The sequence below is a fragment of the Paenibacillus macerans genome (genome assembly GCF_050565405.1).
Lineage (GTDB): Bacteria > Bacillota > Bacilli > Paenibacillales > Paenibacillaceae > Fontibacillus > Fontibacillus macerans_B.
In genome coordinates this window covers 1-57,671 of sequence record NZ_JBNYYG010000023.1, presented here as the reverse complement: position 1 = coordinate 57,671, position 57,671 = coordinate 1, and the positions used below count along the sequence as shown (strand labels likewise).

The following is a 57,671-nucleotide window of genomic DNA, read 5'->3' as shown; positions in this document are numbered from 1 at the left end:
AAGGCCGTAACCGTGGCCATCACGCTCTCTTTGTCCATCGAACGGCACATCAGGCCCCCCACGCCAAGTTCCCCGGCCAACCTTTTTAAAAACGGCTCGTCCTGCTTGTAGCCAACCATAAAAAACAACTGGCCGATCTTTTCGTCCGTCGTCAACCGCTCAAAGGTCGACTTCACCCATTCCAAATCGTCATCCTGCAAATCAAACGGTTTATTCCGCAGCAGATTGATGTCCATAGGTTTCTTCTCTCTCCTCTCCCAACTTCTTTCCTAGGCCTGCGCCCTGCTCCCCGTTTTCATCCGGTTAAGGTAGGACCGGATCCGCTCCTGATTCGTGGTATACGCCATGAATACGACAATAAACACCCCAACGATGACGGTTTGCAGGGAGCTGTTGATCCCCAGCACCACCATCCCGTAGGACAAGGCATTCATTCCGAGCGCTCCCGCAAAAATGCCCAACGGTAAATTCGTGAATTGCGCCAGGTACAGCCCCATCAATACAGGGGCCATAGAGGAGAACATCAAAGCGGTGGAACTGAGATTTCCGGCAGGCGATACCAACACGGTGGAAGCGTTCAGGACGGCAGCGACTCCCAGCAGTGCACCGACCACCAAATAGGTCAGTAACATGTTCTTCTTCTCATTCACGCCCATATTGACTGCGAGTCTTGGATTCGCCGACAAGGATCTCGTATCGTAGCCGAATTTGGTATGACTCAACAAGTAGTAAAATAACACCATAATCAGCGCGAGCACGATATAGATCAAAGGAGGTCTGGCGAATACGGTCAAGTTGGCATGCATGAAAAGTTGTGTTCCCGAACCGCCGAACACGACGCCGGATACGGCCTCGTACATCATAACCACACCAAGTGAAACGATAATCGTCGGCACTCGGATCCATAAATAAAGCAAACCTTCGAACAGACTGAGGAGAATCGCAACGGCAATGGTGATCGCCAGCAGCATAACCGGCCCGAGCCCCAGATCAATCGTCAAATTGCTGCCGATAATGCCGGCAAGCATGATGATTATGCCGGGGGCAAAATCCCACCTTCCCCCGGATAGAGGCAGCGCAATGGCATACGCCGTGATCGTTGTCAGCACGCTGCCTCTCACAATCCGGTCGAAAGCGCCAACCGAGATATACCCCGTTTTGCCCATGAGAAGCGTCACAATAAGAATGCCGAGATACACCGCGATCGGAAACATGAAGGTTTTCAGGAGGTTCACTGCCTGTTTCTTAATCAAGACTCGCATATTTTCACTCCATTATCCGCTTGCCCGTCAGACTTCTTCCCCAAGCAAGCATGGTTTAATTTCTGGCCGCCTTGATCTCGGCAAGCGTTCGGCTCGTCAGTTCCTGCAACGATGCCCAAGTGGCTGCATCGTTGTACGTCAACATCACGTTTTTCAACTCGTCAGCCGTCACTGGGCCATTCGATTTATCCTCAGGAATAATATAGTTTTTGAAGTCTTTGACCTCTTCAATTGAAGTCATGGTTACATAATTGACATAGCCGTTCGGCTTCCAATCCGCGTAGGTTTTCCCGTTTAGCCGATCGTAAATTTGCGCAAACGAATTGGCGATAACCTGACCGTAGTTGTTCGTTCCGGCCATAAGGACTTTGCCGCTTTCAAACCCTTCTTCCGTAGTATCGTTATAGCCAAGCGCCAACAGGGGGATATTGGGCTTCGTGCTGTTGAGGATCGCCGGATATACATAATCCATGCCGGAGCCCAAACCGAAAATCGCATCCACCTCCGGGTGATCGGAAATCACCTTGGTGACGGCATCCGCCGCATTTTCCGGAGCAAACGAATGGAATTCGGTCGGGTAGACCGTAATTTCTCCCTTGGTATCAAGCGCCTCCATTTTATCCGTGAAGCCCTTGATAATGGCGGGAGCGTCCACAAAGGCGAATTCCAGGAAAGACGTCATCCCGATCTGTTTCACGCCGGCGGCATACGCCTGTTCGGCATACTTGGCGCCAAGTTCCTCCGGGTTCTCGCCGAATTGCTTGATGCCGCCCACAAAATAATCGCTCGAGACATTTTCGTCGACCTCGCCAAGCGCGACCGCATAATATACGCCGGCTTCTTCGACGAGGCTGAGGCTTTGCTCCAGGGCAGTATCATAGCCGCTGATTACGGCATCGACCCCGGAGGCAAGCAGGTTTTCCAGGCCGCTGATATGTCCCTCTTCGCTGGGGCCTACCGTAGCGAAATTAAATTTGACATTGAAATGGTCCTCCAGATAGGAACAGTAGGCTTTAATTTGCTGGCCTTGAATATCCGTGTAATTGTAAAGCATGACCCCGATGGTATAGTCGCCTTTTGAGTTTCCGCCCGCATCTCCTTTAGCGCTGTTACCGCTCCCGCCGCAACCGGCCAGAACGACGCTGATCAGCAACATCAAGGCGGCTAAAGAGAATACCCACTGTTTACTTTTCATCGATTTTACCCCTTTTCTCTGTTTTGATTGGTTTATCTTGGCATGACCTCGCCGCCGGGCCTCCGTAGAAGCAGGAACACGACGATGAGGAAAATCATCCCTTTGACCAGTGAAACCACTTCGGGCGGAACGCCCACCATTACCAAGCCGTTGTTCAACAGTACTAGCGTAATGCTGCCGACAAACGCGGAGCTCATTCTGGAGCGGCTGCCCCCGTTTAGCGCCATTCCCCCAAGGATAAGCGCGACGATCACGTCCATCTCCAGGCCCATCCCCGTGTTTTCGCTAATAACCGCCGAACGGGACAAGGAAAGGATCGAGGCAAACCCGACCAGGATGCCCGCCGATAGATAAGCGATCACCTTTATCCTCTTCAACCGTACGCCGCTCTGCGAAGCAGCCAACGGGTTATCGCCGATCGCTTTGTTTTGTTTGCCGATTTTGGTCAAATGAAATAGCACGTAGCCAGCCACGCCCACCAGCACCATAATCGTGACGATCAGCGGCACGTTCCGCCCCAGGGCTCTTAATGGCCCGGCATCGGCCAAAGCGATTTTGGAAACCGAGGTCGATACCTGATAAGTCACGATCCCCCTGCCCGCAATCATCACCGCAAGCGAAGAAATCGCCGCCATAAGGCCAAATTGGTTGGCGATCAGCACATTGAGCAAATAACAGACTACAGATACCAAGATCGCCACGAGAGCCCCGACCGCCAAAGGCGCTCCCGCATTCAGCGCATATATGGCAGCCATCGAGCTTAACGCAAGAACCGCCCCTACCGAAACATCCATCCCGCCATGCGAAAAAATGAAGATCATGCCGACCGTTATCGTGAACAGGATAACGAGCTGCTTGAGAATCGTCCGGATGTTAAATTCGGACAACAGGGCTCCGTCCGTCATGAACGCGAACACCAGCAGCACGAGCACCAAGCCGGCATATTGGATCAGCGCGCTTTGATGCCTTATGATAAATTGTTTCATCGTTCTTTCTCACCGCCTTGCCTAAATCATGTAGTCGATTAGCATGGATTCGTTCAAGTTTTCGTCGCGCCGGAATTCCTTATTGATTTTTCCGTCCTTCATGACCAGAATCCGATCGCTCATTCCGATCAATTCCGGGAGTTCTTCCGAAATGATCAAAATGGCGTATCCCTGCTGTTTGAGCGAGTAGAGCAGTTGGTACATCGTCGTCTTGACGCCGACGTCGACGCCGCGGGTCGGACTGTCGAGAATCAAGATTCTGGAATCATTTCCGATCCACTTGCCGAAGGAAACCTTCTGCTTGTTCCCCCCCGACAACTCCCCTACCCGCTGATTCATCCCGCTTGTCTTGATATTCAGTCCCTCTATTTGCTTTCGGGCGAATTTCTTCTCCGCTCCGGGCAATACGAGGCCGAACTTGGTCAGCTTTCCGAGTGCGGAAAGCACAAGATTCTCCTTGATCGAAGCTTCCATGATCAAGGTTTCCCGGTCCCGATCCTTGGACACATAACCGACCCGATTGGCGATTGCGGTTTGGACGTTTTTCACCGCGTGCGGAAATAAAGTCCCGTCGCCATTCTCCCCGTAGACGATCACTTCTCCCCGCTCCGGCTTGATTTCGCCGAAAATCACCTTTCCTACCTCATGCATCCCGCTCCCCGATAAACCGCCGATGCCCAGGATCTCTCCTTGATACAGCTCAAAACGGATATCGCAAAGCAATGAGGTGTGAACGCCGTTTACGCGGATCATCGCCTGCTCCCCACGCGAGGCGCAGGCATCGCTTCGGTAGTAGTTCCCTTCAATAACTCTGCCAACCATCGATTGCTTAATATGATTTTCCTCGAAATCAGAGCGGTCGATCGTCGTGATCAAATCTCCGTCCCGCATCACGGTCAGCACGTCGCAAACCTCCATCAGTTCGGGAAGATCGTGGGAGATGAACAGCACCGCTTTATTTCGATCGCGCAGCTTGCGCATCAAGCGATGGATCAAAAGTCTTCCGTCGTGCGACAATGCGGTGGTTGTCTCGTCTACAATGAACAATTCCGGGTCGTGATACAAGGCTCTGGCAATTTCGACCAACTTCCGCTGCTCGAAGTTCAGCGTGAAGGCCGGCTGCGACACGTCCACCTCGCCGAATTCGACAAGGTCGAGCGCTTTCTCCGCTTCCTGATACATCCGCTTGCGATCAACGAAACCGTTCCGGGCAAAGCGTTTCTCATCCCCCAGGAAAATATTTTCCGCGATGGACAACTCGCCGATGGTTCCGGTCTCCTGCACGATCATGGAGATTTTCCTGGCCCGGGCATCCAGCGGATTTTTGGGAACATACGGCACACCTTCGACAGAGATGTCCCCAGCCGTCGTCGGAAGCAAGCCGCTGATCATAGCGGAGATCGTCGATTTCCCGGAACCGTTTTCACCGATCAGCCCCCGGATTTCGCCGCGATAAATCTTCATGCTAACCTTGTTCACGGCTAAAACCTCATTAAACCTCTTCACGATGTTTCTCGTTTCTAAAAAAACGGGTTTGTCCATGTCTACCTTCCTTCAATCCTTGATATCGCTTTCTTCCCGCAGCCCCAGTGTAACATGATTAAGAATCGGCTATAACTGATTCATTTATCTTCATTAGGGCAAAAATTTAACCAATCATTATTGCCAAACGCCCATGAAAGAAGCGCGAAATTAAATAATTCACCTTGGGGCGGGTCATAAAAGCAAAATAACGCTCTACGCCAAGTACTTTGATCATGCTGCATTCCATGTCTGTCCGCAGGTTCTTGAACAAGACATTTTATCATAGCCAAGAGCAAATAATAACTATATGTTTTGCTATAACTAGAGCAAATTTTTAACCTAAATCACCATTTTCCAACATTTCACTCTTTAGTATTGTGGATTACATTAATATTTAGTACACTCTGAAAAAAGCATCGAATTAAAAAACCAACCATCAAGGAGTGCATGACCTTGGAGTCTCGTCATGAAATCATCAACTTTCCCAAGAAGCTTCCCATCAAATTTTTCCTGCACCGGATCGGCAGCGTCAGCCGGCACTGGCATCAATCGTTGGAGCTTATCGTAACCATGAAGGGCCAGGTGGACATTAACGTGGGCAACGCTTCCTACCGCCTGGGCGCGGGAGACCTCATTCTCATCAATTCCAACGAGGTGCATGAGTTGCATTCCGATGACGCCACCATGGTCGCCTTGCAAATCAAGCTCGAGCTGTTGAAGGAAGTCGTCGTCGACATCAAAAAAATGTATTTTGACTGCAACACCGCCAAAACGGACGATCCCGGGATGTTCAGAAACATCAAACGGATCGTCGCCCAAATCCTGCAGCACAACATCAGTGCCTCCGAATTCGTCGATTTGAAGAACGCTTCTCTCGTGTACGAGCTGATTTACGAGCTCTGCACCCACTTTAGCAGCGACGAGCAGGAAATGCCCCGGCAGCCGAAGGAAGGGCTCGACCGGCTGCGGCGGATTCTCGATTATGTCAACAGCCATTACGGGGAACCGATCTCCTTGCAGGAAGTGGCGAAGCAGGAGTTTCTGTCCGTTCCTTACCTGTCCAAATATTTCAAGAAGAAATTGGGCCTGTCCTTCAGCGAATATTTGAAAGACCTGCGTCTGCATTATGCCGTTAACGATTTGTTAAACGAGTCTTTGACGATCGACAAGATCGCCGCCAAAAACGGTTTTCCCAACGTGCGATCCTTCGTAACGGCTTTCGGGGAGAAATACGGGGAGCTTCCCAGCATCTGGCGCAAGAAACACGCCGAAGAGGTGTCGGGAAGCATCGAGGCGACCAAGGAAAAGTCGGTGAACTACTATCAGGACGAGCCGCATTCCTATCATGAGGAAATTTCCCGTTTTATCGAGAACAATCTGGGGGAACCTTCTTCCTTCGCAACGCCGGGGAAGATCATGCAGCGTTTCTCCTCGACGATCCGGATCGACTTGTCGAAGCCAACCGGAAAGCTGCACCATCATTTCAAAAACTTCATCGGGGTCAGCCGCGTCAAAGAAGTTTTGTATGCCGACGTTCAGGAAGCCTTGCGCACCGCACAGCGGGAAATCGGTTTTAAATACATCAAAATGCACGGTTTGCTGGACGATGATCTTATGGTATACGGCGAAGACGCCGAAGGAAGGCCCCTGTACAATTTCCGAATGATCGACAGCGCATTTGATTTCCTGCTTTCGGTTGGCCTGAAGCCGCTCGTGCAATTTTCATTTATGCCGACAAAGCTGGCCAGTGACTTGTCCAAAACCGTTTTCTACGCCAATATGAACACCAGCCCTCCCAAGGACATGGATAAATGGAACCGGTTGGTCGAAGCGTTAACGCTGCACCTGATCGGCCGATACGGCGTGGAAGAAGTCCGCGGTTGGCTGTTCTGCGTATGGAACGAACCCAGCTCGTCCAACCTGCTGTTTGGCTTCAAGCAGGACGAAACGTTTTTCTCGCTGTACAAAAACACGTACGAGACGGTAAAAAAGATCGACCCCGCGCTACCGTTCGGCGGACCGGCGGCTTTCTCGACCTACAACAAAAGCGAGGACTGGCTGTTTTCGTTTCTTGCGTTCAGCCAAGGCAACGATTGCCTGCCCGACTTTATCACGATTCACTATTACGATATCGATCTCGTTCCGCAAGGCGATCAACTCAGCATGGACAAGCAGCTCAATCTGAGTCCGGTCACGGATTCGTTCAAGCAGTTTATCGACCGGCTCCAGTACCGGCTTCGGGTAGCGGAATTGGCGGATTTGCCGGTTTATTTGACCGAATGGAATTCGACGGTTTCGCACAAGGATTTAATGAGCGACACCTGCTTCAAATCTTCTTACGTCATCAAAAATATTACGGAAAATTACGACCGTTTGGACTCGTTCGGCTACTGGCTCCTGACCGATCTGCACGAAGAAAACCGGCTTCCGCGCCAAGTGTTTCATGGCGGCCTCGGTTTGTTTACGTTCAACAACATCATGAAACCCGCTTACCATGCCTTCTGCTTTTTGAACAAGCTGGGGGATTTCCTCGTGGAGCGGGGAGACGGCTACTTCATCACTAAACAAGAGGACCGTTACCAGATTTTGCTGTACAACTATCACCATTACGACGACATTTACGCGAACGGCATTTCGATCAGCATCTCGCACAAGGAACGTTACTCGCATTTCCCCAACAAAGCGAAGCGCGAATTCCGGCTGGAGCTCGCTCCCCTTGCCGGCAGCTTTGAAATCAAGCACTCCATCGTGAATCGCAGTTACGGCAGCGCCTACGATAACGCGTTGAATCTGGGACAAACGGAAGAGCTTTCCTGTGACGACATCAAGTATCTCCAGCGGATTTCGATTCCGAAAATCGAGAAGGAACTCGGCACCTCCTCCGAGGAGTTAACCGTTCACGCGGTTTTGGAGCCTTTCGAAATCCGGCTGATCGAAGTGTCGGAAATCTTTTAATCCCGCCGCAGCCGTTCGCTGCAGTTGGCCAATCCAAACAACGTGGAGGGAATGATGCGCAATCTCGCGAACTTGCTGAACGATAACGCTTCCGCCCTCGTACAGCTCGGCCGCTTTAACATTTCCGGTGTTGCGTTCTCCGTCAGTTTGTATACTATCGTGGCGATCATCTTGAGGTGTCAAGCGGCAACCGGTTTAAGCGGCAGATCAACACTTGCTGTCCGGACGTTCTTTGCACGATTATCCCATTTGATCAGGGAGCAGAGAAGCGGACTAGCTCGGGAGAAGAAAGTATTTGGTGGAGAAGCAGATAGGATTGAGAGTATACGAGGGGTTAGGACAAAGATGCAAGTTTAAGAGAAGGAAGCAGGCAGGCGAAGTGAAACAGACCGGACGAGAGGAATAGAGCAAGATACTTTGGTATTTATTTTCTTATTTATCCCTTACCCTAGCCCCTTGCCGCTGCTCCTTAATAAAAGGGATAATCGTGCAAAGCAGTTGACAGAACAACGAGATGCGATCCAAGAACCCAATCCTAAAGGTGCGTCGATATGCGCATCGTATTGAAAAAGGGATCCGTAGCCGTCGGCTAACAAATCCCTGCGATCATGCCATTATTCAAAAAAACTTCTTATGCTCCCGATCCTCCTTCAAAATCTCCACCGCTTCGCGGAACCGCAGCGAATGGACGACCTCGCGTTCGCGCAGGAACTTCAGGCCGTCCTGAATGTCGACGTCGTCGGTCATGTCGATCAGCCACTGGTATGTAGCTCGCGCTTTCTCCTCGGCCGCGATGTCCTCGTACAGGTCGGCGATCGGGTCGCCTTTCGCCTGAATGTACGTCGCCGTCCACGGCACGCCTGCTGCGTTCTCATAGAACAGCGCCTTGTCGTGGTTGACGTAATACGGATCCATGCCGGCGGCTTTCAACATCTCCGGCGTCGCGTCCTTCGTCAGCTTATAAACCATTGTGGCAATCATCTCGAGGTGGGCGAACTCTTCGGTACCGATGTCGTTGAGCAGCCCGATCACCTTATCCGGAATCGTATATCTTTGATTCAAATAACGCAGCGCCGCCGCCAACTCCCCATCGGCCCCGCCGTACTGCTCAATGAGCAGTTTGGCCATCCGGGGATCGCATTTGCTTACACGAACCGGGTATTGCAGCTTTTTCTCATAAACCCACATATCGCCTGATTAACCTCCTTTAGCTTCCATAACATCGAAGGCAGGTTAGGTTAAACCTGCCAAGGCCAAGGGCTTTTCGACCATTCCCAGGGAAACTTCGAAAAGCTGCGCCCGAAGTTTTGCAGCGGGCCGTAAAGCTGCTGAAAATGGTTTGCATGCTGCGTCCGTTCCTGAGTCAGTTGATTGAACTGCTGAATCGCCGCCAAATCGTCGGGATGCGTGTCGAGGTACAAATTCAGCTCCACCAGAGCAAAGTCGAGCGCTTGCAGCTTCTCGAGCATTTCGTAGTATTCCTGGTCGAAAGGTTGATTGTTGGGATTCTCCATCATGGGATCACCGTCCTTTTCCCCATTTGGATTCGTAAGGGCTGTACAACGCCGGCCATAACGTGCCGCGTTTCAAGGCTTCCATAAGACCGAACTGCGGAAGATTCGGGGGCTGAAAATGGATAAACAGCTGCGGAGGGGTACTGTAGGTTTTGTGCGTAATCGGCGGACAAGGATCAAACGGGCCAATAAAAGGGGTCCACACACGCTCTTGGGGATGGCTCAAAGAAACTTCCTCCTTTTCCAGGACAATTTCATGCAATCAGGGAGACCATATTTTCCCTGCATCCTACCACTAACATATGACGATCGCCCAAATAATGAACCGGAACTCCGCAAAATTCGCAAAAAAATACGCCGTATCTCCAGTTCAGGAGAAACGGCGTCTTGGTTGTAGCGGAGCTTGTCCACCTATTCGTCTTCGGTTTCCTCTTCCGGCTCCTCTACGGCCAAGCGGATCACTTTCACGCGGGTAATGCGCAGGCGGCCGGATTCCTCGACCTCGAACAGAAAGCGGTCGACCTGCTTCTTTTTTCCTTTGACCGGCGCGCCTTCGAGTTCCTTGAACAACCAGCCCCCGATGGAATCGACCTCATCATCTTCGATCTCGCTGCCCATCAGATCGTTGACTTCTTCGATCAATAGTCGTCCATCCACCGAATACACGCCTTCGGTCAATTTCTCCACTTCCGGACGTTCGTCTTCGAACTCGTCATGCAGATCGCCGACGATCTCTTCGAGGATTTCCTCCGCGGTCAGCAGACCCGCCGTTCCCCCGTATTCATCGACGACCAGCGTCAGCTGGGAATGCTTCTTCTGCATTAAGCGAAGCACATGGCTGACTTCCATCGATTCCGGTACATTGAGAATCGGACGTGCCATCTCGGCCAAATCCAGCTTCTTCTCCGGATCCGGCAGCAACAGGTCGGTGATGTGGACGAAGCCGATGATCTGGTCCTTATCCTCCACCGCGACCGGATACCGGGAATGCTTGGTCTCCCTGACGATTCTCATGTTTTCTTCCCAGCTCAGGTTCGTATACAGGCAGTCCATGTCGGTCCGCGGCAGCATGACCTCGCGGGCCAGCATGTCGGAGAAATCGAAGATGTTATCCATCAGCTTCATCTCATCTTTATCGATCACGCCGCTTTTGGCGCTTTGATTCATCAGGATGCGAATCTCCTCTTCGGAGTGCGCCACTTCGCCTTCGCCGGCCGGCTCGATGCCGATCAGGCGCAGCGCTCCGTTGGCCGCCGAATTCAGGAGCCAAATAATCGGCAGGAACAATCGGTAGAACATGAGCAGCGGCCACGACAACCATAACGAGGTATCCTCGGACTTCTGAATGGCCAACGATTTTGGCGCCAGCTCGCCCATGACGATATGTAAAAAAGTGATGATCGCAAATCCAACCGCCACCGAAATCGTGGAAATCAGCGTGGGGTCCGTCATCCCTATTTTGTGCATGATCGGCTCGATCAACAGCTCGGATACCGCCGGTTCGCCGACCCAGCCAAGTCCCAACGAAGCGAGCGTAATCCCGAGTTGGGTCGCCGACAGGTAGGTATCCAGCCGCTTGTTGACCTTCAGGGCATAGTTTGCCCGGCGATTCCCCTCCCTGGCCAACTGGGTCAGCCGGGATTGGCGGACCTTGACGAGCGAGAATTCGGCAGCAACGAAAAAGCCGTTCAGAAAAACGAGGATAAAGACGATAAGCAAATTCAAAATCAACTTTCCGATTTCAAATTCGGTATGACCATCCGGTGACACAGGCACTGAAAACGCCTCTTTCCTAAGTAAGATCGTGATCAAAATTCAACTGCTTGGCGGTTTTTGAAATCCGTATCCTTGTAATACATATCGGCGACCAGCAAATTCGGGCCGCAGCAGCCGGCCGCGTCGCAATGGCAATTTACCTTCTGATTCAGCGGGTGCTCCGTCAGCCATTTGCCGAAAATATCATCCAGGCGTCCCTCCCGCATGTTTCCGAAAGCCGGGATGGCGGCAAAATCCGTCACGTAAACGTCGCCGGTAAACATGTTCACGTTTACCCGGTTGCGGCCATCCGGATCGTTGCGGACCGTGACGTTCGGCTCCTTGCGCAAGCGGCGCAACAGCGAAAGATCCTCCCCGTTCGGATTGCAGGCAAAAAAAGGCAGTGTGCCGAACAGCATCCATAGCGACGGATCACGCTCATCCAGCAGCGAGTGAATCGCCGTGCGCATATCGCTTAACGCCAAGACGGGCAAGCCTTCGGCAAAATCGGCCGCATACATCGGATGCACCTCATGCCGCCTGCATCCCATTTCCGCGATTATCTTGTGGATTTCCGGGAGCTTGCGGTGCGTGCGGTAATTGATCATCGTTTCCGCGGAAACGAACATGCCGGCCTCGCTCAGCCTACGCGTGTTCTCCATCATTGTATCATACATTTTGTAGGCAACCTCCGGTTTGACCGGATGGCCGCTGCGCGCAAAGCCGACCTCATGGAAATCGCGCCCGCTCGTATAGTTGAACGAGATGTGCATCACGTCCAAAAAAGGGAGCAACTGCTCATAACGTTCATAATCCAACGTCAGGTTGGAGTTGATTTGCGAACGGATGCCCCGCGCCTTGGCGTACTTCAGCAGAGGAATGATTTTCTCCTCGACGGTTTGGCGGCGGAACGTGGGCTCTCCCCCCGTGATGCTGATCGTCCGCAAATGCTCCACTTCGTCCAGCGCCTTCAAGATCAGGGGAAGGGGCAACTGCTCCGGCTCTTTCATGACCAGGCTGTCCCCGACCGCGCAGTGCTCGCAACGCATATTGCACAGGTTCGTCACTGTCAGCTCGACGCTGGTCAGCACATGCCGCCCATGTTCGCGCAAAGAGAGAATCGGATCCCAAGGATCGTAACTCGGGCTAATCGACAGATCGGCAAAGCCGGGGCGTTTATTGGTTATTTCCATCATGCATCCATCACCATTCCCATTCCGTCCACTTCCGCCACCACGATGGACAGCTGAACGGACAAATCAACTTCGTAAGGCGATTTCAGATCCTCGCCCAGCGGATTGGTCAACACCCGGACTACAGGACGCTGCGGCATATGCCCGTGAATCTTGACGACCACGCCGGTTTCGCCCGTACTGAGCTTGACCGTCATCCCCAGCGGGTAGATCGCCACCCGGTCGCGGAAAACCTCCAGCTTCGCTTTTTCGTACCAATGACCGCTGCCCGTATACAGGACCTCAAGCGCCTGATGCGGCAGAAGAGCCCTACGGTATACGCGGTGCGTCGTCATGGCGTCATAGGCGTCCGTGATTGCGATCCAGCGGGCGAATTCATGGATTTCGTCGCCGCGGATGCCGCGGGGATAGCCGCTGCCGTCCATCTTCTCATGATGCTGAAAAGCGCAGTGCGCCGAAATCAAAGGGATGCCCGGCTCATCCTTCAGCATTTTGAAGCCGAGATCGGGATGCCGTTTAATTAGTTCGTATTCCTCGTCCGTTAATTTCGAAGGCTTCGTCAGCAGTTCCAACGGAAGTTTCGTTTTGCCGATGTCATGGAGCAATGCGCCAAGCCCCAGCACGGTCAGTTCATCCTTGCTATACCCGTGCATTTGTCCCAGCAACAGCGTATAGACGCACACATTCAAGGAATGGCGGTACAAATAATGATCCATGCTGTTGATATTCATCATCATGATCATGGCATCGTCCCTTGAGCTGAGATCGTCCATGATCGATTCGATCAGGCCGGAGAAGGTTTTGCCCAGAAAAGGATAAACCATCCCTTTGACGGCCGGAGCCGACCATTTCCGGAAATTCGTCCGGATTTCGCTAAGCGCCCGCCGCTGCGTTTCCTCTTCGATCATTTCCTGAACGGTCACGTCATCCGTGCGAGCATCGGCAATATAGACAAAATCCAGGCCGTGGTGCTGCAGGCGCCGGATGACCGCGTCGCTCAACACGGCATTTTCGGACAGCAGAACGATTCCGTCCTCATTATAAATCTTTTTACCTAATTTCATACCGGCTTGCAGGGAGCCGACAGGTATTAACCGCAATGGTTCCACTTCCGTCTCTGTATAAGTTCGATTGCCTCTGGAATCAGCGGTTTATCGGATAACCACTTCATTTAACGCGGATCAACGCATGATAAATATCCAGAATAGCGCAGCCAGAATAAAGCGATAGTAAGCAAAATGGCGAAGCTGGATCTTATGGATCAACTTCAGGAACGCCACTACCACCACATAGGCGACGATAAACGCCACGACAAAGCCGATCAGAAAATAACCGATCGTGTCGGAAGTCAAATAGCGATAGGAGTCCAGCATTTCGTAGCCGGATACCGCGCACATGATCGGAACGGCGATCAGGAACGAAAAGTCCGACGCCGCTCTATAGCTGGCGCCGCTGAGCATTCCACCCGCAATCGTCGAACCGGAGCGGGAGAAACCGGGCCACAGTACGGAAATACACTGGTATAAGCCAATCAGGAGGGCTTGTTTGTATGTAAGCTGATCGATCTCCGGGGCCGTAATCTTCGCTTTGTTTTTGGAGAACCATTCGGCGAAAATCATGAACAGGCCGCCGGCCACCAAGGCCCAGAGCACGGTTGATGAGCTGAACAGGCTTTTGATGAAATCGCGGAAGAAAAAACCGACGACCAAGGCCGGCAAAATCCCCAAGATCACATGGATCAAATCAAGGCGGCCCGCCGGCGCATGACGGTCGACCACCGTTACTTTTTTGCTCAGACCGAGCAGATTCAGAATCCGTTCCCGGTATACCCAAGCGATCGCCAAAATTGCGCCCAGTTGAATGACGATTTCAAAGGTTTTCATCTCCGGCGACTGATCGTCGTAGCCCATCAGCTTGGCGGTCAAAATCATATGTCCCGTCGACGAGACGGGAATAAACTCCGTTAAACCTTCCACTATAGCTAAAATAATCGCGACAATAAGACTCATCCCATCCTCCTAAATCGAGTGTGACTTCATCCAACCTTCTCGGTGCTAAAAAGCCGACTTTTTTTGGATTTGTACTATAAGTTATTCTACTTTTTTCCACCGGGATTGAAAACAGCTTTCAACCGCACCGGCGGTTTGCAGCTCCAGGCGCAGCAAGTCGCGCAAAAAGTCCGGCAGCATAAACCGCTTCTCCGTCCCCCGTTTCAAGCGCTCGTAGCCGACGCCAAACGAGAACATATCAAGGGTTCCGACGACATAGGCTTGCTCCTCCGCTACCTGCGCCCCACCGATGGTTGCCTGGACAACGCGATGGTACGGCGCAGCGTTGGGGTCATACACGATGTTCATGCCGTCGACGCAGATTCCGCCAAGCACCTTGCCCCGGAACCCGAAGCCCATAATCGCCTTGCCGGTCATTTCCTCCAGCAGCGACTGCTCCAGGCTAAATAAAATATCCTTGCCCTTCAGCCGCATCGTGCAGGGATTGATCGGCGATGGGCAACGCTCGTGCAGCATCCCTTCGCTGATTTCGCCGGCCGGCAGGCCGGCAAGCAGCTGGCCGCTGTTCACCAGTGAAAAGTCGCAGTCCGCATAATGGCGAACGGCCTGAGCCAACAGATTGCCGAACGGCGATTCCGAGGCATAATCGAGCGGTAGCGCCCGGTCCGTTACGGCGACCGTACGATTCAGCCGAAGAACCGCGGCCTCCCGCTGCAAAGCGATGGCCTGCTCTACCCGCTCCTGCTTAGGCCCGTCCCCTACGACGAGGCAAGTCCCGTCCAACGAGAAGCGGCGGCCAGCCTCAGACGCGGGGCGAACGACGATTCGGCCCAGATATTGCCCGAATTTCCCCGCAGCCGCAATCGTCGTGGAGCCAATCCGCAAAGGAACTTCCAGGAGATGATGAGTATGGCCGCCTAGGATCAAATCGATGCCCGGAATCGTCTCGGCCAACTCCCGATCCAGGTTCAGCCCCAAATGGGACATGACGATCACGAGATCGACCTCGCCGCGCAGTTCGCGCACATCCCTTGCAATCGTCACCAAGGGGTTAAGCGACTCCAGGCCCAACAACTCGTAAAATTCGGCAAAAGCCGCCGTCGCCGCGACCAACCCCACCGTAAAGCCGCCTTTGCGCACGATGAGTCGGCGATTCATCCAAGCCGGTGGCCGTCCCGTCCCTATCTCTAAAATATTGCCGCAAACCGCGGGGCTAAGCAGGCCCGCATAGGCTTGATCCAGCAGGTCCGGCGTAAAGGTCAGCCCTTCATTGTTGCCGATCGTGATGGCATCATACCCCGTCAGGTTGAGCACATCCACATTGGCCTGTCCCATGGTCCCTTCGGTTTCGATCGCCGCGCGATCCATATGGTCACCGATATCGAGAAGGAGCGTGGGGCCCGGTGCCTCGGCGCGCAATTCGTCGATCATCGCAGCGATGCGCCCCATCGTCTCAAAATGACTGTGAAGGTCGTTGGTAAAAAGAATCGTTAACGTTTCCTGGTTCGTATCCGGCATCATCAACCGCCCCCCTTGCCTTCTCATTCTACCCGGCCTATTCTAAATTTTAGAGTTCAAAGAGTATTATATACCTTAAAATTGATCGTTGTCTTGTTATAATGTATATTACATACAAACCATTACGAGGAGATTCCCATGATTATAAACATCGCTCTTTTTGCCGGACTGGCTGACCGGATCGGCACTTCCAGCCTAAGCTTCGCCTACCCGCATCCGGAGCGGCAAGTGACCGCCGCATTATTGAAGGATGCCTTGTCCGAAGCCTACCCTTCCGCCGCCAATCTGATATCCGCTTCATTCGTGGCCGTGAATCAGGAATACGCCGCCGGCGATACCCTGATCGCCGAACAGGATGAAGTTGCCCTCATCCCGCCCGTATCCGGAGGACAACCCGTCCCCGATGATTCCCCGGCGAGCCTGACGGACGACAACTTGTACATCATCACGGAGGAACCGCTGTCCATAGAGGAAGTGACGGCCAAAGTCATCGCTCCCGATCATGGAGCCGCGCTTACGTTTACCGGGACGACCCGGGAATGGACGCAAGGCCAGCGCACCGTGCATCTGGAATACGAAGCCTATATTCCGATGGCCCTGGCCAAGCTGCGGCAAATCGGCGCGGAAATCGCCGGGCAATGGCCGGGAACGCGCTGCGCCATCAGCCACCGGATCGGCCATGTCGGCATTGCCGAAATCAGCGTCGTTATTGCCGTTTCGTCCCCTCATCGCGCCGGATGCTATGAGGCCAGCCGTTACGCGATTGAGAGACTTAAGCAAATCGTCCCGATTTGGAAGAAAGAGATCTGGGAAGACGGCTCCGAATGGAAGGGCCACGGTCTCGGGCCTTGGGACCCTCGCGTTCCCGGCGAACATGTCCCTTCCAGCGACGGATGACCTAGAATTTTCATTGTCAACCCAATTATTTCCTGATATCATTAAAGGAAAACTGAAGATTATGAGGTGTCATCGTCCTTGAGAGTACATATATTGGAACTCAACCCCGGCGACCGTCTTCAACATGATGTTTTTAATCATATCGGTGTTTTCGTATTGCAGAAAGGCTCCGCGTTGAGCAGCGATGCCATTGTCAAATTGATGCAGCATGGAATCGATTTCGTCGATGTCGAGCCTCAGACCCTAATGGCCGAATTTCCGTCCGCCGAGCGGTTTGCCGATCCCGCGCATCGGGCCAGGCCTTATTTGGACGAAGCCGTGGAAGGATTCGAGGAAATTTTTCTGGAAGCGCTGTCCAGCGGGAAGTTCGATGAAGCCAAAGTGGATCAACTGATGCAACCGATGATCGGAGAGCTGGAATCCCAGAAGGATGTCGTGTCCTTGCTACTGATGATCGGCGATGATGACAACTATACATATAACCACTCCATGCAAGTGGGCATGCTTTGCTATTATATGGCTTCCTGGCTCGGTTATTCCAAGCAAGAAGCTTACCAAGCCGGCAAAGCCGGCTATTTGATCGACATCGGCAAATGCAAGGTGCCGCAGCACATTTTATCCAAGCCCGGCAAGCTGTCCCCGGAGGAGTTCGAAGAAGTGAAGCTCCATACCACTTACGGGCATGAAATTATCCTCAATTCTACCGGCGATGAAATCGCCGCCTTGGTGGCGCTGCAGCATCATGAACGGGAAGATGGGAGCGGTTATCCGAATGGCCTGCGCGATCATGAAATTCATCCGTTCGCCAAAATCGCCGCCGTTGCCGACGTCTACTCGGCGATGACCTCCAACCGGGTTTACCGGTCCAAGCAAGAGCTCTTATCCGTCCTGCGCGAGCTCAACAGCCTCAGCTTCGGCAAGCTCAGCCCGGAGCCGACGCAGGCGCTGATCCGCCACCTGCTGCCGAACTTCATCGGCAAGAAAGTGCTGCTGAGTTCCGGCGAGGTCGGATCCATCGTCATGACCAATCAAAGCGACTTCTTTCGACCTCTGGTCAAAACCGATTCCCGGTTCGTCGACCTGTCCAAAGAACGCCAAACCTCGATCGAGGAAGTATACATATAACCACCGGAGCTGCCCCCGCGGTCATACGACCCGGGGGTTGTTTTATTTTGCTCCTATAACAACGATTCAACCGTTTGCCCAGTCAACCTTAGCCCATCCGTCATACACTGTAGGCAAAAAATACGGGAGGCGAATCGAATATGCCGAACTACCGCATCATCGTGGATTTGTCGGATCGAATGCTGTATCTGCTCGACAATAATATCGTGGTTCGCGGGTTTCCGGTCGGGATCGGCAAGATGCTGACCCAGACGCCCGAAGGTTCGTTTACGATCGTCAACAAAGCCCCAAACCCCGGCGGACCGTTCGGAGCCTACTGGATGGGCTTGTCCAAGCCCCACTACGGCATCCACGGCACTAACGATCCCTCTTCCATCGGCAAAGAGGTTTCGCACGGCTGCATCCGCATGTACAATCCCGACGTCATCGAGCTGGCGGGAATCGTGCCGATTGGAACAAGTGTGACGATACGGCAATAGGACCGGTTCATTTCGCCTTAGCCTGGATGCGACCGTAACGTAACGGACCCAAATGACGTTATTCACTCATTTCCCGGAGATTTCCTGGTGTAACGGACTCAGTGGGCGTTATGGGGTCTCAAATGAGGCCATTCTTGCTGAAATGAACGAAATAAGGTCCCTTGAGTCCGTTACGATTCATATCTCTTTCTTTTAGAACAAATAGCGTCCCTTAGGTCCGTTAACCGTTAACCTGCGCTATCCCACACGCTGGCCGGATTTGCAATTTAAAAAGGAGAGGACCCGATAAGGTCTTCTCCTTTTGGTTTTGCCGCTCTGTTACCCGATACTGCCTTCCATCTCGAACTTGATCAGCCGGTTCATTTCCACCGCGTATTCCATCGGCAGCTCTTTGGTGAACGGCTCTATGAAGCCCATGACGATCATTTGCGTCGCTTCTTCTTCGGTCAGGCCGCGGCTCATCAGGTAGAAGAGCTGCTCCTCCGACACCTTCGAAACGGTCGCTTCATGCTCCAGTACAATATTATCGTTCATGATCTCATTGTACGGAATCGTATCCGAAGTCGACTCGTTGTCGAGAATCAGCGTGTCGCATTTGATGTTCGACTTCGCGCCCTCTGCCTGGCGGCCGAAGGAAGCGAGACCACGGTACGTGACCTTGCCGCCGTGCTTGCTGATCGACTTGGACACGATCGTCGACGTCGTATCCGGCGCCAGGTGAATCATTTTCGCGCCGGCATCCTGGAGCTGGCCTTTGCCGGCAACGGCGATGGAGAGCACGCTGCCTTTGGCGCCGCGGCCTTTCAGAATCACGGCCGGATATTTCATCGTCAGCTTGGAGCCGATGTTGCCGTCGACCCATTCCATGTTGGCGTTCTCTTCGGCTACCGCGCGTTTCGTAACGAGGTTATAAATGTTTGGCGCCCAGTTTTGGATCGTCGTGTAACGAACGCGGGCATCCTTCTTCACGATGATTTCGACGACCGCGCTGTGCAGCGAGTTCGTACTGTAGATTGGAGCCGTGCAGCCTTCGGTATAATGCACGAAGCTGCCTTCGTCGGCGATGATAAGCGTCCGTTCGAACTGCCCCATATTTTCCGAATTGATCCGGAAGTAGGCCTGCAGCGGAACCTCGCACTTTACGCCCTTCGGTACGTAAATGAAGCTCCCCCCGGACCATACGGCGCTGTTCAAAGCCGCAAACTTGTTGTCGGCCGGAGGAACGACCGTCCCGAAATATTCCTTGAACAATTCGGGATATTCGCGCAACGCGGAGTCCGTATCCATGAAGATCACGCCTTGGTCTTCAAGGTCCTTTTGGATGCTGTGGTACACAACCTCCGATTCGTACTGCGCGGAGACGCCGGCGAGGAACTTCTGTTCCGCTTCCGGAATCCCCAGCTTGTCGAACGTCTCCTTGATTTCGGCGGGCACTTCCTCCCAAGTTTTGCCTTGCTTTTCGGAAGGTCTTACATAGTATTGAATATCGTTAAAATCAAGCTCGTCGAGATCTCCGCCCCAACGCGGTAGCGGCATTTTCTCAAACTGTTCGAGCGATTTCAGACGAAAGTTCAGCATCCATTCCGGCTCGTCTTTAATCCGGGAGATCTCCGTCACGATTTCACGGGTCAACCCTTTGCCCGATTGAAATATCGCCTTGTGTTCGTCCCGGAAGCCGTATTTATACTCTTCCATTTCCGGTGCTTTTTTGGCCATGTTCGGCTACCCCCTTAAGTTTATGATTCCGCTTGGATTCCTTTTTTCAGCGCGTTCCAAGCCAGTGTGGCACACTTGATACGGGCAGGAAATTTATTAACGCCAGATAAGGCCTCGATATCTTCATAATCTTCAAAATCCACCGTCTCGCCCATCATCAGCCGGGAAAAGCGTCCGGCCAAATCCATCGCCTCCGCGAAATTCCTGCCTTTGACGGCCTCCGTCATCATCGAAGCCGACGACATGCTGATCGAGCAGCCTTCCCCGGTAAAGCGGGCGTCCTTGACGACATCCCCTTCAACGATCAACTGCAGGGAGATGCGGTCGCCGCAGGTCGGGTTATTCAGGTCGACCGTGACGGCGTCCTCTTCAAACTTCCCGCGATTGCGCGGATTCTTATAATGATCCATTATGACACGGCGGTACAAATCGTCCAGTTGCATCACCCAAAATACTCCTTTGTTTGGATTAGAGCTTCCGCCAGTCGGTCGATATCCTGTTCCGTATTGTATAAATACAGGCTGGCTCTGGCCGTTGCGCTCGCCTCAAGCCAGCGCATCAACGGCTGGCAGCAATGATGGCCCGCGCGAATGGCGATGCCGGAGGCATCGAGCACAGTCGCTACGTCATGCGGATGGACGTCCTGCAGGTTGAAGGTGACCAGCCCGACTTCGCGCTCGCGCGGTCCGTATAGCGTCAAGCCTTCTATTTCCGCTAGGCGGTTCATCGCATAGGCGGCGAGTTTGGTCTCGTGGCGATGAATTTCCTCAAGCCCGATACCTTCCAGGAAATCGATGGCGGCCGCCAAGCCGACGGCACCGGCGATAATCGGCGTTCCGCCTTCGAATTTCCACGGGAGCTCTTTCCAGCTTGATTCATACAGCCCGACATCGTCGATCATTTCCCCGCCGTATTCGATCGGCTCCATGGCTTCCAGCAAATGCTTCTTCCCATATAGTACCCCAATCCCAGTCGGAGCGCACATTTTATGGCCGGAAAAAGTATAGAAATCGCAATCCAATTCCTGCACGTCAACCTTCATGTGAGGTGTGCTTTGCGCGCCGTCAACGACCATCACGGCCCCGTGGCGGTGGGCGATTTCAGCCAATTCCTTCACGGGATTCACGACGCCGAGCACATTGGATACATAAGCGGTAGCCACGATTTTCGTCTTATTGGTAATCGTCTTCTCCGCATCCGCAAGGTCGATATGACCATCCGGCTGAAGCGGAATATATTTCAGCACGGCTTTTTTCTTCAAAGCCAGCTGCTGCCAAGGTATCAAGTTGCTGTGGTGCTCCATCGGGGTAATGACGATTTCATCGCCCTCCCCTACGTTTGCAGCCCCATAAGAGGAAGCAACCAGATTCAGCGCCGTGGTCGTGCCGCGGGTAAAAATGATCTCCTCCCGCCGCGCTGCGCCGATGAAGCGGGCTACCTTCTCGCGGGCATTTTCATAGGCGTCCGTCGCCCGGCTGCCGAGCGTGTGAACGCCGCGATGCACATTGGCATTATCCCATTCGTAATAATGCTTCAGGGCCTCGATCACGACGGCCGGCTTCTGTGAGGAAGCCGCGCTGTCCAGATAAACGAGCGGATGCCCGTTCACGTCCTGCTGTAAAATGGGAAACAGTTTTTTGAGCTCTTCAGCGTTGATGCTCATTGTCCCAACTTCCTTTCCACCAGCCCCTGCAGCTGCTGCTGCAACTGCTCCAGCGGGATGTCCGCGACGACCGGCGCCAGAAAGCCGTAAATGATCAACCGCTCGGCATCCGCTCGAGTAATGCCCCGGGACATCAAGTAGTAGATCTGTTCCGGGTTCACCTGACCTACCGATGCGGCGTGTCCGGCCGAAACGTCATCCTCGTCGATCAGCAGGATCGGGTTGGCGTCCCCGCGGGCTTTCGGGCTCAGCATCAGCACTTTTTCCGTTTGCTGACCGTCCGCTTTGGTCGCGCCTTTTTCGATTTTCGTGATACCGTTGATGATAGCGGTAGCCTCTTCGCGCATAACCGCGCGGGTGATCATTTGGCTGTTCGAACTCTTGCCGAAATGAACCGCCTTCGTCGTATAGTTCAAACGCTGCTTCCCTGAACCGACGGCGATGACTTTCGCGTCCGAACTCGAACCGTTTCCTTTCAAGATCGACAGGGTTTCGCTAGCCGAGTCCCCGCCGTTCATTTCGCCGATGATCCATTCGATGCTGCCGTCGTACTCGACGATGGCGCGCCGATACGTCAGATCGGTCGCCTGCTCGCCCAAATGGTGCACGGTCGCGAACTGCACTTTCGCACCCGGTTTGATGTGCACCTCGGCGGCCCCGTTATGCACGATTTTCTCCCCAAGGTTCACGGAAATATAGTTATCCACGTAAGTGACTTTGCTGTTCGTTTCAGCCACGATCAGAACATGCGGCGCAAAAACGGACTTCGCTTCATCCAACAGGAAAATACTTTGCAGCGGCGTGTCGATCACCACGTTTTTCGGTACGTACAGGAAGACCCCGCCGTTCCATAAAGCCGCATGCAAGGCGGACAGCCGGTTCTCCTCCGGCTTAATGACCGTGCCCAAATAGCTCTTCACCAGATCGCCATGCTCGCGCACCGCGGTTTCCAAATCAGTGAAAATGACTCCCTGCGCAGCCAGCTCCGGCGCAAGACGGGTAAACACCGCGTCCGCGTTGCGCTGTACCAGCAAGTTGCTTTGCTCCGTCAAATCCACCAGCGATCGGATGCTGTCCGGAAGCTGCTGCACGTTTTCGTTGCGGGACTCGCTAACTCCCCCGAAGTTATTCAAATCCCAGCGGTCGAGCCGCGTTTTCTCCAATTTCGGCAATTCCAGTTCCGCTGCCAGCTGCAGCGCCTTCGTCCGGCTTTCCGTCAGCCAGGCCGGCTCGCCGCGCTTCGCGGAAAGTTGTTTAAGCTGCTCCGTTTCTACCGGAAGAACGGTTTGTGTCGTCATTCTCTACTCCTCCTTCCGCCTAGGCTTCTTGACCGACCGTCTCGTCCACAATGCCAAGCTCTTCTTTGATCCAATCGTAACCGTCCTGCTCCAGACGTTCGGCAAGCTCCGGACCGCCGGATTTCACGATACGCCCTTGCATCATGACGTGGACAAAGTCCGGTTTGACGTAGTTCAACAAACGTTGGTAGTGGGTAATGATCAGGAAGCCGCGGTCTTCGCTCCGCATCGAGTTAACGCCGTTCGCCACGATCCGCAAAGCATCGATGTCGAGACCGGAGTCGATTTCGTCCAGAATGACGATTTTCGGATCCAACAGCAGCATTTGTAAAATCTCGTTCCGCTTCTTCTCCCCGCCGGAGAACCCTTCATTTAAATAACGATGCGCAAATTCCGGATTCATCTCCAGCACTTTCATCTGCGATTCCATCTGGCGGATGAATTTGATCAGCGATACTTCATTGCCTTCGCCGCGGCGGGCATTGATGGCACTGCGCAAGAAGTCGGAATTGGTCACGCCGGCAATTTCGCTCGGATACTGCATCGCCAGGAACAAACCGGCACGGGCCCGTTCGTCGACGGCCATCTCCAGCACGTCTTCACCGTTCAGGGTGACTTGGCCCTCGGTAACCTCATACTTAGGGTGGCCCATGAGCGCGGAAGCCAGCGTACTTTTCCCGGTACCGTTAGGTCCCATGATGGCGTGAATTTCGCCGCCTTTTATCTCAATGTTGATCCCCTTGAGGATCTCTTTCTCCTCGATTGTCGCCTTAAGCTCTTCAACTACAAAATGCGTTGCCATATGACTGCTCCTTCCATCCTTGAAAATTAACGTTATTGGATCAGGGACGCCGCCCCTTGTTCTTGCTATTATAGCATAGTGATTATCACATTAGAATAATTCTAAGTGATTCTCACTGATTCTCATTACATTCTAACCTACTTTTTTGGCATAAGCAACGTATGGCTGCGGATATAACCCCTGTGCTATATAGTTTGTCACAGACAAGACACGATTTCCAGTTTGCCCCAATATGCAAAAGAACCCGGCCCATACTTTCGGCCGAGCTCCTTTGGGTGTGACGTTCTATAAAGCCTTCATTTACCGGCTTTCGCGGGCGCTAACGGGTGAGCGGTCAATCCAGATAGGCGCGCAGCATCCACATATGCTTCTCGAGGCTGCCGACGTAACCGGTCAGCAGATCGGCGGTCGCGTCGTCTCCCGCTTTGTCGGCCAATTCGATCCCCTCATGGTAAGACTCCGACAGCGTTGCAAGGTCTTCCAGCAGGTGCTGCACCATCGCTGTCGGCTCTTCCTTCCCGGCAGCCTCCTGAATGGCGGCGAGCTCCAGATATTCCTTAAGCGTTGCAGACGGATTCCATTTCAAAGTAAGCATCCGTTCGGCAATGGCATCCATCTGCTCGGCGACTTCATTATACAGTTCCTCAAATTTGGCATGCAGTCTGAAAAAGTTGCTTCCCTTCACATACCAATGGTAGCTGTGCAGCTTCACGTAAAGCACGTTCAAATTGGCGACTTGCTCATTCAGCAGCTGCTCCAGGCTCGACTTGTTCGTTTTCCCTGCAGATTTTGCTTCCGACTTGGCCATCGTTATCCCCTGCTTTCTATAAAATAGTGTATTCTGATCCCCCGGAACACGGAGTTCCGGAAGGATAACTCGCTCGATTTCAGGTGCATGTAATCATTTTACCCTCAACCGGAGTTTACGAAACAAAAAACACGTCCAGCCCCGGCTTTCCTTTCTATAATATAGATAAAATACGACAATATAGATGAATTACGACCCGAAAGTACCTTTTTGCAATTTCCAGCATTGTTCAGTGTTTTTTTCTTAAATTTGGACTATGATTGTTTTATTAGCGGTGCTATGATAAGTTGGGTATTTTCAACAGAAAAGGATTAGCCTCCTTCTCTGCCTAACACATATGATTTTGGGGGAATTATGGACAATCAGACGGGGCGACATCACGAAGAAGAGTTGGGCTATTTGTTCAACGTCGAAATTCTGGTCAAGGGCAATTCGAATCCATTGGCGTTGCAATCGTTGCTGAAGTTGTTGAACGACAGCACCGACATTATAGATTACCGGATCAATTCCGGGATTGAACTGGGACAAATCATCGAATCGATGTTGGCGTCAACGAAGCAGTCCCGCATCGATAAGGCCAAAGCCGCCTCGGCCAAGGCTAGCAAGGAAGCGGCAAAACAGCCGGCCGCCGCCGATAAGAAGAAGGCAGAACCGTCGCCGAAAACTTCGGGATCCGTGGAAACGTCCCCGGGCAATTTCAAGGATATCGCCACGAGCGACGAGTTTCAGGCTTGGATTCAAAGCTATATCACGGGAAACAAGCTCGTCCGGCTGTACGTCAACCGGAACGGGAAGCGGATGAACATGCCGTGCCGCATTCTGAACTTCTTGCCGGAAACCTACGCGTTAAACGTGTACCACGTCGACGAGAAGCAGGTATACACGCTAAAGCTGAGCGAGGTCATCGACTTTTTGGATACATAACGACGGCCGCGCAAACCAATAAGGGCTGGCGTCTCCTTCGAGAAGGAGTCGTCAGCCCTTATTGGTTTCGATCCCTCCGGATACGAACCGCACCCCGAAGGCTTAGCGCCCCGCACTGCCCTTCCAGGCCTCGACCGCCAATAATAGCCAACCGGCCAGGAAAGCGACGCCACCCAGCGGCGTTACCGGACCAAGCCATTTCCAATCCAACGCGGTAAAGCCGTACAAGCTGCCTGAAAAAAGAATCACGCCGATCAGGAACAACCGGACAGCCCAAAGCAAACGCCGGGATTCCCCCCATTTGCCGGCAAACACCGCGCTAAGCAGGATTGCGATGCCATGAATCATCTGATAATGAACTCCGGTCTCGTAGGTCTGGATGGCCGATTCGCCGATATGTTCCTTGAGGATATGGGCGCCGAACGCTCCCAACGCCACCGCCAGCAACATCACGATCGCGCCGATTCCCGCATATTTTCGCTGCATTTCACTTTCGCCCCTCTCGTATGATCCACCTGCATACGATCATCATAACGCATGACGGCGACCGATTTCTACTGAACCGCAGCCAAATTTATCCTTGCATTTTTCTGGGAGATGTGAAAAATTAAACTTAAATAGGCATACATAACCGATAAGAAGGAGATTTATGATGGATTATCGCCAATCGGAGCAGGATCAGATTCCACCCTACGCCGAGGTAGACGGCCATCTCGTTTCCCGGCCGAAGTTCTCCGGCCCCGGCATCGCTTCATTCGTGATCAGCTTGCTCGCCGTAATCGGCTATATTGCCTCGCTTATGCTGATCACTTCCACGGTGCTGGACATCATGGACCAGCCGGCCAACGTAATCGCCGAAGACTTGCTGCAGCGCACCGAAGCCTTGCTCGGGATTTTGCTGTTTTTGGTATCCGGCTTGCTGGACCTGATCGCGTTAATTTTGGGCATCATCGGCCTTGCGATCAAAAACCGGCGGAAAGTGTTCGCGATCCTGGGCACGGTATTTTCCGCGCTATCCCTGCTGGTGCTCATCGGATTGTTCGTATTGGGCAGCATGACCGCCGCTTCTTAAAGCAACGGAGCCTACGGGCCTGCGGCAAAGAGGCGCCCGTTGCAGCCAACGATGGAAGCCCCAAGCCCTGCGGGTCATCGACGCACGGTCTGGGGCTTTTCCTTGTCTCGTTCTTTTTGATAAAATATAGGAAGTTGTTTTTGAACTACTACCTATCATTCTTATGAACCGAACCAAGGAGACTGCTTATGCCTAATGTGAAAATATTCGCAGATAGTACCTCGGACCTGCCGGCCAACTGGCTCAAACGGCATGAGATCGGCCTGGTTCCGCTATACGTCGTTTTCGGCAACGAAACGTTCCGGGACGGCATCGACATTACCCCGACGGATATTTACCGCCGGGTGGAAGCCGAGGGAAATTTGCCGAAAACAACGGCACCATCCCCGAAAGATTTTATGGATGCGTTCGGCCCCTACATCGAACGCGGGCAAGATATCGTTTATATCAGCCTGTCTACCAAGCTGTCGTCCACTTATCAAAATGCGCAAATCGCCGCCACGGAATTTCCCGAAGGCCGGATCCATGTCGTGGATTCCCTGACCTTATGCAGCGGTATCGGCTTGCTCGTCATGAAAGCCGTCCGCATGGCCGAGCAGGGTCTTGCCTCCGCGGACATCGCTGCGCGAATCGCCGCCATTCGTCCCCAAGTGGAGACGCAATTCGTGATCGATACGCTGGAATATTTATATAAAGGCGGGCGTTGCTCCGGCATGCAAAATTTCATCGGCAGCCTGCTGCAGATCCGGCCGGTGCTGAAATTGGTGGACGGGAACATCATCCCGGCCTACAAGGTGCGCGGCCGCAAGGAAAAAGCCGTGCAGCAAATGCTCGACAACGCCTTGGCCGACAAGGACAACATGGATCGGGATCTGATCCTCGTCGCCCACACGCTCGCGGAAGAAGAGGCGCTGCGGTTGGCCGCGATTTTGCGGGAGCAAACCGGTGCGAGCGAAGTGGCCGTATCGGAAGCCGGCTGCGTCATATCCAGCCATTGCGGGCCGCATACGGTAGCCATTATGTATACGAGAAAACAACCGGCTTCATAGATTATTTAGAAGGCTCACCAAATCATTAGGAGGATCATTATGGCTTCGATCAAAATTTTCGCGGACAGCACCTGCGACCTGCCCGCCGATTGGATTGAGCAATACGACATCGGGATCGTGCCTCTCTACGTGACGTTTTCGGAGCAGACCTACAAGGACGGCGTCGATCTGAACGTGCCCGAGCTGTACCGCAAGGTTGACGAAACGGGGAAGCTGCCCAAAACGGCGGCGCCTTCCCCGGCGGATTTCATTCAAGCGTTTTCGCCTTACGTGCGCGAGGGCCGGAAGATCCTGTACATCAGTTTGTCCTCGGAGCTGTCCTCGACCTATCAGAACGCGCTGATCGCCGCGGAGGAATTTGCCGAAGGCAGGGTTACCGTCTTCGATTCCTTGAACCTGTCGACCGGGATCGGACTGCAGGTGATGAAAGCGGTGCACGCCGCCGCGGAAGGGAAAAGCGTGGAGGAGATCGTCACGCTCCTTACGGCGGTTCGTCCGCAGGTCGAGACGGAGTTCGTCATCGATTCGCTCGATTACCTGTATAAAGGCGGACGTTGCTCCGGCATGCAAAACCTCGTCGGCAGCTTGCTGAAAATCCGTCCCGTCATCAAGGTCGAAGACGGCAAAATGACTCCGGCCTATAAGATTCGCGGTAGCCGCGAAAAGGCGCTAGACCAGTTGCTGAACAACACGCTCAGCCGTTTGTCCGACATGGATAACGACCTCATCTTCATCACTCATTCTTTGGCGGACGAAGACGCGGAGCAGCTGAAACAAGAGCTGGAGTCCAAAACGAAAGCCCGGCTGGTGGCGGTGTCCAATGCCGGCTGCGTCATTTCCAGCCACTGCGGCGCTAAAACGATCGGCATTTTGTATACAAAAAAATTGGGGTAGCTCTCTTCGAGTCTACCCTCTTCTTATAAATGGATCAGCATCTGTGGATTGATAGATTGATAAATGCGACAACTACGACCGGTCCTTTATTACTCGGGCCGCGGAAGCTTCACGGTGACTCTGGTGCCCTCCCCTTCCCGACTGTCGATCTCCACGCCGTAGTCTGGACCGTAATGCAATCTTACCCGTTGATGCACGTTCCATAACCCAAACCCTCCGCCGGTTTCGATATCTACGGCAGGCTCCATCAGATCTTTCATGATTTCGCGCCGAAGCTGAAGAAGGCACTCCTCGCACATCCCCACTCCGTTGTCCGAAACCTCAAGGTTCAAACGGGCGCCGTGACGGAAAATGCGGATCGAGACGTTTCCCGGTTTGTTTTGCCGCCGAATTCCGTGCTGAATGCTGTTTTCGACCAGCGGTTGCAGCAGAAATTTAATGATTCGCTGCTCTCCGATCCCCGGTTCGATATGAATATCCCACGCCAATTGTTCCTCGAAGCGGATGCCCTGGATCCGCAAATAGTATTCCACATGCTTCACTTCGTCGGACACCGTGATGATTTCATTGCCCCGATTCAATCCGATGCGCAGGAGCCGGGACAGCGAAGTCACGATATCGGCGATTCTCCGGTCCCCTTGCTTGCGCGCCAGCATGTTCACGGAATCCAGCGCATTGTATAAAAAGTGCGGATTAATCTGGTATTCGAACGTACGCAACTGAAGCATGCGGATTTTGGCTTCCTCCGCCCGCTTCTGTTCGATGAGATTCAAAATTTCATCCGACATGCGGTTCATCGTCATGGCCACGTGGCCAATCTCGTCATTACGCAGCACCGGCACGTGTATGATTGGCAGCCCGCCGCCCAACTGCTTCATCGCCTTTTGCACAAGCAAGAGCGGTCTCGTAATGCGATTGGATACGAAAATGACCATAACTACGGTAAAAATAAGCACCGTGACGGTCACAAACAGGTACGCCGGCAAAATCTGCCGGACAGGCCGCAAAATGTCCGATTCGGCGATCCAAGTCACGATATGCCAATCGTGAACATCGACGGCAAAATAGGCGTTCACTTCATCATTGATCGCCATTGTCTTATATTGTGAATCATTGTTTTCTTCTATTTTAGGAAATACGGGAAGAATCCTGTTCTCGGTCAAGGTTGCGCGAATATGGCCGGTTTCGTCGAAAATGACAAACGATTGGCCCTCGTCCAATGCAAAGTTGCGGAACGTGTTCATTAATTCCGTCTGATCGATCACGATCATCACATACCCAATCTTGCGGGTGAGATCAAACCGATTATCGTTGATTTGGCGCATCAGCACGATGGTGTCGCCGTTCAGTCCGTTGTCCCAAAACGGCAATCTTCCCCGCTGCTCTATATCGGCCTTATGGTCCGTAAAATAGGATGATGCCGTTGAAACGACCGAACTTCCGGTCATTTGGCCGTAATTGTTCATTAAATAAATCGCCCGGATATAAGGGGACGATTCCTGATAGGTGATCAGCCTGGTTCGCGTATCGCTGCGCAAGCTAAGATGCTCTGCGGTCCGCTGCCACTTTTCGACCATCAGGTAATGTTGAACCACCGGATCGCCGAAGATGCGGAAGGACAAATCATCATAGTAGGATCGCCACTTATCGACTTCCAGGGCCAGCGCTTCCGTCGCCTGGCTTTGGTGCCTCGCGTAAGACTGCCTGATGTTCTCCTGCAGCGTCCAATAGACGTACAGCGCCGAAAACAGCAGCGGAATCAAAATAAGAACCGAAAAGAAACGAACCATTTGGTTTCGGATCGAGGGAGCTCTTCTCATCGTTTGCCCTCTCGCTGCTCATCCCTGTACTCGCTGGGTGAAAGTCCGGTATTTTTCTTGAACAAGGCGCTAAAATAGTGGGTATTCGCATAACCGACTTGCTCGGCGATTTGATAGCTCTTCATCGGCGAAGACGACAACAGTTTTTTCGCTTGCTCCACTCTAACCGAAGTAATGTATTCAATGCAGGTACTGCCGGTCTTTTGATGAAATATCCGGGACAGGTAGTTCGGCGTAATGGATAATAGACCTGCGATAACACTGACAGTAAGCTCGATCTGCGAATATCTTTCCTCGATGACCGCTTGGGCCTGATTGACCAGTTGATCGACGAGACCGGACTGATGCCGGATTCTGTGCGCTATGATTTGTTTTCCTAACTCATCAAACAAACCGCAAATTTCCTGCAGGCTATCCAATTCGTTCAAACGGGAGTAACTATCGTAGAACGATGGCAATTGTTCGGTAATCCGATATTCGTCGGCGACCCGATATACGGCCACCAACAGTTGCATAAACATCAGCTTGACAACGAAAGCCGAGGCACCCTGTTTCTCCAGCTCGGCGGCAAAATCGCCGAACAGATCGGTTCCCACCCCGTCTTTGTAGCGCAAGCATTCCATGATCTCCTGTTCTTGGGCGTACGGATAAGCAACCTGATCTTTTTTCCAGTTCGGCATGTCTTCAAACCAGAGCACTCCTGGCTCCCCGCTCATCGACTGCACCTGGGCCGCCTCGGCGCCTTCCCTGGCCGAAACCGACGTTTCCGCCAAACGCCCGTACGCACGGCCAACGCCGATGCTGACGCCAAGGCCCAACGTGTTCTCGACAGCCGAGACGACGGCTTCGAATGCTTGCTTCTCCAAATGGGTGTTGAATATGCCAAACAGCAAAGTGGACGAGCCGTCGACGAAATGAGACCATTTGCCGTCCAATACTTCCTCGGCGATGTTGCGCACCGCATATTTGATCAGCGTCATATTCGTGCGATCGTAGCGGTTCGCCACCTGTCCGGCGTTCAACTTGATCGCCGCGCAGAACACTTGGTCATTCAGCTTGACGTGCAGCGATTCCCCGCGTCTACGGATTTCATGCTCCGACTGTCCAGCTTCCGAATGAACCAAATCGTTCCAGAACTTGTCCACGATCATCGGGCGGTATTCCTCGAGCTTTTGCAGTGTTTCCGCATTGAGCAGCGTTTCAAACCGCTCTCGCCGGATGTCAGCGGTAATCTCACGGACGGCTTCGAGCAGCTCTTCCGGAAATACCGGCTTGACCATAAATTTGTCCACGCCCAGATCTACGGCCTGTTTCGCATACTCAAACTTTTCGTAACCCGTTAAAATAATGAAGCGGACCGAGGGATACTCCTCCTTGACCTGCTGCGCAAATTCGATCCCGGACATTTCGGGCATGAAGATATCCGTAATGATCAAATCCGGCACCGATTCGCCAATCACTTCAAGCGCGTGCTTGCCGTTTTCCGCCTCAACGCATTGTTCAAAACCGGCATCGCTCCAAGAGATGAGGGTTCGCAGTCCCTCTCTGATAATTTCCTCGTCGTCTACAATCAGAACTCGCATGCTCTCTCCCCTTTCCCGATCGCCGAATCAAATCCTGGTCCTTATTTTACAGCACCTGCAGTAAGGCCGCCGATAATTTTTTCGCTCAGAAAAGCATAGGCGATAACCGTAGGCAAAATCGCGACCACCATCGCCGCAAACGCTTGGGGATAGTCCGCTTGGAAGGTCGTCAGGAAGAAGCGGATCGCCACCTGAAGGGTTCGCGTCCCTTCGCTCTGGGTCAGCAAATTGGCAAATAAAAGCTCATTCCACGCGTTGATGATCAAAAAGATCGAGGCCGTCACGATGCCGGGATAGCTGATGGGCAAAATCACCTTCCGAAACGACGTATGCACGCTCGCCCCGTCGATAAAAGCGGCCTCCAAAATCTCGTGAGGAATGGTATCCATGTAGTTTTTGATGATCATCACGCTTAGCGGGAGCGAGATCCCCGCGTATACAAGCGCCACGCCAAACAATGAATCGTAGAAGCCAAGCCAGTTCACGATATAATAATAAGGTACCATAAATGCGTTCGTCGGAATAAGAATTCCTAAGGTAACGAACAACACCCAGCCGGATTTCCATTTAAACCTGTACGTAAAAATATAAGATGCCAGGGTGGCCAACAGCAAAGCCAGCACGGTGGATACCACCGCAACGAAAACCGAGTTAAAGAAATACGTCGGCATCGGATGTTTGGATAATACGGAGGCGTAATTGTCCAACACCCAGTGCTGCGGCAACCCGAAAGGATCGGCAAACAAGTCCTTGTTTGTTTTGAAAGAGGCCATAATCAGCCATAAAAAAGGAACGATCATCAGAATGCTGAAAATGCCGATCACCGGCCATTTGAAAATTCTCACTGAAATCACTTCCTGTCCCATAGGCGAATAACGCCGAGAATTGATCCCATCACGACAATGCCGAAAGCGATCGTCACCAACCCGGCCGCCATCGAAAGGCCGTACTGGTTCGCCGTGATCATTTCTTTATACATGTACAGCGACAGGTTCATCGAGGTGTTCATCGGCCCTCCTCCGGTCATGAGGAAAGGATATTCGAACATTCTCAAGCAGAAAGAAGCATTAAACACGATATTGATCGCGATCGCGCTCTTGAGCAGCGGAATCGTAATGTAACGGTCCTTCTGCCAGCCCGTTGCCCCGTCGATTTCCGCGGCTTCGTACAAATCCGGGGAAATCGTCGAGATTTGCGTCAAAAAAATCACCATCGTCAGACCTACGTATAGGACAAACGGAACTTGGCTGGCCCATATCGCGCTCTGTGGATTGCCCAGCCAAGCCCGCGTCCAAGATTCCAGACCGACGGTCTCCAGCAAATTGTTCAGCATCCCCAAATCCACATGCAGCACAAAATACCAGAGGAAAGCAAGCGCTGTGGTGGAAATGACGTTCGGCAACACGAACAAGGTGCGGAAAAATTTCCAACCTTTCGGCCGCTTGGATAAGATCAACGCCAGAAGAAGCCCCAGCGGAACATGGAGAAACACCGCCGACAAAATCCAAAAGAACGTGTTCCGCAGCGATAGGATGAAGACATGGTCTTTGAGCAATTCCTTGAAATTGCCCAGCCCGATAAAAGCCATGCTGCCTAATCCGTTCCATTGGTGCAAGCTGACATAAGCGGAAAACATGAAAGGAAAAATAAAAAATACGAAAGTGAAAAGCGCTGCAGGCGTCAAGTATAGAACAATGTTGCGTTTTGTGATCGTCATCGCGATGCCCCCTCGGCAAGAGAAAGGGAGAAAGTCCCCCCTCTCTCTCTTATTGATTGCTTTCCTGAAGTTGCCCGGCGAAATCTTGCGGAGTCAGTTGCTCAAAGATCAATCCCTCAATCAACGACGGGAGTTTGGAAATCGCCTTCGGTTTCAGCACCCGGGAGATTTGAATCAGGCTTTCCGGCGCGGCGTTGGAAACTTCGATAAATTGGCCCAGCACCGGATCTGACGATTGCAGATCCTCTTGCGTAAGATCGACCTTGGACGACAACAGGACGCGCCCGTCCAGCGTCAAATGCTTGGAGCTGTCTTCCGAAGTGAGATATTTCATAAAATCGGCGATGGCGTCCGCTTTCGCCGGCTCGCTTTGTTTGCCTGCGGACCAAGGCGTATACGTATCCGTAATCATGAAGCCTTCCTTGGCTTGTCCGTCTGCGAATACCGGCCCCAGAGCTACGCCGATGGAATCGAGCATTTCCTTATCCAATGAACCGATCAACCAAGGCCCGTCGATAATCATAGCTGTATTGCCGAGAATAAAGTGATTCGAGCTGACGGAGTAATTCGCTCCCAGCGCATCGTCCGTAGTATATTGAAACATCTTCTGCAAATATTCCGCGGCTTGCGCCATCTCCGGCGTGTTTAGCGAATTTCCGACCTTAAACACGTCCATGCCGCCAAGGCCCGCAGCCAAATAAGTAAGCGCATTCGTGGCATGCCATGCATCATCCGCCGTCATCAGCGAAATCGGAGTGATGCCCTGAGCTTGCAACTGGTCGCAAACTTGGAAGAACTCGTCCCAGGTTTTCGGGAACTCCTCGATCCCCGCATTGGCGAACAAGTCCTTGTTGTAATAGAACAAAACGCCGGCTTTTTCGAAAGGAACGGAAGTCAATTGGCCGTCGATCGTCATGGCCTGTAGGTCCTCTTCCTTGAAACGCGATTTCCACGCGTCGTCCAGATAGGGCGCAAAATCCATCAGGGCACCGGATTGCTGTCTGGACAAATCATTCGGGTTAAAATTGTAATTGAATAAGTCAGGCGTTTGTCCGGCCGCAATCATCGTCTTGACCTTTTCCTGATAAGCTGGCCAATCGGGATTGATGTCCACATTGACTTTGACCTTTCCGGTATTCTCACTATTGTATTTGTCGATCAAATCCTGTAACGCGCTGCCTCTTTCGGTGTCCGTGCTCCAACTGCTCAGCAGGTTGATTTCAACCGCATTTCCCGCGGCGTCGCCGTTTCCGTTGCCTTGGGCGGTGTCCGCCGCATTCTTCCCGCCGGAGCAGCCCCCGATCACCATCAGAGCAGACAGCAAAAGCACGATAAGGCTCTGAGGTTTCGTCAGACTCGCCATTCTTTTGTTCATTTGTCGTTCCTCCTCTTTGTTTGATCCAATTTCGGGTACATCTCAAATTTAGCTCGAATTTTGACGAATTCACATTCAGAAATCTGCACGCTTTCATCCAATTTTCTATCGGAATCCCGGGTGCTGGCGTTTTACTCGACAAGCGCTTCCAAATAGGCTCCCAAACCGTGTATGCCGGCGGAGTAAATCCAACCGAGCGTCCCCCAAATATCCCCTTTGGCGATCATCCCTTCGTCGGCGCCTTGATTGCAGATGCCGAATCCTTCGGGCTGCATGCCGATGTCCGCAAACCCCATCGAATCACCGGGATAGGATAAAAATTGCTGGGTTCCCGTTGCGATCCATTCCGCCATTTGGACATAAAACGGTTCTTGCGCCGCAATGCCCAGCAGGTGAAGCTCCCGCAGATGAAACAAGGAATAAATATCGACCACGCCGCCGCCCCAAATCGAATTGATGCCGCCGCAGCCGATCGTATTGAATCGTTGTTTGGCCAGATCGGTGCCCGGAATCGTCGGAGCGCACCAAATGTAATTCCAGGTAACGAACAATTTTGCCGCGCGGTCGGCGCCTTGCAAATACCGCTTTTTCCCGGTAGCCCGGTATAGAGCATAAAGCGCCGCGGCGGTATATTGGGCCGCTTCCTTGTCAATGACGTTGGGATTATCCAGGGTTCCTCCCTGATAGTAATCCTGACTGACGTAAGTGTCCAAGACAAATTCGGCGGCCCGTTTGGCGGCATCCAGATAAGGCTTCCCGCTGTCCTGGTTCATTTCCCAAAAGGCCAGCAAAAACAGGATAGGCATAACCGTGGCCGATTTGGCGGAAAACTCGTCTTCCCCGAATCCGGGCGCATTTTTGAGCGGCGTCCCGTCCGGTTCGAACGCCCTGTACCAAGAGCCGTCATCGTTTTGATGCCTTAGCAGAAACCCGGCAAACAAGCTCGCCGCGCCGATCCAATGCAATTCCGACTTGCCCTGCGCTTCATAGACCCGGTAAGCGTTCAGCAAATCGAGTGCCGTTTCCGACATCAGTCGCAAATAATTGCCGCGGCGATCGCCATGCGATACGTAATGAAGCTTGGGGGCCGTCTCATCCCCGAACGAATAAAACGGTTGATGCCGCTTCAAATCGTACAATGTATACATCCAGCCATTCTCCGTCGTGCAGTGCCGTACAAAGAAGTCGATCACCTTCTTGCCTTTGCTCCACCATTCGCCGCCTTCCCGCCTTGCCGTCTCATACGCGGCATTGATCTGTCGGCCCGTAAACCCGTATTCCAGGATCGATTGATAGCTTTCGTGGGGAATATTGACAAACGAGGCTCCAAATCCGCTTGGAGCGGAACGGTAGCCTTTACGCGGATCAAAATGGAAGAAGAACCCAGCCCCGCCTTCCGGCAGCTCGCGGTAACTGGCTTTGAGCGATTCCATCCGGTAAGCCATCGACTGCTTGAGCGAAAAAGGCAGCTTTGCTAGGAGGGACGCATGCCGAGCCGCAGCCCGTTTGAAAGCGTCGAACACGGCATCCGCATAGCAGTCGTGTGCGGCAAAACGAAGTTCGTAAGCCGTTTCCAGTTTGAATTTCTCTTCGACCAGCGGGTAAAACGCCGCGACCGGGGCCTGCTTCGCCGAGAGCGAGACGCTGCGGTCTCCTTCGTAATACGGTAAATAAGCTTCATACATAACAGCTCCCCCATCCCGGGTACAGCCGATGGAACCAATATCGGTACGCTGGAGGTAATCGCTGTCTCCCTTGGATCTAGCCGGCGGCTCCGCAAACGTCGCCAAGCCAACCCGCGACAAACTTACCGTACGGCGCCGATCCGGGAAATAAGCCAAGACGATCGGGTAAGTCAAGCGGTCGTCCATATACACTTTGGCGAACTTGTCCGCCCCGCCTATCCGCGCCGCTTCATACAAAACCGCCGGCGCATGGAATCGCGCGAGTTCATTCCCCGGTAGCATCTGCGCAAAGCCGAGACGGAAGCGGATTCCTCCGGATTGGACGTCGTCTGCGGCCGTTTCCTTCTCCTCTGCGATCCCGCTTGCGATTGCACCATCCTCGCGGTCGGCCGAAATCTTCCGGGCGACGGTCACTGAATCCCGACCTTCCGTACTCCACCGATCCCGCACCGTGAAGCGGTATCCGCCGTCATTCCATTTCGATTCGGCCGTCCACTCCATCGGCCCGGTCCGCTCGCAGTGTTGATATCGCAGGTTCCGGCCGCCGCCCCGGAAATATTTGACCTCGATCGGATCAATTACTGTGACGTCCTCCTGGCCTTTGCGGCGAATGACCGGGAAAAATCCCTCGTTTTGTGTTTGCGACCAAACCAGTTCAATCATTGGAATGCTCCTTTCTGTTGTAATTCGACTTCGCTCACCCGGCGGATCCGGAATTCCCGGTCAACGAAAACCTGGGGAAGGATCTCGCCTTCATCGGCGATCAACTTGCGGGACTTATCGTAGAAATAGAATTCTTTGGGATAAGCGGCATAGCTGGTCACCAAAACCCCGTCGTCGACCGGCTCCGTCCATCCGTTGATGCACTTGATTCCGCCGTCCTGCAGATAGAGAAATGTTTTGGTGCCGAACCCGCTCAAGTAGGCAGCGACTTCCTCGCCCATGTCCCAATCGTCGCCGGTCGCGTTCCCGGCCAGCAGTTCCACCGTTTCCCGGAACACGGACTGGCCGAACCGGTTCCGGGACAGCGCGGGCATGTTAAGGTTCGGATCCGGAACGCAATACGTCGAAGCGGCTTCGCCTTTGTCGAGAAGACGTTCGCTGGAGCAGGCGTTCCAGTCGTAGCAGTAAAATACCGGCATTATCGAACGGTAGGCGGCCCGAAGATAATCGAGTTCCCCGAAATGCTCATAAGCCGTCAAGCAAGCGTTGGCGGCTAAGCCGCCCCACAGGGAGTGAATCATATAAGCAAGCCCCTCCCACCAGCGATCGGGATTTTGCGCCCGATAATCGTTGCTGAAACCGATGTTGGCCAGCAGTAGTTCGCCGTACTTTCTCGCCTCGGCGGTATGCCCCATCAGGCAAAGCGCCTCGCAGGACGGACCGAAACCGGCATTATCGAAATAATGTTCGGTGATCGCTCCCGTGTATTTTTCGCTGTTTCTTTTCAGTTCGACGCCAAACTGTCGGTATAAAAAGGATAATCGTTCGTAAAGCGCCGCGGATTCGGCGGACGGATCCTCGCGAAGGGCGGCCAGCAGTTCGGGAAGATAATGTGTAAAGGCCCCGGCCAACCCGGTCTCCCTTTGCTCCCGTTGATCCCGGTGCTGCCGTTGATCGAAACGAACGGTTAGGATTTCCGCGCTCCAGCGAAGGTACGTTTTCGGCGAATGAAGCCGCAAATAACGCTCATCCATGCGCGATAAAAGGAAGAAGATATGTGCGATATAATCCAGATCGAAGATCCGGTAAAACGTTCCGTACAGCTTGCGCGGCCGGGCAAAGTTACCTTCATGAAACCATCTCGGCAGAACATAACGAACCGCGCTCGACTCCGCTTTGGCAATTTCGTCGGCTGCGGGGTCGCCGAGCCGATTCTTCATCAAGATCATGGACAGCTTCCCCAGCGACTCCCCCTGGTTGGAGACCGGGCGAAAAGCGTACGGATGCTCCGACCGCGCATCCTCGTCAAACGAATGCTCGCACAAATACTTGACGCGCGCTTCTATGATTTCCTTGATCGGTTCCAGCACGCTAAAGACGACGAAGTCCTCCCGTCCATCGCCCAGCCGCAAAACTAATTTGTATTCGCCCGGGTCCGCAAGGCGGCGCTCGAGCCGATATTTTTGCGCCGCCACGGGCTGCAGCTTCGCCGTCACGTCCTGCCGAACCAGCGAGTACCGGCCTGTGCGTGGATCGCTTTTCTCTCTTTCCGCCCGCTCCAGGACAGCGCTTTCGATTCTTTGTCCCGTTGGCAGGACCAGGTCGGCCGCAAACAGGCCGTTCTTGACCAAAACGGGAGTATACTCCACCGCCGGAAACCCTAGAGCGACACCGTGCGGGCCGAAATCTCGCCGGTCATTCACCGGCAGGAATGAATAACTCCAGCTTTGGCTTTCCCCGGGCGGCAAAGCTAGCGGGGCCCGGGGCTTCGGATAGATCCATCCTCCCCCGGCTTGTCCGATCCCCGAGCTTTCTTGCGTCCCCACCAATACGAGCGTATGGAAAATGAGCCCGTCCAACGACGGAGATACCTGCTCGAGGAAACGGTTTTCAAACCGGCAGTAAGAGCCCAGAGACAACGTCCTCCCTTTCGTATTGAAGATCCCGAGATGCGGCCCGCGATCATTCCGGCGAACCGCGGCAAGCCGGGTAAAGTCGGTAGACAGCGACGGAAAAAGCGCGCAGGATTGGGACATGTTTCGCTGCACATTCGGGTCCCGAAACATGACATACGCCAGGGAAAGCCATACGTTCAAGCCGTCCAAACGCAAGGTCTTTTCCCCTTCGTTCAAGATCGCGATCGTCCAATTGAAGCTTGCTGCCTCATGCACCGAATAGCTCATGACAATGGTAAAACAAGGAAACGAATAAGTTGCTTCCACCGTGCCGGCCGTACGCCTGCGGACCGCAATTCGGCTCTCATGCTGCGTATATTTGCGGCCTTCAACGATAACGGCAAAGCATCCGGTTAATTTGTCATGGTCGGGATAACCGCACTCATCCAAATAACCCGGTTCAATCATCCAATTCATCTGCTGTTTGTCCTGCTTCTGGTACAACTCGATCAACCGCCCACAATCATCGACGGCTAGCGAAAATGCTTCATTTTGAATCCGATGCAAGCCACACCCCTCCTTATTTAGCCTTAAATTGATTGTAGGAGTTAGGTCCAACCAAATCGATTCAACTTTTTCGCTTTTTTCATGCAATTATTTGACATCAGCACCTTCCAAATAAAAAAAAGCAGGGCTCTTCTGGGATTGCGAAATCCGCAAAGAAAGAACCCTGCTCGGAACCATTTCATTTCAAACCCTATTTCCCCGTTAACGCCGCTTGTAGCTGACCCTCGAACGATACTGCTGCGGGGCCCGGGCCGGGTAACGAACCGGGAGCGAAAACATGTGCACCAGCTTCGTAAACGGAATCGAGGCGAACAGTAGGAACGCCGAAATGACATGCAACTGGAACAGCAGTGGCACCGTATCCATCAGATGATAATCGGGCCTGAAAGCCAGCAAGCTGCGGAACCACGGTCCGATGGTGGTCCGGTACTCGTAGGCGACCACCGTCGTATTGTAGACGATTGTCATGTAGGTGCCGTTGGCAGCTACGATCAGCAGCAGAATCACGGCAAAATAATCGGCAAATTCGGCATGGGCACGCACGCGCCGGTTCGACATTTTGCGGATCAGCAGAACGACGAGCCCCAACACCACCATGATCCCGGCAAGCCCGCCGCCGGCAATCGCGAAGAAGTGGTACATTTCATCGTGAACGCCCATGGCATGGTACACGCTGCGCGGAATCAACACGCCCATGACGTGGCCGATGAACGCGAAGATGATGCCGTAATGGAACACCGTGGAACCGATTCGCAGCCATCTTCTCTCGAATATTTCCGTCGAGGGAGCAGTCCAGCTCACCTGCCGGAAGGCAAAGCGGTATAGCAGCCCAACGATCAGTACCGTCAAAGCGATATACGGAAAGACCACCCACCAGAACAATCCGGTCATCTAGTTACCTCCCTTTCCTTCAATTGCACATTTTGAATTGCGGCAGATCCGTTCCCGTCCGGGCGGTTCCGTCCATCCCGTAAAGGATCGGGTACGGCAGCACATCCAGATCAGCCTGCTCCCGCTTCTGCTCCAGGCGGCGGATATCCTCTTCCGCAGGCTCGCCGAACACGTCCTGCATCAGATGGCGGAAGAGCTCCCGATACGGGCTGTCCTGCTCCAAATGCTCGGCGACGCGTTTCGTCGCGACCGCCAGCCGCAGCTCGAGCGCCCGTACGTGAACATGCTCCGGGCGCAAGGCCAGCAGTTCATACAGCAGCGGCATGTAATCGGCCAGTTCGCCGTTCGAGGCCGCAAATCCGGCATCGCTGATAATATGCTGCAGTAGGATCAACGCCGCACCGCGGTCCCGGCTGTCGCCCAGCTCATGTGCAGTGAGGTAAAGCCCGGTTTTGTCCTTCCAATCGAACGTCCAAACGTACTGCTCGCGCAGCTCCTTCAGTGGACAGGACAGAAGCGGCCGGATCGCCGCTTCCAGCTGCGTATTCAAAGCAGGATCCCCCGCTTCCAGCACTGCCTCGATCAGCTCCTTTAAGGAGGCATGGAAATCGTCCTCCGGATATCCGAGCAACCGGGCGGCGACGGACAAGCTGATTTGTTTGGCTTCTAACTCTTTCGTCTCTTCCATCCCGCTTAATCCCCCTTGGCAAAAAACTGCGCCATAAAGCCTTCTTCCGGCGTGATGCTTTCGATGCTGCAGGCCCCTTGCCGGTAATGGAGCCCGGCTTCGCCGATCATTTCCCGCCGTGCGGTCGGGATAACGAAACGTTCGTTATGCTTGGCAACGGCGAACAAGCGGGTCATCTCCTCGATTTCCTCCACGGTGGTTCCGGCTTCTTCAAGCAATCGGCTGCGCTTCAACGCATCCATGCCGCCGACGGCGCGGTCGCGCATCATGACGCGCATCGCCGTCATTTTCAGCAGCACGCGCCGAATCACCTTCGTGTCGCCCGCCGTAAGCAGCGAAGCCAGGTATTCCATCGGGATCCGCATCTGGTCGACGGCCGGAATATACATGTCCGTTTGCAGCTCGTCTTCTTCGATGTGGTTCATGATCGGGCTAAGCGGCGGCACGTACCATACCATCGGCAGCGTGCGGTACTCCGGATGCAGCGGCAGCGCCACCTTCCATTTCATCGCCATTTTATAGATCGGCGAGCGCCCCGCGGCATCGATCCAGGAGTCCGTGATCCCCGCTTTTCTCGCTTCCTTGATCACCTCCGGATCATGGGGATCGAGAAAGATGCCAAGCTGCGCTTCATATAGCTCCTGCGGATCCTCAACCGCCGCAGCGGCCTTGACCCGGTCGGCGTCATACAAAACGACGCCGATGTAGCGGATCCGCCCGACGCACGTTTCGGAGCAGATCGTCGAGAGCCCGGCCTCCGTGCGCGGGTAGCAGAAATTGCATTTCTCCGCCTTGTGGGTGTTCCAGTTGTAATACACCTTGTGGTAAGGGCAGCCGTTCATGCAGAAGCGCCAGCCGCGGCAGGCCTCCTGATCCACCAGCACGATGCCGTCCTCGTCCCGCTTGTAGAGCGCACCCGACGGACAGGAAGCGACGCAGGACGGATTCAGGCAATGCTCGCAAATCCGCGGCAGGTACATCATGAACGTTTTTTCATATTCGAAGGCGATATGGTCCTGCAGTTTCTTCACGTTGGGATCCAGCGGCGCGATTTCGTTGCCCCCGGCCAGGTCGTCGTCCCAGTTGGGCCCCCACTCCGGCTTGTCCATATATTCGCCCGTGATCATCGACACTGGCCGCCCGACCGGGAGATGCTTGCGCTTCGGGCTATGGATCAGGCTGTCGTAATCGTAGGTCCAGGGCTCGTAGAACCGGTCCAGATCGGCCATGTCCGGGTTGTAGAAAATGTTCGCCAGCTTGGCGATCGGCCCGCCGGCCCGCAGCGACAGCTTGCCGTTCCGCAGCACCCAGCCGCCCTTGTATCTTTGCACGTCCTCCCATTCCTTCGGGTATCCCGGCCCCGGACGCGTCTCCACGTTGTTGTACCACATATATTCCGTGCCGGGGCGGTTGGTCCAGGTATTCTTGCAGGTAACCGAGCAGGTATGGCAGCCGATGCATTTGTCGAGGTTCATCACCATCGCAACCTGCGTTTTAATCCTCAAGCCAATCTACCTCCTTCAGCGGGCGGATGATCGTCATCGTATCCCGTTGATTCCCCGTCGGGCCGTAATAGTTGAAGCCGTAGCTCAGCTGTGCGTAGCCGCCGATCATATGTGTCGGCTTGAGCGTAATCCGCGTCACGCTGTTGTGCGTGCCGCCGCGCTGCTTGCTGATCGACGTGCCCGGCACGCCGAGCGTGCGGTCCTGGGCATGGTACATATAAGCGATGCCCTCCGGAATCCGGTAGGTCAGAACCGCTCTCGCGGCGACGACGCCGTTGCGGTTGTACACCTCGATCCAGTCGTTGTCCTTGATGCCGATCGAGGCCCCGTCCTTCTCGTTCAGCCATACGACCTGCCAGCCGCGGAACAAGGTCGACATCTGGTTCGTGTCGGTGAACATCGTGTGGATGCCCCATTTCTGATGAGGGGTCAAGTAACGGATGGTCAGCGATTTCCCGTCGTTCGGCACTTCCTGTTCCCCCTTGAGAAAAGGAACGTGCTTCAGCGGCGGCAAATACAGCGGCAGCGCCTCCCCGAAATCGAGGATCATCTCGTGGTCGAGGTAGAAGCTTTGCCGGCCGGTCAGCGTACGCCAAGGGATGCCGTATTCGGTGTTCAGCGTAAACGGCGAATAACGGCGGTTGTCCTTCTCCAGCCCGCTCCAGACAGGGGCGGAGATGGCTTGGCGCGGCTGCGCCGTAATATCGAATAGCGTAAAGGCTTCCTCTTCGCGCGGTTTGGCGATCTCCGCGAGCTGCTTGCCGGTCTTCTTCTCCATGTCGTGCCAGCCTTCCACGGCCCGCTCCCCATTCGTCGCTCCCGACATCAGCAGAATCGCCTCGATCGCTTGACGGTCATCATACAAATCCGGCTGGCCTTTGCCGATACCTTCGCGTTTGGAGGCGCCTAGCCGCTCCATCAATTGCTTGTACACCCGCTCGCCCGGGATTTTGACCGCCTTCGAGCTGTACCCCTGCTTAATGTTCGGGCCGATCGTGATCATTTTGCCATAGACGTTCGGGTAGTCGCGCTTGACGATCTGGAAACGCGGCATGCTTTTGCCGGGGACGGCTTCCGTTTCCCCTTTGCGCCAGTCCTTGATTTTCCCGTGTACCTGGGCCAACTCGTCCGGGCTGTCATGGCCAAGCGGGGTCATCATCACGTCCTCGCAGGCGGGCAAGTGCTTCTCCGCAAGCTCCGAGAACGTTTTGGCGATTTCCCGGAACGCGTCCCAATCGCTTTTGCTCTGCCACGGCGGCGAAATCGCCGGATTAAACGGGTGGATGAACGGATGCATGTCCGTGCTGCTCAAATCGTGCTTCTCGTACCAGGTCGCCGCCGGCAGCACGATGTCCGAGAACAGTCCGGAGCTGGTCATGCGAAAATCGATGCTGACGAACAGATCCGTCTTGCCTTCCGGCGGCACGTCGTCGGTGCGCACGTCCTTCGGCCGCCAGGAGTGGCTCGGATCGGTCAGTACCTGATTGTCCGCGCCGATCAGGTGCTTTGCGAAATACTCATGTCCCTTGCCGCTATCTCCAAGCAAATTGGAGCGCCAGTTAAAGAACACCCGCGGAAAATTGCGCGGATCATTCGGATGCTCGATGGCAAAGTCCAGCTCGCCGTCTTTGGCCATCCGGGTGATTTCCTGCACGGCCTGGGCATCGTCCGACAGCCCTTTCTCGCGCAGCTCCTTCGCTACGTCCAGGGAATTTTGGCTGAACTGCGGGAACGATGGCAACCAGCCGAGCCTTGCGGCCAGGGCGTTGACGTCGGCCGGATGCATTTTGCCGTACCGCCCGCCCCATGGGGTATTCTGCTCCTCGTTCGCATGCGCCTCGTAACGGAACTGCTCCGTCGCAAAGTAGAAAAACGACGTACCGTTCTGCAACCGCGGCGGACGGATCCAGTCGCCGGCAAAAGCGATCTGCTGCCAGCCCTCCAGCGGCCGTACCTTCTCCTGACCGACGTAGTGGGCCCATCCCCCGCCGTTGACGCCCTGCGAGCCGGTGAGCATCACGAGGTTCAGGATCGCGCGGTAAATCTGGTCGCTGTGGTACCAGTGGTTGGTGCCGCCGCCCATCGCGATCATCGATTTGCCGCCGGTTTTGGCCGCATTGTCGGCGAATTCGCGGGCGACCTGGATGCAGTGCGACTTCTTCACTCCGGTGATGGCTTCCTGCCAGGCCGGCGTATACGGCTTCATATCGTTGTAATCGACCGGATAATCCCCCGGCAACCCGCGCGGCACGCCCACGTGAGCCATCATCAGATCGTACACCGTAGCCACCGTTAGCGTCTCGCCCGACCCGGTTTGCACCCGTTTGACCGGAACGCCGCGCCGTACCGTTTCGCCCTCCCGTTCCGCAAAATACGGAAAGTCCACCAAGGCGACTTCGTCGGCCCCGTCGATAAAAGTGAGCTGAGGATCAATGCGCGTTCCGTCCGGCTTGTCCAGGTCCAGGTTCCACTGCTTGCCCTGATCCCAACGGAACCCCTGGCTGCCGTTCGGCACCTCCGGCGTTCCGGTCGAGGCGTCCCACAGCACCGTTTTCCATTCAGCCAGCTCTTGGTCGTCGCCCAAATCGGCCGCTCGCAGGAACCGGTCCGAGCGCATGCTCCCGTTCTCTTCGTTCAGGATGACGAGGAAAGGAAGGTCAGTAAATTTCTTGACATAATCCACGAAATAAGGCGTTTGCCGATCCACGTAAAATTCCTTGAGAACGACGTGCGTCATCGCCATCGCCAAAGCGGCGTCCGTGCCTACGCGAGCCGGCAGCCAGATGTCGGCGAACTTCTCGTATTCGGAGTAATCCGGGCTCACCCCGACCACCTTGGTTCCGTTGTAGCGCGCCTCCACCATGAAATGGGCGTCCGGCGAGCGGGTCTGCGGGATATTGGTGCCCCAAATGATGAAATATTTCGTGTTGTACCAATCGCCGCTCTCCGGCACGTCGGTCTGTTCGCCCCATACTTGCGGCGACGCCGGCGGAAGGTCCGCATACCAGTCGTAGAAACTGAGGATCGTCCCGCCGATCAACGACAGAAACCGCGTCCCCGCGGCATAGCTGACCATCGACATGGCCGGAATCGGGCTGAAGCCGACGACGCGGTCGGGCCCGTATTGCTGGATCGTATGAATCGTGGCCGCGGCGATCATCTGGCAGGCCACGTCCCAATCGCCGCGCACGAATCCGCCTTTGCCCCGCGCTTTGACGTAACGCTCGCGCCTGCTTGGATCGCTCACGATGTTGCGCCAGGCGACCACCGGGTCCTTGACGGCGGCCATTTCCTCGCGCCACATGTCGTACAGCTCCCCGCGGATATACGGGTATTTCACGCGCAGCGGGCTGTAGGTATACCACGAGAAGCTCGCCCCCCGCGGGCACCCCCGCGGCTCGTATTCCGGAAAATCGGCGCCCGTCGTCGGATAATCCGTCTTCTGGGTCTCCCAGGTAATGATGCCGTCCTTCACGAACACGTTCCAGCTGCAAGAGCCGGTACAGTTCACGCCATGCGTGGACCGGACAACCTTGTCGTGCTGCCAGCGGCCGCGATACAGGCTCTCCCAATCGCGGCCGCGCGGACTTTCCTCCGTCCAGCCGTCATTGATGATTTCGCCGCGCCGCAAGTGCTTCAGCGACTGGAACAGCTTGTTTGACTTGTCTCCCACCTTGGATCATCCTTTCCGCTCCATGATTGATGGCGAGACCGGATTGAACCGCTCGCCCGCCAGCTTGAACGCTCCCGCTTCCGCCTGCAATTCTTCGGCGAACACGCTCCAGTCGGAGGCGTTGCAGGCGGCCAGGATCAAGCGCTGCAGCTCGTCCAGGCTGCGGATCGACGCGACTCGTTCGCGAACCTCGGGGCCCGGCATTCCGAAGCGCATTTCCAACACGGCCAGCAGGTCCTCCCGGTCCTGACTGACGAATAACTCAAGCTCGCGTGCCTCCAAATGGACTCAACCCCTCTTGTAGTACTCGGATATCAAAACCTTCTTCACCTGTACCGCGGCGTCGCGCATAAACGCGCTGATCCGCTCGTCGTTCCGCTCGATGGAATCCCAAGGGAAAAACCGGCTCTCCAGCCGGTCAAACCGTTCCCCATAACGTAACCGTACGGAAACCCCCTGGTCGTTAGCCTGTCCGCCCGCTTTAACATCATAAGGATGCAAACCGAGGCGGGCCAACTCATGGACCAAGCTGTCATACAGCCGGGGTTCGGCCGCTCGCAGCGGTTTATCCGGCAGCAGATCCGTCAATCTCAGCTCGGGCAGCCGTTCCATGGTGCATCGCCTCCACTTCCTTTTCTACCATTTCTTCTTCATCGCGGTTATGCATGAGATCGATCAGGATCAGCGCCTGAAAACGCTGAAGCACCTCTTCTCCCGCTTCGCCGAGCTCCAAGCGCTCCCTGATCCGGGCGACCAGCTCCCGCATGAGATTATGGTCCCGGGTTAAGGCGACGACGGCATCTCGCAGCTCCGGCTTCATTTCTAACGCCTCGACATAGAGCCCTTCTTCCTCGCTTTGCGCATGCTGCAGGGTCCGCGATTCCCAATGCTCGACGGCGATCCAGGCGATATCCAGCGCTTTCTCGCGTTCTCCCCGGCGCAGGCTGAGCGCGAGCAGCTCCGTCAGTTCCTTGGCTTCTTCCAAAGCAGCCTCGTGAATCAAAGCGTGGCTGTCCACTTTTCGTAAGGAGGGTCCAGACATCCCGAAAACACATCCTTTTGTGGTTAATTTTTACTATCGTTCGCTTTATAAATCCGATTTATACCAAATCCGGACACAAAAAAATGCCAGGAGATTTCCAGCCAACGCTGGATTCCCGGCATTTTTTTGACTCCGCACGGATTAAAACAGATGCCCGCTCATCGCCTGTTGGAATTCTTCAATCGCCGGCAGCTCGGGTACAAGTCGATACTCCAAACCCAACCCCGCGATCACGTTGTCCAATCGGCCAAATACTATTTCGTCCGTAGACACCAGCAGAGCGGGGACGACGTGATGCGTCTCTATCAGTTGCAGCAAGCCTTCGGCCAAATCCCCGGCCGCTTCGGACTGTTTCGTCATCCCGTGATGCAGCATCATTCCGGTTTCCTGGTCCGCAATCAGATTCATCGTGGGATAAAACGGCCGGCCTTCCTCCTGGATCGGCATCGGAACGAAAAAGCTGGCCACCTCCCAAATGCCCCCGCTATGCTTGACGGTCCGTTTAGCTTTTGCCATTCGCAGCTCGTCCACCATCAGCGTCTCCTGCTCCCGCAGCATGGGCTTCTTCGCCTCCGGACTCCGCCATTCGCTGGTCCAACCGGACAACACTTTCTTCGGAACGCGCACGAGAAAACGTTCCCCGTTTCCTTCCAATAGGGCATCGGGATTGTTTTGATACGCTAAGCTGACTTCCAGAGCCTGCTCGATCGCATCGGTCAAAAATAAGACGTCGTCCCGGCTTAACAGCGGCCATGGCACATAACCCGGTTCGTAAAGTCGGAAGGTGGGCCAGGCGTTTTTTCCGCGATAGGAGAAACCAAGCTCTTTCACTCGTTTATATTCCTCGGGATACAAATCATCCCGATTATCGAAAGACAACATATAACAGTGTTGGGCAAACAACGGATCCCCTGCGAAATCTCCATTCAGCATACTCAGTACCGTATGTAACCCCGGGCCGCCCATATAAACGGCCATCCCATACATTTCACCGCCATTGCCCATCACGCAGCAATAACCGGTCTCGTCTTTTATCGGGCTGCTAACGCCGAATAGATGAACATTCGATAACCATTCCCAAGGCTTGACCTTTTTGAATTGGGCTGCCGCTTCATAAAGCCGCGACCATTCGACTGCCGTTGGTTCCAAAATACATCCTCCTTCTCTGAACGCTTCCTGCTTCTATTAATAATAATGGCCTTTTCCTTCCTTTTCCACCCTATTTGTTTCCACCCCCCGCGCGCTCCCTCACATATCGCCCCTCCCCGTGAATATACTTAATTTACATCCACTAAAACAGCGTTCCGCAGAATCCACAAATGGAGGTGTTCACCATTGTCTGCACCTGAACGGTATAACTTTGTCGTCTCCAAAGAGGATTGGTCGCTGCATCGCAAAGGGTATCAGGATCAGCAGCGCCACCAGGAGAAAGTACGGGAGGTCATTCGGCAAAATCTCCCGGATCTCGTCACCGAAGAGAACATCATCATGTCGGACGGAAAGCAGATCATCAAGGTACCCCTGCGCAATTTGGAGGAGTACCGCTTTATCCATAATTACCAGAAGCATAAGCATGTCGGCCAGGGAGACGGGAGCAGCGAAGTGGGTGACGTGCTTGGCCAGGACAGTCCCAAGGATAGCGGAAAAGGCGGCAAGGCGGGCGATCAGCCGGGCCACGATTATGTAGAGGCGGAGATCAGCATTGAAGATCTGGAGGATATGCTGTTCGACGAACTGGAGCTTCCCTTCATTCAGGAAAAAGATAAAGATGAGCTGGAAACCGAGGCGATCCGCTTCAACGACATTCGCAAAAAAGGCCTGATGTCCAACATCGACAAGAAGCGTACCATCCTGGAAAACCTGCGCCGCAACGCCACCGCCGGCACCCCCGGCATCCACGGCATTTCGCCGGACGATCTCCGGTACAAAACGTGGGAGGAAATCGTCATCCCTCGCTCTAACGCCGTCATCCTCGCCATGATGGATACGTCGGGCTCCATGGGGGCGTTCGAGAAGTACTGCGCGCGCAGCTTTTTCTTCTGGATGACCCGGTTCTTGCGTCGGCAGTACGAGAAGGTCGAGATCGTGTTCCTGGCGCATCATACCGAGGCCAAGGAGGTCAGCGAGGAGGAATTTTTCACCCGCGGGGAAAGCGGCGGCACGATCTGCTCCTCGGTGTACCAGAAAGCGCTGGACATCATCGACGCCCGTTACCCGCCGTCCAGCTACAACATTTACCCTTTCCATTTCTCGGACGGCGACAATCTGACCTCCGACAACGAGCGCTGCGTCAAGCTGATCAGCGAGCTCATGAAGCGGAGCAATCTGTTCGGCTACGGGGAGGTCAATCAATATAACCGCGGCAGCACGCTGATGTCCGCCTACCGGACCATCAAGCAGGAGAAATTCATGTATTACGTCATCAAGGAAAAAGGCGAGGTCTATAACGCGCTGAAACGGTTTTTCCACAAGCGCGAAGGAGGTGCGGCGAGTTGAAAAACGAGCATGAACAACTGGAATACGCCATCGCCGAAATCATGGAGATCGCCGATTCCTTCGGCCTCGACTATTACCCGATGCGATACGAAATTTGTCCCGCCGATATCATCTATACGTTTGGCGCCTACGGGATGCCAACCCGATTCTCGCACTGGAGCTTCGGCAAAACGTTCAACAAGATGAAGATGCAATACGATTTCGGGCTCAGCAAGATCTACGAGCTCGTCATCAACTCGAATCCGTGTTACGCCTTCTTGCTGGAGGGCAACTCCCTGATCCAGAACAAGCTGATCGTCGCTCACGTCCTGGCGCATTGCGATTTCTTCAAGAACAACCTGCGCTTCTCCGGCACGAACCGGGACATGGTCGAGAGCATGTCGGCGACCGCCGAGCGGATCAGCCGTTACGAGTTGGCGTACGGCGCTGATACGGTGGAGAGCTTCATCGACGCGGTGCTGGCGATTCAGGAGCATGTCGACCCGCAGCTGATCAAGCCGAACCGCTACGACAAACGCCGGCAGATGGAAGAGAAGCTGCGGCGGGCCAAGGAAGGCCGGCGGGGCCAGGCCAAACCGAAGGAATACGACGACCTGTGGTCGCTGGGCGAGGAGCCGGACCGGCGCGCCGCGGAATCCCGGGAGTCCTCCGCAAGCTTCCCTCCCGAGCCGGAGAAGGACGTCGTTTGGTTCATCCAGGAGTACTCGGAGACGCTGGAGGACTGGCAGCGGGACATCATGAGCATGCTGCGCGAGGAGATGCTGTATTTCTGGCCGCAGATGGAAACGAAGATCATGAACGAAGGCTGGGCCTCCTATTGGCATCAGCGCATCATCCGCGAGCTTGACCTGACCAGCGACGAAACGATCGAATTCGCCAAGCTCAACGCCTCCGTCGTGCAGCCCTCGCGGCAAAGCCTGAACCCGTATTACCTCGGGCTGAAGATCTTCGAGGACATCGAACGCCGCTGGGACCATCCGACCGAAGAAGAGCAGCGGCGCTTCGGGCACTTGCCGGGACAGGGAAGGGAGAAAATCTTCGAGGTCCGCGAGCTGGACTCCGACATCTCCTTCCTGCGCAGCTATTTGACCAAAGATCTGGTTCGCGACCTCGATCTGTACATTTTCGAGAAGCAGGGCCCGGAGTGGAAAATCACCGACAAGACGTGGGAACACATCCGCGATCAGCTGGTCGCCTCCCGCGTCAACGGCGGCTCCCCTTACATCGTCGTCCAGGACGGCGACTACCTGCGATCCGGCGAGCTGCTGCTGAAGCATCAGTATGAAGGCCTCGAGCTCGACCTGAAGTACCTGGAGCACACGCTCCCCCACGTTTACCGCCTGTGGGGACGTCCCGTTCACCTCGAAACCGTGGTCGAGGATAAGCGGGCCATGTTCTCTTACGACGGGCAGAAGCATTTCCGAAAGATGATCTGAGGCTGAACGACAAGAAGAGCCGCCGGGCTTAGAATCCGGGAGGCTCTTTTCTTTTGCCGGTATCCGGTTAGGACAATAAGGCGATCACTAGCAACTCGTACAGTACAAGCGTTAAAATCAGCTCGTCGCTCCCACTATAAAAAGGACTGCCTCCAAACGCACGCTGCCCCCCGTATCTCGACACAGCTACATGCAGCATCCCGCCTTGGCAGTGAACGATCCTGCCGACGTACACCTGGCCGTCCATCGTTTCGATGCGAACCCTTTGATTCATGTGCTGCCGGCATATTCCATGCAGCCGATCGCGGATCGAGCGCAAGTTTTGCGCGACTTGCGGATCCGCCTGGTAGATGACTCGTTGCTGCGGCATTCCCCATGGTTGAACACTCATTCGTCTGTCGCCTCCAATGGATTCAAATTCAAAATATCGTATGCGGATACCCAGACGATGGTGAAACGGGGCGATTCACCTGCATGTGCCGGTTGACATACGCGAGTATAATGAAGGTGTGAATTATCTAGAAAAATCGACCAAATCAAAAGTTGGAGGTTTGCGATGAGCGCAACATCGATTCCGCTGCACAAGCATGGGATTCAAGCCAGTCAGCTCGTTTTGGGGTGCATGAGAATGGGCGGCGATTGGGATAAGAACAACCCCTTTACCGAGGAACACGTCAAACAAGGGCAACGTGCCGTGGAAGCCGCGCTCGAAATCGGCATCAACATGTTCGACCATGCCGACATTTACGCCGTCGGTAAAGCGGAGCGCGTATTCGGCGAGGTCTTGAAAGCCAAGCCGGAGCTGCGGGAGCAGATTATCCTGCAATCCAAATGCGGGATCAAGTTCCCGGAAGGGACGAGCCCGCACCAGTTCGATTTTTCCGCCGGGCATATTTTGCGGAGCGTCGACGGAATTTTGCAGCGGCTTGGCACGGAGTACCTCGACATTTTGCTGCTGCATCGTCCCGATCCGCTCATGGATCCGGAGGAAGTGGCGCAGGCGATCCGGCAGCTCAAGGCCTCCGGCAAGGTCCGCCATTTCGGCGTGTCCAACATGAGCCAAGGCCAAATCAAGCTGCTGCAAGCCTATAGCGACGAGAAATTCATCGTCAACCAGCTGGAGCTGAGCCTGCTGAAGACCGGGTTCCTGGAAACGGGCGTCCACGTCAATCAGGATGCGGCCAAGGACGACGTGTTCCCGGAAGGCACGATGGAATATTGCCGCTTGAACCATATCCAGCTGCAATCGTGGGGGCCGCTCGCCCAAGGCCTGTACTCCGGCCGCTCGCTGGAGGGGCACAGCGAAAGCGTCGTCGCCACGGCCAAGCTGGTGCAGCAAATGGCGGCGGACAAAGGCACGACGCCCGAGGCGACCGTGCTCGCCTGGCTGATGACCCATCCGGCCGGCATCCAGCCGGTCATCGGCTCGATCAACCCGGACCGCATCCACGCCTGCAAGGACGCAGCCGAATTGCGCCTGACCCGCGACGAGTGGTACACGCTGTACATCGGCTCGCGCGGAAGAAGCATGCCGTAAGGAGGCTACGCGGGCTCGTCTGTCGACCAACTAAATGGAAAACCTCCTGTTAATTTTTGCGATTCCACCTGTTGGAGCATAGGCGTTCCATTAAACCCAACAATTTACCCGATGTGCATAAAGACAGGCCAAGTGTGGCGGTCTATAGGGTTCGAGTCTTGTTGTCTCTGCATGCCGCTTTGCACGATTATCCCTTTCGTTAAGGGAGTAAAGGTCGGGGGCTAGTAGATGTGAAGCAGACCGGAGAGGAGATCCATGACAAGAAGCGATTGATACGAAAATACTGTGATTTAGCTGCAGTCTAAACCCTTCCGTCAGCAGAAACGACTGCATCGTCATACGGACCCCCGCCTGCTTCTTTGGCCTAAGGCCCGCCTCATGATTTCGAACCGATCTATTTTCTCCACCTAATATTTTCTTTCCTATCCCCGAGGCTTGCCGGTTTCTCTGTTACCTGGTCAAACGGGATAATTGTGCAAAGCTTCCGGACAGCGAGGGTTGACCTAACGCCAAAAGGTTGCCGGCTTTATTGTCAAGCATGGATGATTAGAAATTCCATGGATTTCATGAATGCTTTAATGCAACGCTAGTGCTGTTGGAGCGGTTTTTCGCAGAATTAGATGGACTTCTTCCAGTTAATTCGGGCAAATCGCCGATATTGCACATAATTAACAGGAGAAAATCCAGTTAGTTTACTATGAGAATAGCAATGTCAGAACTGACAATACGCACCTAGCGAGTGAGCAAGCAAAAAAAACGTAACGAAGCAAGCCAAACTCCGATTTAGGAGTAGAGATGCAGCAAAAAAGGTGGAGGGGAAGTCCCCTCCACCTTTAGCTTTTTCAACTAGTTACCGGTTGAGCAGACTGCCGACGTAGCGCAGCAGCTCGTTGGCGCATACCGGGCAGTAGCCGTGCTCGTCGATCAGGCGTTTGCTGACCTCGTTGATGCGTTTGAGCTGGTTTTCATCCGGCGTTTTGGTCGAGGTGGTGATTTTGACGATGTCTTTAAGATCGGTGAACAGTTTCTTTTCGATCGCTTCCCGCAGCCGGTCGTGGTGGTTGTATTCGAATTTCCGCCCTTTCCGCGAGTAGGCGGAGATGCGGATCAGGATTTCCTCCCGGAACGCCTTCTTGGCGTTTTCCGAGATGCCGATTTGCTCTTCGATTGAACGCATCAGCCGCTCGTCGGGATCCATCTCCTCATCCGTGAGCGGATCGCGGATTTTCGTCCAGTTGCAGAACGCCTCGATATTATCGAGGTAGTTCTCGAACAGCGTTCGCGCCGATTCCTCAAACGAGTACACGAACGCCTTCTGCACTTCTTTTTTGGCCAATTCGTCGTATTCCTTGCGGGCAACGCCGATAAAGTTCAGGTACCGCTCGCGTTCCTCTTTCGTAATCGAAGCATGCTGATCAAGGCCGTCCTTGATCGCCCGCAATATATCGAGAGCCCCCATGCAATGCAAATCCTGCTTAATGAGCGCGCTGGAAATCCGGTTGATGACGTAACGCGGGTCGACGCCGGACATCCCTTCCTCCAGATATTCGTTTTGCAATTCCTTCAAGTCGGCGTCTTTAAAGCCTTCCACTTCCTCGCCGTCGTAGAGCCGCATTTTTTTCACCAGATCGATGCCCTGCTTTTTCGTTTCCTTCAAACGGGTCAGGATGGAGAAGATGGCCGCCGACCGAAGCGCGTGCGGGGCGATATGGATGTGGCTCATGTCGCTTTGGCCGATCAGCTTCGAGTAAATTTTCTCCTCCTGCGACACCTTGAGGTTGTAGGGGATCGGCATGACGATCATCCGCGACTGCAGCGCTTCGTTTTTCTTGTTGGCAATAAACGATTTATATTCCGCTTCGTTCGTATGGGCGATAATGAGCTCATCCGCGCTGATTAACGCAAACCGGCCCGCTTTGAAATTGCCTTCCTGGGTCAAAGACAGCAGGTTCCACAGGAACTTCTCGTCGCATTTCAGCATCTCCTGGAACTCCATCAGCCCGCGGTTGGCTTTGTTCAGCTCGCCGTCGAACCGGTACGCCCGCGGATCGGATTCCGAGCCGTATTCGGTGATCGTGGAGAAATCGATGCTGCCGGTCAAATCGGCGATGTCCTGCGATTTCGGATCGGACGGGCTAAACGTACCGATGCCGATGCGCTCGTCTTCGGATAAGAGCACCCGCTCGACCCTGACATTTTCGATGTCGCCGCCGTACTCGGTCTTGAGCTTCATCTGGCAAACGGGGCATAAATTGCCCTCGATGCGGACGCCAAGCGCCTTCTCTACGTCCGGCCTTAACTCATGCGGCACGAGATGGAGCGGATCCTCATGCATCGGGCACCCGGTGATGGCGTAAACGGCCCCTTGATCGGTCCGGGAGAATTTCTCCAGCCCGCGCTTCAGCAAGGTCACGAGCGTCGATTTGCCCCCGCTGACGGGGCCCATCAGGAGCAGGATCCGTTTGCGCACGTCCAGCCGGCGGGCGGCGGAGTGGAAATACTCCTCGACCAGCTTTTCGATGGCCCGGTCCAGTCCGAAAATTTCCTGCTCGAAAAATTTATACCTTTTCCGGCCGCCTTCTTCCTCGACACCGAACGACTTGATCATTTCGTAAACTCGGGCATGGGCAGTCATCGCCGGCGAAGGATCTTGAGCCAACAATTCGATATATTGTTTAAATGTGCCGCTCCACGACAAGGAGTCGCTTTCCGCCCGGTAAGCCGCCATACGTTCAAAAATGTCCATGTTAGGTACCTCCTGTACTCCCGCTTTAGGGGTTCTCCCGCGTCCCCGACTTTTGATCCGCGCTGAATGAATATGGAGCTTCCACGTTAAAAAGTGTATTACATACCTATGCGGCTTTGATGGAGAAGTTGACCTTTTTTCCGATGAAAATATTCGGATGGAAAAAGTAGGAATTCGTCTTTGTGATATAATCTAGCTTAGATTGGGAACGAAGAGGGGATCGTCATGGCGGTACAGCATGAGACGGAATTGTACGCTCCGCTAAAGGCTTTTTTTGAGGAGCGGGGGTATATCATCCGAAGCGAAGTCCGGCATTGCGACTTGGTGGGCGTACGGCCTGGCAGCGATCGGACGCTGATCGTGGAAATGAAAAAAACGTTTAATCTGCCCTTGCTGCTGCAGGGCTTGGAGCGTCAACGCCTTAGCGACGAGGTGTATTTGGCCGTAGAGCGCAACCGGGCCAAAAAAGGCGCGCACAATCAGCGGTGGAGCGAAATCACTTTATTGTGCCGCCGCCTGAATTTGGGCTTGATCGCGGTGACCCAATATAAAACGAAGCCCGCGTTCGTGGAGATTTTGTGCTCGCCGGGAGATACTGTCTATACGCCGGGGCCGAAAGTGGTAAAACGGCGGGCCGAGCGGCTGCTGCACGAATTCCACGAGCGCAGCGGCGATTACAACGTCGGCGGCAGCACCGGCACCAAGCTGGTGACGGCCTATCGCGAAAAAGCGCTGCGCGTGGCGCTCGCCCTGCAGGAGGGCACGGAGATGGCCCCGCGGGACGTGCGCGAACGCAGCGGCGTCGGCACGGCGGCGGCGATCCTGCAGCGCGACTACTATGGCTGGTTCCGCCGCGTCGCCCGCGGCCGTTATTCGCTGACGCCGGCCGGCGCGGAGTGTCTTAAGGAGTACGCCCACGTCGTCGATGCGTGGCGGCGCACGGCCGCCGCCGAGGAGCCTGGCGACGAGGCGGAGTAAAGCGGCGGGCTCCGTATTCGATTTTTCGAATACAATTCGTCTCTAACGACATAAAGTACGAATTCTATTCGAATTTTCATACAGATTTTTGGCTTCCGTTTTCCTGAGACCTAATTAAGTATGAAATTTCATATACATTGTGCCAAAATCGTCGGAAACGGTGAATTCTATTCGATTTTTCGTATATATTTCTTGCCTGTTCCTTTCGGCATCCCGGATTGGGGAAGCAGGGCCCCGAAGTTTTAAGGAACGCTAATACCAAACGGGTCCACGAGCGGAGAAAGCCTGTATTTCTGCAGGAATAGATTGGTGGCGCGCTGCTTGCTAGTTAGTCCACTGAACGCCCCGTAAAATCCGCGAGGGCGGCGGCGATGCGCGCCAGCCCCTCGCGCAGCCGCGCCGGCCCGTGCGCGGCCACGGTGAGCCGGATGAAGCGATCATCCGGCTCTTTGGCGTAGCACAGCGTCCCCGGCAGGAACGCTGTGCCTTCCAGCAGCGAAGCGCGCAGCAGCGCTTCGCCGGAGATCCCGGCGGGCAGGCGCAGCCAGAGGAACAGCCCGCCGCCGGGATCTTCCGCGCAGGCACCCCGCCAGGCCGGCGCCTGCAGCAGCTCCAGCGCGAGCGCGCGCCGCTCGGCATACGCCGCCGCCATTTTCGCAAAAAGCTCTTTGAAAAAACAAAAAGGATGCGCTATAATAATTAACGCATCCTTTTTTCATACCCCTGTGTCCCAGTA

At 54.3% G+C, this 57,671-nt stretch carries 51 protein-coding genes (1 of these 51 running past the window's edge); 12 read left to right on the top strand and 39 right to left on the bottom strand.

The genetic code is table 11. The annotated features are described in order from the left end of the window. The 5 genes in view from ACQ4N8_RS15165 to ACQ4N8_RS15145 are tightly spaced (at most 55 nt apart) and all read right to left on the bottom strand, a layout consistent with a single transcriptional unit that may run on beyond the window. Positions 1 to 236 carry the 5' end (the start) of a glycoside hydrolase family 3 protein gene (locus tag ACQ4N8_RS15165; RefSeq protein WP_430705215.1) on the bottom strand. Its footprint begins 1,468 nt before the window's first position, so 236 of the gene's 1,704 nt are visible here — the first part of the coding sequence; the start codon lies at positions 234 to 236; its stop codon lies beyond the left edge, outside the window. Between the two features lie 33 nt (positions 237 to 269). Continuing rightward, positions 270 to 1,262 carry an ABC transporter permease gene (locus ACQ4N8_RS15160; protein ID WP_430705214.1) on the bottom strand — a complete coding sequence of 331 codons (993 nt, stop codon included), beginning with the start codon at positions 1,260 to 1,262 and terminating at the stop codon, positions 270 to 272. Positions 1,263 to 1,317: 55 nt separating this feature from the next. Continuing rightward, positions 1,318 to 2,457 (bottom strand): sugar ABC transporter substrate-binding protein, encoded by a 1,140-nt coding sequence (locus ACQ4N8_RS15155; RefSeq protein ID WP_430705213.1) that lies wholly within the window; start codon positions 2,455 to 2,457, stop codon positions 1,318 to 1,320. Between the two features lie 32 nt (positions 2,458 to 2,489). Continuing rightward, complete coding sequence (locus tag ACQ4N8_RS15150) at positions 2,490 to 3,443, bottom strand: ABC transporter permease (protein ID WP_430705212.1); 954 nt, start codon at positions 3,441 to 3,443, stop codon at positions 2,490 to 2,492. 21 nt (positions 3,444 to 3,464) lie between these two features. Beyond that, complete coding sequence (locus ACQ4N8_RS15145; RefSeq protein WP_430705211.1) at positions 3,465 to 4,922, bottom strand: sugar ABC transporter ATP-binding protein; 1,458 nt, start codon at positions 4,920 to 4,922, stop codon at positions 3,465 to 3,467. A 498-nt stretch (positions 4,923 to 5,420) separates the two neighbouring features. Between ACQ4N8_RS15145 and ACQ4N8_RS15140 the strand changes: the two genes are divergently transcribed. Next, entirely contained in the window at positions 5,421 to 7,922 is a 2,502-nt protein-coding gene (locus ACQ4N8_RS15140) for a GH39 family glycosyl hydrolase (protein ID WP_430705210.1), read from the top strand. On the opposite strand, the gene ACQ4N8_RS15135 is transcribed toward ACQ4N8_RS15140, so the two are convergent. The 9 genes from ACQ4N8_RS15135 to ACQ4N8_RS15095 form a co-directional block, all read right to left on the bottom strand. After that, the gene (locus ACQ4N8_RS15135; RefSeq protein WP_430705209.1) at positions 7,919 to 8,092 is read right to left on the bottom strand and encodes a hypothetical protein; all 174 of its coding nucleotides are present in this window, start codon (positions 8,090 to 8,092) and stop codon (positions 7,919 to 7,921) included. The two genes, ACQ4N8_RS15140 and ACQ4N8_RS15135, sit on opposite strands and share 4 nt — an antisense overlap. A 448-nt stretch (positions 8,093 to 8,540) precedes the next feature. Then, the gene (locus tag ACQ4N8_RS15130) at positions 8,541 to 9,110 is read right to left on the bottom strand and encodes a manganese catalase family protein (RefSeq protein ID WP_430705208.1); all 570 of its coding nucleotides are present in this window, start codon (positions 9,108 to 9,110) and stop codon (positions 8,541 to 8,543) included. A gap of 50 nt (positions 9,111 to 9,160) precedes the next feature. After that, positions 9,161 to 9,439 carry a spore coat protein CotJB gene (locus tag ACQ4N8_RS15125; protein ID WP_430705207.1) on the bottom strand — a complete coding sequence of 93 codons (279 nt, stop codon included), beginning with the start codon at positions 9,437 to 9,439 and terminating at the stop codon, positions 9,161 to 9,163. 4 nt (positions 9,440 to 9,443) lie between these two features. Beyond that, the gene (locus tag ACQ4N8_RS15120; protein WP_430705206.1) at positions 9,444 to 9,662 is read right to left on the bottom strand and encodes a spore coat associated protein CotJA; all 219 of its coding nucleotides are present in this window, start codon (positions 9,660 to 9,662) and stop codon (positions 9,444 to 9,446) included. A gap of 185 nt (positions 9,663 to 9,847) precedes the next feature. Then, positions 9,848 to 11,212 carry a hemolysin family protein gene (locus ACQ4N8_RS15115; protein ID WP_430705205.1) on the bottom strand — a complete coding sequence of 455 codons (1,365 nt, stop codon included), beginning with the start codon at positions 11,210 to 11,212 and terminating at the stop codon, positions 9,848 to 9,850. Positions 11,213 to 11,244: 32 nt separating this feature from the next. Further along, positions 11,245 to 12,387, bottom strand: coding sequence for a radical SAM/CxCxxxxC motif protein YfkAB (gene yfkAB, locus ACQ4N8_RS15110; RefSeq protein ID WP_430705204.1), 1,143 nt, complete (start codon positions 12,385 to 12,387; stop codon positions 11,245 to 11,247). Continuing rightward, on the bottom strand, positions 12,384 to 13,484 hold the full coding sequence (locus tag ACQ4N8_RS15105; protein WP_430705203.1) for an HD-GYP domain-containing protein: 1,101 nt from the start codon (positions 13,482 to 13,484) through the stop codon (positions 12,384 to 12,386). Before ACQ4N8_RS15105 ends, yfkAB begins: the two co-directional genes overlap by 4 nt. Before the next feature lie 81 nt (positions 13,485 to 13,565). Beyond that, the gene (locus tag ACQ4N8_RS15100) at positions 13,566 to 14,393 is read right to left on the bottom strand and encodes an undecaprenyl-diphosphate phosphatase (RefSeq protein ID WP_430705202.1); all 828 of its coding nucleotides are present in this window, start codon (positions 14,391 to 14,393) and stop codon (positions 13,566 to 13,568) included. A gap of 81 nt (positions 14,394 to 14,474) precedes the next feature. Continuing rightward, a complete protein-coding gene (locus tag ACQ4N8_RS15095; protein ID WP_430705235.1) occupies positions 14,475 to 15,911 on the bottom strand; it encodes a bifunctional metallophosphatase/5'-nucleotidase in 1,437 nt (478 codons plus the stop codon). A gap of 138 nt (positions 15,912 to 16,049) precedes the next feature. On the opposite strand from ACQ4N8_RS15095, the gene ACQ4N8_RS15090 reads away from it, so the two are divergent. The 3 genes from ACQ4N8_RS15090 to ACQ4N8_RS15080 all read left to right on the top strand — a co-directional run bounded on the left by ACQ4N8_RS15090 (position 16,050) and on the right by ACQ4N8_RS15080 (position 18,412). Beyond that, positions 16,050 to 16,808 (top strand): molybdenum cofactor biosynthesis protein, encoded by a 759-nt coding sequence (locus tag ACQ4N8_RS15090; protein WP_430705201.1) that lies wholly within the window; start codon positions 16,050 to 16,052, stop codon positions 16,806 to 16,808. Positions 16,809 to 16,886: 78 nt separating this feature from the next. After that, complete coding sequence (locus tag ACQ4N8_RS15085) at positions 16,887 to 17,933, top strand: HD-GYP domain-containing protein (RefSeq protein WP_430705200.1); 1,047 nt, start codon at positions 16,887 to 16,889, stop codon at positions 17,931 to 17,933. A 140-nt stretch (positions 17,934 to 18,073) separates the two neighbouring features. Next, the gene (locus ACQ4N8_RS15080; RefSeq protein ID WP_430705199.1) at positions 18,074 to 18,412 is read left to right on the top strand and encodes a L,D-transpeptidase; all 339 of its coding nucleotides are present in this window, start codon (positions 18,074 to 18,076) and stop codon (positions 18,410 to 18,412) included. Between the two features lie 318 nt (positions 18,413 to 18,730). Here the strand turns inward: ACQ4N8_RS15080 and sufB are convergent, their stop codons facing one another. The 6 genes from sufB to ACQ4N8_RS15050 form a co-directional block, all read right to left on the bottom strand. Continuing rightward, complete coding sequence (gene sufB / locus ACQ4N8_RS15075; protein ID WP_430705198.1) at positions 18,731 to 20,128, bottom strand: Fe-S cluster assembly protein SufB; 1,398 nt, start codon at positions 20,126 to 20,128, stop codon at positions 18,731 to 18,733. A 20-nt stretch (positions 20,129 to 20,148) separates the two neighbouring features. Continuing rightward, a complete protein-coding gene (sufU, locus tag ACQ4N8_RS15070; RefSeq protein WP_430705234.1) occupies positions 20,149 to 20,571 on the bottom strand; it encodes a Fe-S cluster assembly sulfur transfer protein SufU in 423 nt (140 codons plus the stop codon). Beyond that, positions 20,571 to 21,791: a cysteine desulfurase gene (locus ACQ4N8_RS15065; RefSeq protein ID WP_430705197.1), complete on the bottom strand. Its 1,221-nt coding sequence runs from the start codon at positions 21,789 to 21,791 to the stop codon at positions 20,571 to 20,573. Before ACQ4N8_RS15065 ends, sufU begins: the two co-directional genes overlap by 1 nt. Continuing rightward, entirely contained in the window at positions 21,788 to 23,089 is a 1,302-nt protein-coding gene (gene sufD / locus ACQ4N8_RS15060; RefSeq protein WP_430705196.1) for a Fe-S cluster assembly protein SufD, read from the bottom strand. Before sufD ends, ACQ4N8_RS15065 begins: the two co-directional genes overlap by 4 nt. 19 nt (positions 23,090 to 23,108) lie before the next feature. After that, on the bottom strand, positions 23,109 to 23,891 hold the full coding sequence (gene sufC, locus ACQ4N8_RS15055) for a Fe-S cluster assembly ATPase SufC (protein WP_430705195.1): 783 nt from the start codon (positions 23,889 to 23,891) through the stop codon (positions 23,109 to 23,111). A gap of 334 nt (positions 23,892 to 24,225) precedes the next feature. Then, on the bottom strand, positions 24,226 to 24,699 hold the full coding sequence (locus ACQ4N8_RS15050; RefSeq protein ID WP_430705194.1) for a Dps family protein: 474 nt from the start codon (positions 24,697 to 24,699) through the stop codon (positions 24,226 to 24,228). A gap of 354 nt (positions 24,700 to 25,053) precedes the next feature. Between ACQ4N8_RS15050 and ACQ4N8_RS15045 the strand changes: the two genes are divergently transcribed. Next, complete coding sequence (locus ACQ4N8_RS15045; protein ID WP_430705193.1) at positions 25,054 to 25,623, top strand: hypothetical protein; 570 nt, start codon at positions 25,054 to 25,056, stop codon at positions 25,621 to 25,623. A 102-nt stretch (positions 25,624 to 25,725) separates the two neighbouring features. Here the strand turns inward: ACQ4N8_RS15045 and ACQ4N8_RS15040 are convergent, their stop codons facing one another. After that, entirely contained in the window at positions 25,726 to 26,109 is a 384-nt protein-coding gene (locus ACQ4N8_RS15040) for a DUF423 domain-containing protein (protein WP_430705192.1), read from the bottom strand. A 166-nt stretch (positions 26,110 to 26,275) separates the two neighbouring features. Between ACQ4N8_RS15040 and ACQ4N8_RS15035 the strand changes: the two genes are divergently transcribed. The 3 genes from ACQ4N8_RS15035 to ACQ4N8_RS15025 all read left to right on the top strand — a co-directional run bounded on the left by ACQ4N8_RS15035 (position 26,276) and on the right by ACQ4N8_RS15025 (position 28,638). Then, positions 26,276 to 26,695: a hypothetical protein gene (locus ACQ4N8_RS15035; RefSeq protein WP_430705191.1), complete on the top strand. Its 420-nt coding sequence runs from the start codon at positions 26,276 to 26,278 to the stop codon at positions 26,693 to 26,695. A 188-nt stretch (positions 26,696 to 26,883) separates the two neighbouring features. Next, on the top strand, positions 26,884 to 27,744 hold the full coding sequence (locus tag ACQ4N8_RS15030; protein WP_430705190.1) for a DegV family protein: 861 nt from the start codon (positions 26,884 to 26,886) through the stop codon (positions 27,742 to 27,744). Between the two features lie 39 nt (positions 27,745 to 27,783). Beyond that, positions 27,784 to 28,638 carry a DegV family protein gene (locus tag ACQ4N8_RS15025; RefSeq protein WP_430705189.1) on the top strand — a complete coding sequence of 285 codons (855 nt, stop codon included), beginning with the start codon at positions 27,784 to 27,786 and terminating at the stop codon, positions 28,636 to 28,638. 89 nt (positions 28,639 to 28,727) lie between these two features. Here the strand turns inward: ACQ4N8_RS15025 and ACQ4N8_RS15020 are convergent, their stop codons facing one another. The 15 genes from ACQ4N8_RS15020 to ACQ4N8_RS14950 all read right to left on the bottom strand — a co-directional run bounded on the left by ACQ4N8_RS15020 (position 28,728) and on the right by ACQ4N8_RS14950 (position 48,891). Further along, a complete protein-coding gene (locus tag ACQ4N8_RS15020) occupies positions 28,728 to 30,458 on the bottom strand; it encodes a cache domain-containing sensor histidine kinase (RefSeq protein ID WP_430705188.1) in 1,731 nt (576 codons plus the stop codon). Beyond that, entirely contained in the window at positions 30,455 to 32,041 is a 1,587-nt protein-coding gene (locus ACQ4N8_RS15015) for a response regulator (protein ID WP_430705187.1), read from the bottom strand. Before ACQ4N8_RS15015 ends, ACQ4N8_RS15020 begins: the two co-directional genes overlap by 4 nt. Positions 32,042 to 32,082: 41 nt before the next feature. Further along, positions 32,083 to 32,886 (bottom strand): carbohydrate ABC transporter permease, encoded by an 804-nt coding sequence (locus ACQ4N8_RS15010; protein WP_430705186.1) that lies wholly within the window; start codon positions 32,884 to 32,886, stop codon positions 32,083 to 32,085. Positions 32,887 to 32,891: 5 nt separating this feature from the next. Next, positions 32,892 to 33,758, bottom strand: coding sequence for a carbohydrate ABC transporter permease (locus tag ACQ4N8_RS15005; protein WP_430705185.1), 867 nt, complete (start codon positions 33,756 to 33,758; stop codon positions 32,892 to 32,894). A gap of 49 nt (positions 33,759 to 33,807) precedes the next feature. After that, complete coding sequence (locus tag ACQ4N8_RS15000) at positions 33,808 to 35,133, bottom strand: ABC transporter substrate-binding protein (protein ID WP_430705184.1); 1,326 nt, start codon at positions 35,131 to 35,133, stop codon at positions 33,808 to 33,810. A 131-nt stretch (positions 35,134 to 35,264) separates the two neighbouring features. Next, positions 35,265 to 37,481, bottom strand: a complete 2,217-nt coding sequence (locus ACQ4N8_RS14995; RefSeq protein WP_430705183.1) for a hypothetical protein — start codon at positions 37,479 to 37,481, stop codon at positions 35,265 to 35,267. Further along, a complete protein-coding gene (locus ACQ4N8_RS14990; RefSeq protein ID WP_430705182.1) occupies positions 37,478 to 39,943 on the bottom strand; it encodes a hypothetical protein in 2,466 nt (821 codons plus the stop codon). The genes ACQ4N8_RS14995 and ACQ4N8_RS14990 overlap by 4 nt, the downstream gene beginning before the upstream one ends. Positions 39,944 to 40,144: 201 nt before the next feature. After that, entirely contained in the window at positions 40,145 to 40,834 is a 690-nt protein-coding gene (gene narI, locus ACQ4N8_RS14985; protein WP_430705181.1) for a respiratory nitrate reductase subunit gamma, read from the bottom strand. A 19-nt stretch (positions 40,835 to 40,853) separates the two neighbouring features. After that, positions 40,854 to 41,522, bottom strand: coding sequence for a nitrate reductase molybdenum cofactor assembly chaperone (narJ, locus tag ACQ4N8_RS14980; RefSeq protein WP_430705180.1), 669 nt, complete (start codon positions 41,520 to 41,522; stop codon positions 40,854 to 40,856). A 5-nt stretch (positions 41,523 to 41,527) separates the two neighbouring features. Then, complete coding sequence (gene narH, locus ACQ4N8_RS14975; RefSeq protein WP_430705179.1) at positions 41,528 to 43,027, bottom strand: nitrate reductase subunit beta; 1,500 nt, start codon at positions 43,025 to 43,027, stop codon at positions 41,528 to 41,530. Then, positions 43,017 to 46,700 (bottom strand): nitrate reductase subunit alpha, encoded by a 3,684-nt coding sequence (locus tag ACQ4N8_RS14970; RefSeq protein ID WP_430705178.1) that lies wholly within the window; start codon positions 46,698 to 46,700, stop codon positions 43,017 to 43,019. Before ACQ4N8_RS14970 ends, narH begins: the two co-directional genes overlap by 11 nt. Positions 46,701 to 46,706: 6 nt before the next feature. After that, positions 46,707 to 46,982 carry a hypothetical protein gene (locus ACQ4N8_RS14965; RefSeq protein ID WP_430705177.1) on the bottom strand — a complete coding sequence of 92 codons (276 nt, stop codon included), beginning with the start codon at positions 46,980 to 46,982 and terminating at the stop codon, positions 46,707 to 46,709. A gap of 6 nt (positions 46,983 to 46,988) precedes the next feature. Next, complete coding sequence (locus ACQ4N8_RS14960; protein ID WP_430705176.1) at positions 46,989 to 47,312, bottom strand: hypothetical protein; 324 nt, start codon at positions 47,310 to 47,312, stop codon at positions 46,989 to 46,991. Next, positions 47,266 to 47,742: a hypothetical protein gene (locus ACQ4N8_RS14955; protein WP_430705175.1), complete on the bottom strand. Its 477-nt coding sequence runs from the start codon at positions 47,740 to 47,742 to the stop codon at positions 47,266 to 47,268. The genes ACQ4N8_RS14960 and ACQ4N8_RS14955 overlap by 47 nt, the downstream gene beginning before the upstream one ends. A gap of 141 nt (positions 47,743 to 47,883) precedes the next feature. Next, positions 47,884 to 48,891 (bottom strand): DUF7309 domain-containing protein, encoded by a 1,008-nt coding sequence (locus ACQ4N8_RS14950; protein ID WP_430705174.1) that lies wholly within the window; start codon positions 48,889 to 48,891, stop codon positions 47,884 to 47,886. Between the two features lie 186 nt (positions 48,892 to 49,077). Between ACQ4N8_RS14950 and yhbH the strand changes: the two genes are divergently transcribed. Both yhbH and ACQ4N8_RS14940 read left to right on the top strand, forming a co-directional pair. Next, positions 49,078 to 50,238, top strand: coding sequence for a sporulation protein YhbH (gene yhbH / locus ACQ4N8_RS14945; protein ID WP_430705173.1), 1,161 nt, complete (start codon positions 49,078 to 49,080; stop codon positions 50,236 to 50,238). Beyond that, positions 50,235 to 51,674 carry a SpoVR family protein gene (locus ACQ4N8_RS14940; protein WP_430705172.1) on the top strand — a complete coding sequence of 480 codons (1,440 nt, stop codon included), beginning with the start codon at positions 50,235 to 50,237 and terminating at the stop codon, positions 51,672 to 51,674. Before yhbH ends, ACQ4N8_RS14940 begins: the two co-directional genes overlap by 4 nt. 67 nt (positions 51,675 to 51,741) lie before the next feature. On the opposite strand, the gene ACQ4N8_RS14935 is transcribed toward ACQ4N8_RS14940, so the two are convergent. Next, positions 51,742 to 52,065 carry a hypothetical protein gene (locus ACQ4N8_RS14935; protein WP_430705171.1) on the bottom strand — a complete coding sequence of 108 codons (324 nt, stop codon included), beginning with the start codon at positions 52,063 to 52,065 and terminating at the stop codon, positions 51,742 to 51,744. Positions 52,066 to 52,230: 165 nt separating this feature from the next. On the opposite strand from ACQ4N8_RS14935, the gene ACQ4N8_RS14930 reads away from it, so the two are divergent. Beyond that, on the top strand, positions 52,231 to 53,211 hold the full coding sequence (locus ACQ4N8_RS14930; RefSeq protein WP_430705170.1) for an aldo/keto reductase: 981 nt from the start codon (positions 52,231 to 52,233) through the stop codon (positions 53,209 to 53,211). Positions 53,212 to 54,061: 850 nt separating this feature from the next. On the opposite strand, the gene ACQ4N8_RS14925 is transcribed toward ACQ4N8_RS14930, so the two are convergent. Beyond that, on the bottom strand, positions 54,062 to 55,957 hold the full coding sequence (locus ACQ4N8_RS14925) for a PrkA family serine protein kinase (RefSeq protein ID WP_430705169.1): 1,896 nt from the start codon (positions 55,955 to 55,957) through the stop codon (positions 54,062 to 54,064). 225 nt (positions 55,958 to 56,182) lie between these two features. Between ACQ4N8_RS14925 and ACQ4N8_RS14920 the strand changes: the two genes are divergently transcribed. Then, positions 56,183 to 56,935: a DUF2161 domain-containing phosphodiesterase gene (locus tag ACQ4N8_RS14920; protein ID WP_430705168.1), complete on the top strand. Its 753-nt coding sequence runs from the start codon at positions 56,183 to 56,185 to the stop codon at positions 56,933 to 56,935. A 328-nt stretch (positions 56,936 to 57,263) separates the two neighbouring features. Here ACQ4N8_RS14920 and ACQ4N8_RS14915 read toward each other — a convergent pair whose 3' ends face one another. Beyond that, positions 57,264 to 57,587: a hypothetical protein gene (locus ACQ4N8_RS14915; RefSeq protein ID WP_430705167.1), complete on the bottom strand. Its 324-nt coding sequence runs from the start codon at positions 57,585 to 57,587 to the stop codon at positions 57,264 to 57,266. Positions 57,588 to 57,671: the final 84 nt, after the last annotated feature.

Bases quoted from the DNA above. Each gene is read 5' to 3' on its own strand.
- ACQ4N8_RS15160 (WP_430705214.1), bottom strand. From the start codon at position 1,262: ATGCGAGTCTTGATTAAGAAACAGGCAGTGAACCTCCTGAAAACCTTC.
- ACQ4N8_RS15155 (WP_430705213.1), bottom strand. From the start codon at position 2,457: ATGAAAAGTAAACAGTGGGTATTCTCTTTAGCCGCCTTGATGTTGCTG.
- ACQ4N8_RS15150 (WP_430705212.1), bottom strand. From the start codon at position 3,443: ATGAAACAATTTATCATAAGGCATCAAAGCGCGCTGATCCAATATGCC.
- ACQ4N8_RS15135 (WP_430705209.1), bottom strand. From the start codon at position 8,092: ATGATCGCCACGATAGTATACAAACTGACGGAGAACGCAACACCGGAA.
- ACQ4N8_RS15130 (WP_430705208.1), bottom strand. From the start codon at position 9,110: ATGTGGGTTTATGAGAAAAAGCTGCAATACCCGGTTCGTGTAAGCAAA.
- ACQ4N8_RS15125 (WP_430705207.1), bottom strand. From the start codon at position 9,439: ATGATGGAGAATCCCAACAATCAACCTTTCGACCAGGAATACTACGAA.
- yfkAB (WP_430705204.1), bottom strand. From the start codon at position 12,387: ATGATGGAAATAACCAATAAACGCCCCGGCTTTGCCGATCTGTCGATT.
- ACQ4N8_RS15100 (WP_430705202.1), bottom strand. From the start codon at position 14,393: ATGAGTCTTATTGTCGCGATTATTTTAGCTATAGTGGAAGGTTTAACG.
- ACQ4N8_RS15095 (WP_430705235.1), bottom strand. From the start codon at position 15,911: ATGCCGGATACGAACCAGGAAACGTTAACGATTCTTTTTACCAACGAC.
- ACQ4N8_RS15090 (WP_430705201.1), top strand. From the start codon at position 16,050: ATGATTATAAACATCGCTCTTTTTGCCGGACTGGCTGACCGGATCGGC.
- ACQ4N8_RS15080 (WP_430705199.1), top strand. From the start codon at position 18,074: ATGCCGAACTACCGCATCATCGTGGATTTGTCGGATCGAATGCTGTAT.
- sufB (WP_430705198.1), bottom strand. From the start codon at position 20,128: ATGGCCAAAAAAGCACCGGAAATGGAAGAGTATAAATACGGCTTCCGG.
- sufU (WP_430705234.1), bottom strand. From the start codon at position 20,571: ATGCAACTGGACGATTTGTACCGCCGTGTCATAATGGATCATTATAAG.
- ACQ4N8_RS15065 (WP_430705197.1), bottom strand. From the start codon at position 21,791: ATGAGCATCAACGCTGAAGAGCTCAAAAAACTGTTTCCCATTTTACAG.
- sufD (WP_430705196.1), bottom strand. From the start codon at position 23,089: ATGACGACACAAACCGTTCTTCCGGTAGAAACGGAGCAGCTTAAACAA.
- sufC (WP_430705195.1), bottom strand. From the start codon at position 23,891: ATGGCAACGCATTTTGTAGTTGAAGAGCTTAAGGCGACAATCGAGGAG.
- ACQ4N8_RS15050 (WP_430705194.1), bottom strand. From the start codon at position 24,699: ATGGCCAAGTCGGAAGCAAAATCTGCAGGGAAAACGAACAAGTCGAGC.
- ACQ4N8_RS15045 (WP_430705193.1), top strand. From the start codon at position 25,054: ATGGACAATCAGACGGGGCGACATCACGAAGAAGAGTTGGGCTATTTG.
- ACQ4N8_RS15040 (WP_430705192.1), bottom strand. From the start codon at position 26,109: ATGCAGCGAAAATATGCGGGAATCGGCGCGATCGTGATGTTGCTGGCG.
- ACQ4N8_RS15035 (WP_430705191.1), top strand. From the start codon at position 26,276: ATGGATTATCGCCAATCGGAGCAGGATCAGATTCCACCCTACGCCGAG.
- ACQ4N8_RS15030 (WP_430705190.1), top strand. From the start codon at position 26,884: ATGCCTAATGTGAAAATATTCGCAGATAGTACCTCGGACCTGCCGGCC.
- ACQ4N8_RS15025 (WP_430705189.1), top strand. From the start codon at position 27,784: ATGGCTTCGATCAAAATTTTCGCGGACAGCACCTGCGACCTGCCCGCC.
- ACQ4N8_RS15020 (WP_430705188.1), bottom strand. From the start codon at position 30,458: ATGAGAAGAGCTCCCTCGATCCGAAACCAAATGGTTCGTTTCTTTTCG.
- ACQ4N8_RS15015 (WP_430705187.1), bottom strand. From the start codon at position 32,041: ATGCGAGTTCTGATTGTAGACGACGAGGAAATTATCAGAGAGGGACTG.
- ACQ4N8_RS15005 (WP_430705185.1), bottom strand. From the start codon at position 33,758: ATGACGATCACAAAACGCAACATTGTTCTATACTTGACGCCTGCAGCG.
- ACQ4N8_RS15000 (WP_430705184.1), bottom strand. From the start codon at position 35,133: ATGAACAAAAGAATGGCGAGTCTGACGAAACCTCAGAGCCTTATCGTG.
- ACQ4N8_RS14995 (WP_430705183.1), bottom strand. From the start codon at position 37,481: ATGATTGAACTGGTTTGGTCGCAAACACAAAACGAGGGATTTTTCCCG.
- narI (WP_430705181.1), bottom strand. From the start codon at position 40,834: ATGACCGGATTGTTCTGGTGGGTGGTCTTTCCGTATATCGCTTTGACG.
- narJ (WP_430705180.1), bottom strand. From the start codon at position 41,522: ATGGAAGAGACGAAAGAGTTAGAAGCCAAACAAATCAGCTTGTCCGTC.
- ACQ4N8_RS14960 (WP_430705176.1), bottom strand. From the start codon at position 47,312: ATGGAACGGCTGCCCGAGCTGAGATTGACGGATCTGCTGCCGGATAAA.
- ACQ4N8_RS14955 (WP_430705175.1), bottom strand. From the start codon at position 47,742: ATGTCTGGACCCTCCTTACGAAAAGTGGACAGCCACGCTTTGATTCAC.
- ACQ4N8_RS14935 (WP_430705171.1), bottom strand. From the start codon at position 52,065: ATGAGTGTTCAACCATGGGGAATGCCGCAGCAACGAGTCATCTACCAG.
- ACQ4N8_RS14930 (WP_430705170.1), top strand. From the start codon at position 52,231: ATGAGCGCAACATCGATTCCGCTGCACAAGCATGGGATTCAAGCCAGT.
- ACQ4N8_RS14925 (WP_430705169.1), bottom strand. From the start codon at position 55,957: ATGGACATTTTTGAACGTATGGCGGCTTACCGGGCGGAAAGCGACTCC.
- ACQ4N8_RS14920 (WP_430705168.1), top strand. From the start codon at position 56,183: ATGGCGGTACAGCATGAGACGGAATTGTACGCTCCGCTAAAGGCTTTT.
- ACQ4N8_RS14915 (WP_430705167.1), bottom strand. From the start codon at position 57,587: ATGGCGGCGGCGTATGCCGAGCGGCGCGCGCTCGCGCTGGAGCTGCTG.